This window comes from Burkholderia sp. Bp9143 (assembly GCF_003853645.1).
In the GTDB taxonomy this organism is placed as follows: Bacteria; Pseudomonadota; Gammaproteobacteria; order Burkholderiales; family Burkholderiaceae; genus Burkholderia.
Genome location: NZ_QTPO01000003.1, coordinates 167957 through 224400 on the forward strand (window position 1 = coordinate 167957; position 56444 = coordinate 224400).

At 67.4% G+C, this 56444-nt stretch carries 55 protein-coding genes and 1 pseudogene (2 of these 56 running past the window's edge); 22 read left to right on the forward strand and 34 right to left on the reverse strand.

Translation table 11 applies throughout. The annotated features are described in order from the left end of the window. Positions 1-738 carry the 5' portion of an MFS transporter gene (locus DIE23_RS03395; protein ID WP_124610795.1) on the reverse strand. 720 nt of this gene lie to the left of the window's left edge, so the window shows 738 of its 1458 coding nt (coding positions 1-738); its start codon is at positions 736-738; the stop codon falls past the left edge of the window. A gap of 442 nt (positions 739-1180) precedes the next feature. Further along, the gene (locus tag DIE23_RS03400; RefSeq protein WP_124610796.1) at positions 1181-2332 is read right to left on the reverse strand and encodes a hypothetical protein; all 1152 of its coding nucleotides are present in this window, start codon (positions 2330-2332) and stop codon (positions 1181-1183) included. Between the two features lie 205 nt (positions 2333-2537). Between DIE23_RS03400 and DIE23_RS03405 the strand changes: the two genes are divergently transcribed. The 4 genes from DIE23_RS03405 (at position 2538) to DIE23_RS03415 (ending at position 4872) form a co-directional block, all read left to right on the forward strand. Continuing rightward, a complete protein-coding gene (locus tag DIE23_RS03405; RefSeq protein ID WP_124610797.1) occupies positions 2538-3638 on the forward strand; it encodes a nitronate monooxygenase family protein in 1101 nt (366 codons plus the stop codon). 140 nt (positions 3639-3778) lie between these two features. Further along, the gene (locus DIE23_RS03410; RefSeq protein ID WP_124610798.1) at positions 3779-4150 is read left to right on the forward strand and encodes a GFA family protein; all 372 of its coding nucleotides are present in this window, start codon (positions 3779-3781) and stop codon (positions 4148-4150) included. An 11-nt stretch (positions 4151-4161) separates the two neighbouring features. Beyond that, complete coding sequence (locus DIE23_RS39980; RefSeq protein WP_260435949.1) at positions 4162-4290, forward strand: hypothetical protein; 129 nt, start codon at positions 4162-4164, stop codon at positions 4288-4290. Positions 4291-4416: 126 nt separating this feature from the next. Then, the gene (locus DIE23_RS03415) at positions 4417-4872 is read left to right on the forward strand and encodes a MarR family winged helix-turn-helix transcriptional regulator (RefSeq protein ID WP_057928940.1); all 456 of its coding nucleotides are present in this window, start codon (positions 4417-4419) and stop codon (positions 4870-4872) included. A gap of 112 nt (positions 4873-4984) precedes the next feature. On the opposite strand, the gene DIE23_RS03420 is transcribed toward DIE23_RS03415, so the two are convergent. The 5 genes from DIE23_RS03420 to DIE23_RS03440 all read right to left on the reverse strand — a co-directional run bounded on the left by DIE23_RS03420 (position 4985) and on the right by DIE23_RS03440 (position 7810). Next, positions 4985-5716, reverse strand: coding sequence for a GNAT family N-acetyltransferase (locus DIE23_RS03420; RefSeq protein ID WP_124610799.1), 732 nt, complete (start codon positions 5714-5716; stop codon positions 4985-4987). A gap of 140 nt (positions 5717-5856) precedes the next feature. Beyond that, positions 5857-6186 (reverse strand): DUF4148 domain-containing protein, encoded by a 330-nt coding sequence (locus DIE23_RS03425; protein WP_124610800.1) that lies wholly within the window; start codon positions 6184-6186, stop codon positions 5857-5859. 73 nt (positions 6187-6259) lie between these two features. Beyond that, positions 6260-6586 (reverse strand): DUF4148 domain-containing protein, encoded by a 327-nt coding sequence (locus DIE23_RS03430; protein ID WP_124610801.1) that lies wholly within the window; start codon positions 6584-6586, stop codon positions 6260-6262. A 66-nt stretch (positions 6587-6652) separates the two neighbouring features. Continuing rightward, positions 6653-7072 (reverse strand): organic hydroperoxide resistance protein, encoded by a 420-nt coding sequence (locus DIE23_RS03435; RefSeq protein WP_124610802.1) that lies wholly within the window; start codon positions 7070-7072, stop codon positions 6653-6655. A 273-nt stretch (positions 7073-7345) separates the two neighbouring features. Continuing rightward, a complete protein-coding gene (locus tag DIE23_RS03440) occupies positions 7346-7810 on the reverse strand; it encodes a RidA family protein (protein WP_124610803.1) in 465 nt (154 codons plus the stop codon). A gap of 296 nt (positions 7811-8106) precedes the next feature. Between DIE23_RS03440 and DIE23_RS03445 the strand changes: the two genes are divergently transcribed. Next, a complete protein-coding gene (locus DIE23_RS03445; RefSeq protein WP_124610804.1) occupies positions 8107-9039 on the forward strand; it encodes a LysR family transcriptional regulator in 933 nt (310 codons plus the stop codon). Positions 9040-9150: 111 nt separating this feature from the next. Here the strand turns inward: DIE23_RS03445 and DIE23_RS03450 are convergent, their stop codons facing one another. The 5 genes and pseudogenes from DIE23_RS03450 to DIE23_RS03470 all read right to left on the reverse strand — a co-directional run bounded on the left by DIE23_RS03450 (position 9151) and on the right by DIE23_RS03470 (position 13106). Further along, positions 9151-9858 (reverse strand): SDR family NAD(P)-dependent oxidoreductase, encoded by a 708-nt coding sequence (locus DIE23_RS03450; protein ID WP_124610805.1) that lies wholly within the window; start codon positions 9856-9858, stop codon positions 9151-9153. Further along, the gene (locus DIE23_RS03455; protein ID WP_124610806.1) at positions 9803-10186 is read right to left on the reverse strand and encodes a hypothetical protein; all 384 of its coding nucleotides are present in this window, start codon (positions 10184-10186) and stop codon (positions 9803-9805) included. The genes DIE23_RS03450 and DIE23_RS03455 overlap by 56 nt, the downstream gene beginning before the upstream one ends. Positions 10187-10756: 570 nt before the next feature. Then, positions 10757-11176 (reverse strand): annotated as a pseudogene (locus DIE23_RS03460) (helix-turn-helix domain-containing protein); the annotation flags it as partial. A 353-nt stretch (positions 11177-11529) separates the two neighbouring features. Continuing rightward, positions 11530-12018, reverse strand: coding sequence for an aminoacyl-tRNA deacylase (locus tag DIE23_RS03465; protein WP_044848239.1), 489 nt, complete (start codon positions 12016-12018; stop codon positions 11530-11532). Between the two features lie 101 nt (positions 12019-12119). After that, the gene (locus DIE23_RS03470) at positions 12120-13106 is read right to left on the reverse strand and encodes a cysteine synthase A (protein WP_124610807.1); all 987 of its coding nucleotides are present in this window, start codon (positions 13104-13106) and stop codon (positions 12120-12122) included. Positions 13107-13248: 142 nt separating this feature from the next. Here DIE23_RS03470 and DIE23_RS03475 point away from each other — a divergent pair, with 142 nt between their 5' ends. Together DIE23_RS03475 and DIE23_RS03480 are read left to right on the forward strand one after the other, a co-directional pair. Then, positions 13249-13737, forward strand: coding sequence for an adenosine-specific kinase (locus DIE23_RS03475; RefSeq protein ID WP_124610808.1), 489 nt, complete (start codon positions 13249-13251; stop codon positions 13735-13737). Positions 13738-14214: 477 nt separating this feature from the next. After that, entirely contained in the window at positions 14215-14502 is a 288-nt protein-coding gene (locus DIE23_RS03480; protein ID WP_124610809.1) for a YciI-like protein, read from the forward strand. 18 nt (positions 14503-14520) lie between these two features. Here the strand turns inward: DIE23_RS03480 and corA are convergent, their stop codons facing one another. Further along, entirely contained in the window at positions 14521-15498 is a 978-nt protein-coding gene (corA, locus tag DIE23_RS03485; protein ID WP_124610810.1) for a magnesium/cobalt transporter CorA, read from the reverse strand. A 181-nt stretch (positions 15499-15679) separates the two neighbouring features. Here corA and cydX point away from each other — a divergent pair, with 181 nt between their 5' ends. After that, entirely contained in the window at positions 15680-15826 is a 147-nt protein-coding gene (gene cydX, locus DIE23_RS03490; RefSeq protein WP_124610811.1) for a cytochrome bd-I oxidase subunit CydX, read from the forward strand. Beyond that, on the forward strand, positions 15823-16440 hold the full coding sequence (locus DIE23_RS03495) for an ATP-binding protein (protein WP_124610812.1): 618 nt from the start codon (positions 15823-15825) through the stop codon (positions 16438-16440). The genes cydX and DIE23_RS03495 overlap by 4 nt, the downstream gene beginning before the upstream one ends. 110 nt (positions 16441-16550) lie before the next feature. Here the strand turns inward: DIE23_RS03495 and DIE23_RS03500 are convergent, their stop codons facing one another. Continuing rightward, positions 16551-17651: a saccharopine dehydrogenase family protein gene (locus DIE23_RS03500; protein WP_040144221.1), complete on the reverse strand. Its 1101-nt coding sequence runs from the start codon at positions 17649-17651 to the stop codon at positions 16551-16553. Positions 17652-18084: 433 nt separating this feature from the next. After that, complete coding sequence (locus DIE23_RS03505; protein WP_006481526.1) at positions 18085-18549, reverse strand: Lrp/AsnC family transcriptional regulator; 465 nt, start codon at positions 18547-18549, stop codon at positions 18085-18087. Positions 18550-18888: 339 nt separating this feature from the next. Here DIE23_RS03505 and DIE23_RS03510 point away from each other — a divergent pair, with 339 nt between their 5' ends. Continuing rightward, complete coding sequence (locus tag DIE23_RS03510) at positions 18889-19431, forward strand: Spy/CpxP family protein refolding chaperone (protein WP_124610813.1); 543 nt, start codon at positions 18889-18891, stop codon at positions 19429-19431. A gap of 130 nt (positions 19432-19561) precedes the next feature. Further along, positions 19562-19993: a PGDYG domain-containing protein gene (locus tag DIE23_RS03515; protein WP_124610814.1), complete on the forward strand. Its 432-nt coding sequence runs from the start codon at positions 19562-19564 to the stop codon at positions 19991-19993. A 66-nt stretch (positions 19994-20059) separates the two neighbouring features. Here DIE23_RS03515 and DIE23_RS03520 read toward each other — a convergent pair whose 3' ends face one another. From DIE23_RS03520 to DIE23_RS03555, 8 genes are all read right to left on the reverse strand, one after another. After that, positions 20060-20422: a DUF3022 domain-containing protein gene (locus DIE23_RS03520; RefSeq protein WP_124610815.1), complete on the reverse strand. Its 363-nt coding sequence runs from the start codon at positions 20420-20422 to the stop codon at positions 20060-20062. Between the two features lie 12 nt (positions 20423-20434). Then, a complete protein-coding gene (locus DIE23_RS03525; RefSeq protein WP_124610816.1) occupies positions 20435-21223 on the reverse strand; it encodes a YhfC family intramembrane metalloprotease in 789 nt (262 codons plus the stop codon). A 54-nt stretch (positions 21224-21277) separates the two neighbouring features. Further along, positions 21278-22321 carry a LacI family DNA-binding transcriptional regulator gene (locus tag DIE23_RS03530; RefSeq protein ID WP_124610817.1) on the reverse strand — a complete coding sequence of 348 codons (1044 nt, stop codon included), beginning with the start codon at positions 22319-22321 and terminating at the stop codon, positions 21278-21280. Positions 22322-22631: 310 nt separating this feature from the next. After that, entirely contained in the window at positions 22632-23597 is a 966-nt protein-coding gene (locus DIE23_RS03535) for a D-glycerate dehydrogenase (protein ID WP_124610818.1), read from the reverse strand. 5 nt (positions 23598-23602) lie between these two features. Then, on the reverse strand, positions 23603-24883 hold the full coding sequence (locus DIE23_RS03540) for an MFS transporter (protein WP_124610819.1): 1281 nt from the start codon (positions 24881-24883) through the stop codon (positions 23603-23605). A gap of 112 nt (positions 24884-24995) precedes the next feature. Next, the gene (locus tag DIE23_RS03545) at positions 24996-25988 is read right to left on the reverse strand and encodes a sugar kinase (protein ID WP_124610820.1); all 993 of its coding nucleotides are present in this window, start codon (positions 25986-25988) and stop codon (positions 24996-24998) included. Between the two features lie 28 nt (positions 25989-26016). After that, complete coding sequence (locus tag DIE23_RS03550; RefSeq protein ID WP_124610821.1) at positions 26017-26781, reverse strand: TIM barrel protein; 765 nt, start codon at positions 26779-26781, stop codon at positions 26017-26019. A 162-nt stretch (positions 26782-26943) separates the two neighbouring features. Beyond that, on the reverse strand, positions 26944-27837 hold the full coding sequence (locus DIE23_RS03555; protein WP_124610822.1) for a LysR family transcriptional regulator: 894 nt from the start codon (positions 27835-27837) through the stop codon (positions 26944-26946). A gap of 111 nt (positions 27838-27948) precedes the next feature. Between DIE23_RS03555 and DIE23_RS03560 the strand changes: the two genes are divergently transcribed. Together DIE23_RS03560 and DIE23_RS03565 are read left to right on the forward strand one after the other, a co-directional pair. Further along, on the forward strand, positions 27949-29025 hold the full coding sequence (locus DIE23_RS03560) for a YeiH family protein (RefSeq protein ID WP_124610823.1): 1077 nt from the start codon (positions 27949-27951) through the stop codon (positions 29023-29025). Positions 29026-29140: 115 nt separating this feature from the next. After that, a complete protein-coding gene (locus DIE23_RS03565; RefSeq protein ID WP_221623339.1) occupies positions 29141-30874 on the forward strand; it encodes a ClcB-like voltage-gated chloride channel protein in 1734 nt (577 codons plus the stop codon). A 70-nt stretch (positions 30875-30944) separates the two neighbouring features. On the opposite strand, the gene DIE23_RS03570 is transcribed toward DIE23_RS03565, so the two are convergent. Next, positions 30945-31565 carry a TetR/AcrR family transcriptional regulator gene (locus tag DIE23_RS03570; protein ID WP_124610825.1) on the reverse strand — a complete coding sequence of 207 codons (621 nt, stop codon included), beginning with the start codon at positions 31563-31565 and terminating at the stop codon, positions 30945-30947. Positions 31566-31757: 192 nt separating this feature from the next. Between DIE23_RS03570 and DIE23_RS03575 the strand changes: the two genes are divergently transcribed. The 4 genes from DIE23_RS03575 (at position 31758) to DIE23_RS03590 (ending at position 38777) form a co-directional block, all read left to right on the forward strand. Beyond that, the gene (locus DIE23_RS03575) at positions 31758-32867 is read left to right on the forward strand and encodes an efflux RND transporter periplasmic adaptor subunit (protein WP_124610826.1); all 1110 of its coding nucleotides are present in this window, start codon (positions 31758-31760) and stop codon (positions 32865-32867) included. Next, on the forward strand, positions 32864-36031 hold the full coding sequence (locus tag DIE23_RS03580) for an efflux RND transporter permease subunit (RefSeq protein ID WP_124610827.1): 3168 nt from the start codon (positions 32864-32866) through the stop codon (positions 36029-36031). Before DIE23_RS03575 ends, DIE23_RS03580 begins: the two co-directional genes overlap by 4 nt. A 2-nt stretch (positions 36032-36033) precedes the next feature. After that, a complete protein-coding gene (locus DIE23_RS03585; RefSeq protein WP_124610828.1) occupies positions 36034-37623 on the forward strand; it encodes an efflux transporter outer membrane subunit in 1590 nt (529 codons plus the stop codon). Between the two features lie 125 nt (positions 37624-37748). Next, entirely contained in the window at positions 37749-38777 is a 1029-nt protein-coding gene (locus tag DIE23_RS03590; RefSeq protein WP_124610829.1) for a MerR family transcriptional regulator, read from the forward strand. A 66-nt stretch (positions 38778-38843) separates the two neighbouring features. On the opposite strand, the gene DIE23_RS03595 is transcribed toward DIE23_RS03590, so the two are convergent. Beyond that, positions 38844-40226 carry a sigma-54-dependent Fis family transcriptional regulator gene (locus DIE23_RS03595; RefSeq protein ID WP_124610830.1) on the reverse strand — a complete coding sequence of 461 codons (1383 nt, stop codon included), beginning with the start codon at positions 40224-40226 and terminating at the stop codon, positions 38844-38846. A 249-nt stretch (positions 40227-40475) separates the two neighbouring features. On the opposite strand from DIE23_RS03595, the gene DIE23_RS03600 reads away from it, so the two are divergent. From DIE23_RS03600 to DIE23_RS03610, 3 genes are read left to right on the forward strand one after another with little or no spacing between them, the layout of a single operon-like run. After that, positions 40476-41360: an MBL fold metallo-hydrolase gene (locus DIE23_RS03600; RefSeq protein WP_124610831.1), complete on the forward strand. Its 885-nt coding sequence runs from the start codon at positions 40476-40478 to the stop codon at positions 41358-41360. Between the two features lie 29 nt (positions 41361-41389). Further along, positions 41390-43057: a bifunctional protein tyrosine phosphatase family protein/NAD(P)/FAD-dependent oxidoreductase gene (locus tag DIE23_RS03605; protein WP_124610832.1), complete on the forward strand. Its 1668-nt coding sequence runs from the start codon at positions 41390-41392 to the stop codon at positions 43055-43057. A gap of 18 nt (positions 43058-43075) precedes the next feature. Beyond that, a complete protein-coding gene (locus DIE23_RS03610; protein WP_124610833.1) occupies positions 43076-43882 on the forward strand; it encodes a sulfite exporter TauE/SafE family protein in 807 nt (268 codons plus the stop codon). Positions 43883-43976: 94 nt separating this feature from the next. Here the strand turns inward: DIE23_RS03610 and DIE23_RS03615 are convergent, their stop codons facing one another. From DIE23_RS03615 to DIE23_RS03630, 4 genes are all read right to left on the reverse strand, one after another. After that, positions 43977-44798 (reverse strand): ABC transporter permease subunit, encoded by an 822-nt coding sequence (locus tag DIE23_RS03615; protein ID WP_124610834.1) that lies wholly within the window; start codon positions 44796-44798, stop codon positions 43977-43979. Continuing rightward, positions 44795-45724, reverse strand: a complete 930-nt coding sequence (locus DIE23_RS03620) for an ABC transporter permease subunit (RefSeq protein WP_124610835.1) — start codon at positions 45722-45724, stop codon at positions 44795-44797. Before DIE23_RS03620 ends, DIE23_RS03615 begins: the two co-directional genes overlap by 4 nt. Beyond that, positions 45721-46881, reverse strand: a complete 1161-nt coding sequence (locus tag DIE23_RS03625) for an ABC transporter ATP-binding protein (RefSeq protein ID WP_124610836.1) — start codon at positions 46879-46881, stop codon at positions 45721-45723. Before DIE23_RS03625 ends, DIE23_RS03620 begins: the two co-directional genes overlap by 4 nt. 86 nt (positions 46882-46967) lie before the next feature. Then, a complete protein-coding gene (locus tag DIE23_RS03630) occupies positions 46968-48062 on the reverse strand; it encodes a polyamine ABC transporter substrate-binding protein (protein ID WP_124610837.1) in 1095 nt (364 codons plus the stop codon). A 361-nt stretch (positions 48063-48423) separates the two neighbouring features. Between DIE23_RS03630 and DIE23_RS03635 the strand changes: the two genes are divergently transcribed. Then, positions 48424-48627 (forward strand): DUF1289 domain-containing protein, encoded by a 204-nt coding sequence (locus DIE23_RS03635; protein ID WP_059826742.1) that lies wholly within the window; start codon positions 48424-48426, stop codon positions 48625-48627. Between the two features lie 75 nt (positions 48628-48702). On the opposite strand, the gene DIE23_RS03640 is transcribed toward DIE23_RS03635, so the two are convergent. The 3 genes from DIE23_RS03640 to DIE23_RS03650 form a co-directional block, all read right to left on the reverse strand. Next, a complete protein-coding gene (locus DIE23_RS03640) occupies positions 48703-49344 on the reverse strand; it encodes an OmpW family protein (RefSeq protein WP_124610838.1) in 642 nt (213 codons plus the stop codon). A gap of 65 nt (positions 49345-49409) precedes the next feature. After that, entirely contained in the window at positions 49410-50600 is a 1191-nt protein-coding gene (locus DIE23_RS03645; protein ID WP_124610839.1) for a nitronate monooxygenase family protein, read from the reverse strand. A gap of 128 nt (positions 50601-50728) precedes the next feature. Continuing rightward, a complete protein-coding gene (locus DIE23_RS03650; RefSeq protein ID WP_124610840.1) occupies positions 50729-52165 on the reverse strand; it encodes an aldehyde dehydrogenase family protein in 1437 nt (478 codons plus the stop codon). Between the two features lie 255 nt (positions 52166-52420). Here DIE23_RS03650 and DIE23_RS03655 point away from each other — a divergent pair, with 255 nt between their 5' ends. Beyond that, positions 52421-52786: a hypothetical protein gene (locus tag DIE23_RS03655; protein WP_124610841.1), complete on the forward strand. Its 366-nt coding sequence runs from the start codon at positions 52421-52423 to the stop codon at positions 52784-52786. A 216-nt stretch (positions 52787-53002) separates the two neighbouring features. Here DIE23_RS03655 and DIE23_RS03660 read toward each other — a convergent pair whose 3' ends face one another. Together DIE23_RS03660 and DIE23_RS03665 are read right to left on the reverse strand one after the other, a co-directional pair. Continuing rightward, complete coding sequence (locus tag DIE23_RS03660) at positions 53003-54595, reverse strand: ABC-F family ATPase (protein ID WP_124610842.1); 1593 nt, start codon at positions 54593-54595, stop codon at positions 53003-53005. A gap of 134 nt (positions 54596-54729) precedes the next feature. After that, positions 54730-56444, reverse strand: partial view of an AsmA family protein gene (locus tag DIE23_RS03665; protein ID WP_124610843.1) — the 3' portion only. 574 nt of this gene lie beyond the right edge of the window; 1715 of the gene's 2289 nt are visible here — the last part of the coding sequence; its start codon lies off the right edge, out of view; it ends in the stop codon at positions 54730-54732.

The following is a 56444-nucleotide window of genomic DNA, read 5'->3' on the forward strand; positions in this document are numbered from 1 at the left end:
GCCCTGCGCGAGCAGCCAGCGCGGGCTTTCCGGCAGCCGGTGCTGAACCAGCAGCACGTACACGGCGCCGAGGCTGCCGATCGCGAGGATGATGCGCCAGCCGGCCACGCCCGCGACATGCAGCGGATTCAGCCACAGTGCGAGGAAGCCGACCAGCGGCACCGCGACGTACGAAGTCGTATAGGCCCACGCGGCGAGCCGTCCGCGCTTTTCCTTCGGCAGAATTTCGGACAGGAAGCTGTCGGCGACCGGGTAGATCGCGCCGACGCCGATACCCGTCAGGAACCGGCATGCGACCAGCATGTCGGCGTTCACCGAGAATGCGCCGATCAGCGAGAACGCGCTGTACCAGACGAGCGTCATCACAAACGCCTTGCGCCGGCCGATGCGGTCGGCGAGGCTGCCGAGACACATCGCGCCGACGAACATCCCGATGAATGCCGACGCCAGCAGCAGCTTGAAATCGGCGCTTTGCCGGCTCAGCCCGTATTCGTTCTGCAGCGCGGAGCCGATCGTGCTGACGAGGAAGATCTCGAACATGTCGAAGAACAGCCCGATGCCGATCACCCAGACGACGAATCGGTGCAGTGCGCCGACCGGCAGGTCGTCCATGAATTCGCCGAGCGTGATGCCGCGGGCGGGCAGGGCCTTCGCATCGGCGCCGGCCCGGGCCGCGGACGGTACGGCGGACGCGGGTCCGCCCGCGGTGCCGCCAAGGTCGAGGGATTGGCTGTTCATCGTGTCTCCAGATTGTCGATTTGCCGTGGCGCGACGCCCGGCCGTTCGCGGCCGGCCTGGCGGGCCCGGTCGCGCGACGCGACGCATGTGCCCGCCAGGCCCGCTAAGGGCCGGATGCGCGGGCGGCGCCGATCGTCCGAAACATGGTGGGCGAATTTGCTCGACGCGATAATTGCGGATGCTTCAAGCATCCTTTCCCGCGCAGAAAGGCTGCGGAACGCCCGCGGGACGGGCTTCGGATGAAGGGCCGGCCGCCGCGGAAACACAAGGGCAGGGAAAACCATGGGAGGCGCTGTGCGTGTTCGGCGGTCCGCGACGCCGTACGGAGCGGTTCGGCAGGGTCGAGCCGGCCGGCGCCGCGCTACGGAGCGGCAGGCGCAACCTCCCGCATTCGTCACGCGCTATTGCCCGATGCAATGCCTCGGTCGCGCCGCGTTGCCGCTCATCGCGACGCGCACGATTCGGGACCTCCGGCTGTCGCCGTTACACCGGTATCGATATCGAGGTCTGAGTCGGCCCGTTCCTGCCGAACCGTATCCGATGCAACTGCCTGCAACCTTGCCGCCATGTCGGGTGCGATGCCGAGTTGCACGGCTGCTTGCTCCCGAGGTCCCAATGTACGGACGTCGACACCGGCGATCTGCTGGAACAGCACCAGCGCGCTCAGGTAAGCGCCCAGCACGCCCGGATGCAGATAATCGGGCCGCGAGATCGGCGGGTCGTTCTGCGCGCGGATGCCGTACCACAGCAGCGGCGCGCCGGACGGCGCATACGGATCGGGATCGGCCACACCGGTCGTCCACGCGCGCTGCCACGCGCGGCCGACCGGCGCGACGGCGGCGATCGCCGGATCGGTCCGGCGCGCACCATCGAATGCATCGCGATAGGCGGCGACGAGTTCGGCGAGACGATCGACATAGCGTGCGTGAAAGCCGGCGCTGCCCAGTTCGCCGGCAAGCACTTTCGCGAGATCGGCGCGCGGCCAGGTCTCATACAGGTAGATACGCGCTTGCGGCGCGGCCGCACGAATGCCGCGCGCCAGTTTCGCGACGCTCGCACGGAAACCGGCCGGATCGCTGGCGCGGCTGTGCGTGAGCGCGAACGGCAGCGGCTTCGCGCTCAGTTCCTGCAGGACGACCACATCCCACGTGGGCCGGTCGATCACGTCCGATGCGACGCGGTCATGTTTCGCGAGACTCGTCGCCGACATCGCCTCGAGGTGGACATCGTAGTCGAGCCCGGCTTCGGCGGCGAAGCGCGCGAAGATCCCCGGAATCCCGCCCCACGGCCCCGGCTCACGTTCCGAGCGAGCACCGGTCTGCCCGACGTTTTCGTCGACGACCTGCACGGTGCCGTCGATGTCCTGGCCGCCGGCACGCATCGCGCCGTACGAACGCACGGGCGTGTAACGGCCGTGCGTGAGGCTGTCGCCGACGAACAGGATACGTTGCGGCGTGCGCGTTGCCGGTACGGGCGACCCGCTCGGCGAGTCCGTTACCGAGACGGCCGTGGCCGGCCCGGCGACCAGCAACGTCAAGGCGCACGTCAGCGCGAAACGCATGATCGGGCAACAGAACGAGGGCATGTCGGTCATCACGGGGGTTCCGGAGGGACGCGTGGCCGCAGTATTTCACGAAGCGGCTCGACGGGGCATATGCCGTTCGGCAGACTTGGATGCGTTTTCCCGGTCGGCTATCCTGAGCGCTGAACTCTCGAAATGCCGGCTCGCCGGCCAACCCACGTGCCACTCGCCGCACGCTTCCCGTTTGCGTTCACGCCGCCCACAGGAGACGCACGACATGATTCCCTCGACCGACAACCGGACGCTGTTGCGCACGCTCGGCATCCGCACCCCGATCATCCAGGCGCCGATGGCCGGCGTCAGCACGCCCGCGCTGGCGGCTGCCGTGTCGAATGCGGGCGGGCTCGGCTCGCTCGGCGTCGGCGCGACGAATGCCGACGGCGCGCGCAAGATGATCCGCGATACGCGCGCGCTCACCGACCGGCCGTTCAACATCAATCTGTTCTGCCACCAGCCGGCCCGTGCCGATGCAGCCGTCGAACGCGCGTGGCTCGACTGGCTCGCGCCGGCGTTCCGCGAACAGGGTGCGACGCCGCCGGCGTCGCTGTCGGAGATCTACACGAGCTTCGTCGCGGACGATGCGATGCTCGCGATGCTGGTCGAAGAAAAACCGGCGGTGGTGAGCTTTCATTTCGGGTTGCCGTCCGATGAGGCCATCGCAGTGCTGAAGCGCGCGGGCATCACGCTGTTCGCGTCCGCGACGCATCCCGACGAAGCCCGGCAGATCGCCGCGGCCGGCATCGATGCGATCGTCGCGCAGGGCATCGAGGCCGGCGGGCACCGTGGCGTGTTCGATCCGGCGGCCCGCGACGACCGGCTCGGCACGTTCGCGCTGACGCGCCTGCTCGTGCGCGAATGCACGCTGCCGGTGATCGCCGCCGGCGGCATCATGGACGGCGACGGCATCGCCGCGGCGCTCGCGCTCGGCGCGCAGGCCGCGCAGCTCGGCACCGCCTTCGTCGCGTGTCCGGAGACATCGATCGACGACGGTTATCGCCGCGCGATTCTCGGCGACGCGGCGCGCCGCACGACCTTCACGACCGCGATTTCCGGCCGGATCGCGCGCGGCATCGCGAACCGGCTGACCGCGCTCGGCGACGACCCGAACGCACCGGCCACACCGGCCTATCCGATCGCATACGACGCGGGCAAGGCGCTGCATGCGGCCGCGAAAGCGAAAGGCGAGTTCGGCTACGGCGCGCAGTGGGCCGGACAGGCGGCGCCGCTCGTCCGGTCGCTGCCGGCGGCCGAACTGTTCGCGACGCTCGAGCGCGAGACGCGAGCGGCCATCGCACGGTTGCAGCACGCGCTCGACTGATTCCCGGCCACGCGCCGCGACGCGCATCGCCGGTCACAAAATTGCAACGCGATGTATCCGCGCGCGGCGCGGATACATCGCGATACAACGCATCGGCCCGCGCCCGCTATAAAGCAGACATGACCTCTGAGGAGCACGACATGTCTGCTACATGGTTCAACGGATCCTGCCATTGCGGCGCCGTGAAATTCGAAGTCCGAGCCGCGCTTGCGCCGGCCGTTCGCTGCAACTGCAGCCTCTGCCGCCGGCGCGGCGCGCTGATGAGTCCGATGTTCGCCGCGGCCGACCTGAAGATCGTCGAAGGCGAGGGCGCACTGACGCTCTACCGTTTCAACACGCACACGGCCCGCCATTATTTCTGCAGCCGTTGCGGCGTCTATCCGTTCCATCAGACGCGCAAGGATCCCGCGTGCTGGCGCGTCAATCTCGGCTGCCTCGACGGCGTCGATCCGTATGTGCTCGACGCCGCGATCGCCGACGGCGCGAGCCTTTCCGTCGTGGAGGACGCATGACACGCTGGCTGATGATCCTGCTGTTCGCCGCGGGCGGCCTCGCGACCGAAATCGCGCATCCGGTGCAGTGTTCGCTGCTGTCGATCAGCCGGCAGCGGACCGGCGATCGGCGGGGCCGAAACGACGGCGGGCGAAACTGAGCGCGGGCAGGGGTCATAGGTATCGCATCTTGTTGATCGGAAACGATAATCATGCTTCCGATAAGATCGCACGCGATATATAATGCGTTCATCTGCGACACGAACCCGTGTCGATGGAGGACGCTCATGAAACCGACCGAAGCACAATCGCCCGCCACGCCGAAACTGTCCGAGTTCCTGTGTTTTGCGATCTACTCGACGAACCTCGCGTTCGGCAAGGCATACAAGCCGATCCTCGAAGAGCTCGGCCTCACGTACACGCAATACATCACGATCATTGCGCTGTGGGAAGAGGGTAATCAGACGGTCGGGCAACTCGGCGAAAAGCTGTTCCTCGAGTCGAACACGCTGACACCGATCCTGAAGAAGCTCGAGGCGATGGGCTATCTGGAGCGACACCGCGATCCGTCGGACGAGCGCCAGGTGCTCGTGAGCCTGACGAAAAGCGGCCGCCGCGTGCGCGAGAAGGGGCTCGACATGAACCTGGTCGAAGCCACCGGGCTGAAGCCCGACGAATTCGCGAAGATGCAGAAGGCGATCGTCACGCTGCGCGGCAACCTGATCGATTCGATCGACGAATAAACGAATAGAACGCCGGTTCGATGTCGAGCGGGCGACGCGATTGCCGCCCGCACCCTCCGCAATTTCCGTCCATTTCCGGCCGTCAGGAGCGACGCACCACCGCGACAGCCCCTTACGGTTGGCCCGTTCCGGTTTCCTCGCGCTCCAGCACCAGCAAATGCATGTCGCGACGCATCACGAAGCCGAGTGCCCGATAGCGCTCGATCGCGCCGTGATTCGACGTGAGCACGTGCAGGAACGGCGTTTCGGCTCCCGCGCGGATGGTCGCGATCAATGACCGGATCAGTCCGGCCGCGAGGCCCTGGCCCCGAAACGCGGCATCCACGCACACGGCGCTGATCTCCGCATGGCCGCCGGCTCTCATTCGCTGACCGGCCATCGCCACGAGCCGGCCCTGCCTGCGTACACCGATATAGCCGCCGAATTCGATCGTGCGCGGGCCGAACGGGCCCGGCTCCGTCGCCGCGATCAGTTCGAGCATCTCCGGTACGTCGGCTTCGGTCAGGCAGACATGCTCCAGCTGATGCGCGTCGTCGAGCGTTCCCTGCCAGATCATCTGATGCAGCATCGCGCGCCGGACCACGGAAGAACCGGCTGGCGTCGGAATCTCGTCCGGCGTGACCAGTGCCACCGGTCCGTGTGCGTCGATCAGTCCGCGCAACGCGTCGAAAGCGGCCGGGCTGCGGTCGGCCATGCCGGCAAACGGCGCGATTGCGGGAGGAAACCGGCGCACAAGCGCGTCGCCGAGTGCAAAACGATGCTGCTCGCCGGCGAGCGCATGCCATACCGCGTTGTCGAGCGGATGCGATCCGCCTTTTTCCTGCCCGGTCGTTGCTTCCCGCATCGCCTGCTCCTTGATTGAAGGCCGTCCGTCGCACAGCATAGACGCGATCGCCTGCGCAGGTTGCAGACAAGCAAAAGCGCATACGATTATATCGCATGCGCTTTATTTGACGGGCGGTATCGCCGATTTCGTCGCGACCTTCAACGACCGAAATAGATCGGGTGCTCGGCCGTGTGAATCGCGCCGCGACTGCCGGATTGCGTCGCGCCGCTGGCGTTGCCGCCATAACCGGCTGCCTGCGTGTCGGTCGCCGTCGCGTCGTTGTCGCGAACCCGCTTCAGTGCTGTCTGCAGGTTGTCCGGATAGTTCGGATCGTTCGGGCGATTCGGCAGGTAGCCGGCCTGCTGGAGCGCGGCCAGCTCCGCCCGCACTTGCGCACGCGTCACGGTGCTTTCGGTCGCGAAGGCCGGTGCGGCAACGGAAGCCGACACGGCGACGAGCAGGGCTGCAATCAGTTGGGTCTTCATCATTCACCTCGATGGAAAAGAAAGCGTTCAGGCTTGCCCGCGACACGCCGGCAATCGGCGCCGATCGCGGCTTCGTTCAATGGCCGAAGTAGATCGAGCGCTCGGCGATACGCGTGACGGAACGAGTGCCCGATTGCGTGACGGCTGCAGCGTCGCTGCCATAAGCGGACGTCGCCGTATCGGTCGCGACGGTGTCGTTCGCGTGGATACGCGTCAGCGCGGCCTGCAGGTCGTCCGGGTAGTGCGGATCGTTCGCGCGGCCCGGCACATAGCCGGCTTGCTGCAGCTGAACGAGTTCGGCATGCACTTGGGCACGCGTCACGACGGCTTCATTGGCAAAGGCCGGCGCGGCAACGGCAGCGGACACGGCAACGAGAAGGGCAGTGATCAGTTGGGTTTTCATCATTTACCTCGACAAAAAATGGCAGGACATTCGGGAGGGCAGCACGCGGCCACCCGGTGCGATGCTTCAGACGATGCGGATCTCGACGTCGATGTTTCCGCGCGTCGCCTTCGAATACGGGCAGGTCTGATGCGCGGTGTCGACGATGTGTTGCACGACGTCGCGATCGAGGCCCGGCACGCTCACGTTCAGGCGGGCCTGCAGGAAGTACGCGTTGCCGCCCATGCCCAGGTCCACTTCGGCGTCGACCGCGAGATCGGCCGGCAGCGTGACCTTCGCCGCACGTGCCGCGAGCTGCATCGCGCCGATGAAGCAGGCAGACCAGCCGGCCGCGAACAGCTGTTCCGGATTCGTGCCGGTGCCGGCGCTGCCCGGCGACGACAGCTGGATGTCGAGGCGGCCGTCGGAACTGCGGGCCGCGCCGTCGCGGCCGCCGGAAGTCGTGTGCGTCTTGCCCGTGTACAGCACTTTTTCGATCTTGCTCATGGTTCACTCCGTCAGGTTGGAAGGTTTTTCTCAGACGCGATTCGATCGCATGCGATGCAGTTTGGTGGAGACGATCCGCCTCGTCAAGCGTATTCGATTAAATCGCACGCGATATTTGTATTCCAACGTATCTGGATCGTGCACATCCTTGCGGGATAAGGCTTCCGTACGATTCGGCCCTGATATGAAAAAGGATGAGGTGGACGGAAAACTTCGCGACGGGCAGGACAGATGCCCGTCGGAATGGCCGTTGCCCCGGCGGAGGCAACCCGGTTACGCCGAACGGAATTCGGCGATCACGACCAGGATCACGGCCGCGTCGGCCGGCAACTGGCGCTGGGAAAAGGCCGAACGCGCGTGTCCCGCCTTGTCGCCCAGCACCGCGGCGAACAGGTCGGAGGCACCGTTGATCACGGCCGGCTGGCCGTAGAAGCCGTCGGCCGACGCGACGTGGCCCTCGACCCGCACGATGTGATGCAGGCGGTCGAATCCGCCCAGGTGTTTTCGGATTTGTGCGAGCACGTTCAGCGCCGCGAGCTGCGCCGCGTGCCGCCCATCATCGATGCTCAGCCGTTCGCCGACGCGGCCCGTATAGGCGACCTTGCCGTCGACGAGCGGCAGTTGCCCGGACACGAACAACAGGTTGCCGGCTTCGTTGACGGCCGTGTAGCTGCCGAGCGGTTGCGGCGGTTCGGGTAGCGTGAAGCCGAGTTCGGCCAGCTTCTGTTCGATCGTCATTGCATTCTCCTTCGGGGATGGTCGATGTGCAGGCCGCAGCGTGGAAGCGTCGCTCGCCAGGGCCTCTGTCAGTCACTCTAGTGAGGCGGTCGGGGCCGGTAAATATCGTTCGCGCAATTGATTCGACACACGATGTAACGAATCGCGCGCGGCATCTAATGACGAGAACGCATGCCGGCGGAGCCGCCCGGTGTCGCCTGCCGAGTTCGCCGGTTCGCTGGTTTCCCACCCGGGATTCGTGCACACTCGTTGCCTCGACGTCCCGCGATGGAAGCACCGGACGCCCGGAGCCCCTCATGCAACGAAAATTCGACGACCTCCTGCTCGGCAGCATCGAGCTGTTCTGCCTGGCAGCCGAACTCGGCAGCTTCACGCTCGCCGCGACGGCCGCGAGCGTCACGCCGGCCGCGGTCAGCCGGTCGGTCGCGCGCCTCGAGGAGCGTCTCGGCGTACGCCTGTTCGTACGCACGACGCGGCAAATCCGCCTGACCGATTCCGGGCGGCGCTACTTCGAGCAATGCCGTGATGCGCTGTCGCAGCTCGTTGACGCGGAGCGCGAAGCGACGGGGCAGCAGGCGACCCCGGCGGGCGTGCTGCGCATCAGCATGCCGACGCCGTACGGCCACTATCGCGTACTGCCGCTGCTGCCCGCGTTTCGCGAGCGCTACCCCGACGTGCGCGTCGAAACGCACCTGAGCAACCGGAACATCGATTTCGCCGAGGAGGGCTTCGACCTGGCGATCCGCGGCCGCGCGCCGGCGGATTCGAGCCTCGTCGCGCGCAAGCTGGAGGACGCCGAACTCGTCGTCGTCTCGACGCCCGGCTACCTGAAGCGCGCCGGCGTGCCGCGCGCCGTCGACGATCTGCATGCGCACGAATGCATCCAGTTCGAGCTTCCGAGCAGCGGCCGGCCGATTCCGTGGCTGTTCAACGACGGCTCGGCGGAAATCGAAATCGCGACGACCGGCAGCTACGGCGCGTCGGGCGACGTCCTTGCCGGCGTCACGCTCGCGCGCAGCGGCGCGGGCCTGTTCCAGACCTATCGCTTCATCGTCGAACGGGATCTGCGGGAGGGCACACTCACGGAAGTGCTGTCCGGCCAGGGCGGGCGGTCACGGCCGTTCATGCTGCTGTATCCGCATGCACGCTATCTGTCGTCGCGCGTGCGCGTCTTCGTCGACTTTCTCATCGAACATCTGGAGCAGGCGCCCGGCAAGCGGGCGCGCTAGCCGCGTCCGGCCACGCCGGCAACGGACCAGGGAGGGGCCCGAACGGCACGGCTGCGCCGGTCGCGGGCCGCCTCGGACCGTCCGCGCCGGCACATTCTGGCTACCTTGCGCTCAGTGCCCCGCGCTCTGGCCACCGTCCACGTGCAGGATCTCGCCGGTGACGAACGGCGCCGAATCGAGATACAGGATCGCGCCGACGATGTCGCTCATCTCGCCCATCCGGCCGACCGGATGCAGCGATGCGAGCGTCGCGTGCGTATCGGGCGCGTGCATCGGCGACTTGATGATGCCGGGCGACACGGCGTTCACGCGGATGCCGGCCTTCGCATATTCGATCGCGAGCGACTTCGTCGCCGCATTGAGCCCGCCTTTCGTCAGCGATGCGAGCGCCGACGGCACGTTGCTGTTCGCGTGGTCGACGAGACTCGTCGTGATGCTGACCACGTGTCCGCTGCCGTGCCGCTGCATCGCCGCAATCGCGCGCTGTGTGACGTGGAAGAAGCCGTCCAGGTTGACGCGGGTGATGGCCGCGTAGTCGTCGGCCGTGTACTGCGTGAACGGCTTCGCGATGAAGATGCCTGCGTTGTTGACGAGCGTGTCGACCCGGCCGAAACGTTCGATTGCGGTGTCGACCACGCGCCGCGCGACCGCCGGGTCGCCGATGTCGCCCGCAACGGTGACGAGATCGGGATCGTCCGACGGCCCGATCGAACGGGACGTCGCGACCACCCGATGACCCTGGGCGCGGAATGCGCTGACCGTTTCAGCGCCGATGCCTTGCGATGCGCCGGTGACGATGATGACTTTGGAAGTGCTCATGATATGCCTCGACAGGTGACTGGTTTTCGGCTTCGGTGCCGACCGGATCGATGAATCCGATGGACCAGACTCTAGGCGTGTCGGGCCGGAGTTCGAACACCCACCGTGGACCAACAGTCTTGCGTCGCGGGAACAAATGCGGGGGAAGTGCGCGGATGGCCGCGGCGACGATCGGTGCGGCGGCGTATTGGTGGCGGTGAATCGACGCGGCCGCCAACGAGCCGGCAATTGATGCGCGATAACACGCATCGACCGTCGTGAATTCGGGGGGGTGCGCGGTGAAATGCTGCGAATGCTGCGCGCTGGCGTGCTCGAACGCTTCGGGCACTTCGGAAATTTATCGAATCTATCCGGATAACTTTTCTTATCACAATAGCCTTATTTTTTATCAAAACTGCTGGATACGAAAACGCGCCTGACCTGACCGTCACACGCCTCGCCTGTCGGCACCCAAACCGGATCAGGGCAGGGTATGCCCGCCACACGCGCATGATTGGCGCGCTATCCGGCACTCTGAACCCGACCAAAGCTGGCACACTCCTGTCCACATCCGTCGATGCGGCCCGATATCATCCGGTGGCGGACGATGCCGATCCGTTGATGCCGCACGCTTGGTTCGGCCGGCGCGGCACATGCACATGCGCAAGATCGCGTGCGTCGGCGAACAGCCGGCGCGGTATGTAAGTCTCGCGGCATCCCTGGTGCTGCGCGACAAGGCGAACGGAGCGGCGGGGCGGCTCGATGCATCCGATTCGGGGCTGCCAGGGTGGCGCTATACCCGGTCCGCCGGCGAAGCGCCGAATGGGAATGCGAGTATGGCCATTGGGAATCGCTGTGGGACGCATCGCTTGCTGTCGTCGACTCGCTTGCGCCCGACGCCTGGACCGCAACCGCGTGCGTCGATCTGGATCAACTCGCCCAGGCACGCCCGGCGCGCTCGCGGCTGGTACACCTTAGGCGGACGTTGCCGACGCGGCACCCACAGCCCGGCATCGGTCATCAGCCGGCGCACCGTTTCCTTGGCCAGCCGGATGCCGTGGCACTCATACAGCTTCTCGCAGGCCAGCGTCGGCCCGAAATCGGCGTAGCGCTCACGGACGATCGCGAGTGCCCGTCGGGCCAGATCCTCATCCAGCCGCCGGTTGCCCGGGCGGCCACGCTTGCGCGAAGCCAGTCCTGCCGCACCAGATTCGCGGTAACGCTCCACCAGCCGCTGGACCTGTCGCACCGTCAAGCCCAGCCGTTCAGCCGCACGACCAGGCTTCAGGCCCATGTCCACCACGGCCTGAATCACCTTCAGGCGGTCGAGTTCTCGCATGTTCAATGTCACCAGTGTTGTTCGGTGCAAGGCCGGCTCCACAATCCCTTGAGGAACCGGCAAGCATACCGAGGGCAAAACGCGACATTTCTAAGTGGCCAGAACACGACATTTCTAAAAAGCTACTACAACAAGAACTATCGATAATTATGATTATGTCAAATAGTAAATTTACCCGAAAACACCACTGAAACCCTGGCCGGACACCGCTAGAATCCCGCCTCACCGGTCGCCCTCAGCCATCGTCTTCCACTGTGAACGCGGCCGCGGCAAAACCGCCGACACGCGATATCCTCGACGGCCGCCCGCCAGACGCCGTCTCCAGCCACTGCAAACCGCCCGCAACAGGACGATCAGGACAACCACATCCCCTGCATCTTGTGCGAGAAATGCGCGCGCTCGGCCGTCTCCATCAGCGACAGGAATTCGTCCTGCATCATGTGGATCAGCGCTTCATGGTCGCCGGCCTCGAAATACACTTCCGGCTGCTGCGCGAGATGTTCCTCGAGGAATGTCTTCATCCCGTACGCCATGCACACCGGCGGCAACGCGCCCAGGTCGCAATCCTTGAACAGTTCGCGCAGTTCGATTTCCCTGGCGAGCACGAGATGGCGGCCGGTCTTGACCCAAAGATCCGACAGTCGCACCGCGTGCGACGTCGGCAGCACGGCGGCGACGTAGCCTTCGTCGTCCTCGAGCAGCACGGTTTTCGCGAGGCGATCGCCGGGGATATGCGCGGCGGCGGCCGTCTCCATGCTGGTATGACTATACGGGTGGTACACGACTTCGTACCGCGATGACTTCTGGCGCAGGCAATCCTGCAGGGTGGCTGATACAGGCATGGCACACCTCGTCTGGGCGAATCGGGCGAACGAAGTTCGCTCCGGATTTGTTCAGCATAGGTCGCATTCGGCCCGATGGAAATCGCCGCTTCGCCCCTTCCTCATTCGGGCTCCCACTCCGGTTCCAACCCCTTTTCGCGCAGCCATTCGCGGTTGAAAAGCCGCGCTCGATAGATGTCGCCGCGATCGCACAGCAAGGTCACGATCGTGTGCCCCGGGCCCATCCGGCGGGCCAGCCAGACCGCCGCGGCGACGTTGATGCCGCTCGATCCGCCGACGTACAGCCCCTCCTCGCGCAGCAGCCGGTAGACCATCTTCACGCACAGCGGATCATCGATCCGCACGGCGTCGTCGATCGGCGCGCCGGCGAGATTCGCGGTGACACGCGTCGAGCCGATGCCTTCGGTGATCGAGTTGCCTTCGGCGCCGAGGTCACCCGTTTTCACGTAACCGTAGAGCCCGCTGCCGTGGGGATCGGCCAGCACGATCCGGACCTCCGGATTCTGCTCCTTCAGATAGCGGCTCACGCCCGCCAGCGTGCCGCCCGTGCCGGTCGCGCAGACGAACGCATCGACCGTGCCGGCCGTGTCGCGCCAGATTTCCGGCCCGGTCGTCTCGTAGTGCGCCTGCCGGTTGACGACGTTGTCAAACTGGTTGGCCCATACCGCGTTGTCGAGTTCGTCCGCAAGCCGCCCGGCAATCTTCTGATAGTTGTTCGGGTCGCGGTACGGCGCCGCCGGCACCGGGCGCACGTCGGCGCCGAGCGTGCGCAGGATCGCCATCTTGTCCGGCGATTGCGTGTCGGGAATCACGATCACGCAGCGATAGCCGCGCGCGGCGCAGATATGGGCAAGACCGATGCCCGTGTTGCCCGCCGTGCCCTCGACGACGGTGCCGCCCGGCTTCAGCGCACCGCGCTGCTCGGCGTCGCGGATGATGTAGAGCGCCGCGCGATCCTTCACCGATCCGCCCGGATTCATGAACTCCGCCTTGCCCAGGATCTCGCAGCCCGTTTCCGCGCTGAGCTTCGCCAGCCGGATCAGCGGTGTGCGCCCCACGCAGTCCACGAAGCCTTGTCGCACGTCCATGTTCCCCTCCCTTGCATTCGCGCTCGCGCGCCATACACAACGAAGGATAGGACGCGGCCGCCGCTTTCGACGCCGGCCGCCGCGTACTAAGCTTGGAGAGCCCAGTGCGGCGCGCGCGCCGCATCGCCAGACGAGGTCCGCCATGCTGCAATTGCAATCCGTCGCCATCGACAAGCCCGAGGCCGTGAATTTCATTCTCGGCCAGTCGCATTTCATCAAGTCCGTCGAGGACATCCACGAGACGCTGGTCGGCGCCGTGCCTGGCATCCGTTTCGGGCTCGCGTTCTGCGAGGCATCGGGCAAGCGGCTCGTGCGCCGTTCCGGCACCGATGCGGCGCTCGTCGAACTCGCGTGCCGCAACGCCAGCGCGATCGGCGCCGGTCACGCCTTCATCGTGTTCCTCGGCGACGGTTTCTATCCGGTCAACGTGCTCAATGCGATCAAGGCCGTGCCGGAGGTCTGCCGGATCTATTGCGCGACCGCGAATCCGACCGACGTGATCGTCGCGGAAACCGCGCAAGGACGCGGAATCGTCGGCGTCGTCGACGGCCTTCCGCCGCTCGGCATCGAGAACGACGACGACGTGCGCTGGCGCAAGGATCTGCTGCGCACGATCGGATACAAGGCTTAACCGCGGGCCGCCGATCCGGCGCCGGGCGCATGGCGCCCTCCGGCTGCGGGCCGGTTCATGCGTGAGACGCGGAGGCCTGACCGTGACTCGCCGCCGGGTGCGGCGCGCCCGCGGCAGGCGTCGCGGGATGCCCGGCCGATGTGCCGCCGCCGGTACTGCCTGCCGCCCCGGCACGAATTCCAAAGACGCTGCATAAGACCGCGCCGCAATGGCGTGGACCGGCGAGGCGGACGGTCATGATCGCGTCTCTTCTACCGGGGCCCTGTCCTGCAGACTCTGCTGCGTCAAAAGCACGGCCGCGGCCGGGATTTCAGGGCGGAGGAAAACTAGACCGTTAGTTGCATTTACGAGAATGAAGATACGCTCCCGTTTGCGTCGCGCCGTGGCCGTCCGGCTGTCCTATACTGGCCGCAGCAGACTGACCGACGGTCGCACCGACGCACCGGCCGCGGCCGTCGACTCTTCCCGGAGCAACGTATGCATTACCAGCTGATCTACGAACTCGTCGACGATTACCTGTCCCGGCGCGAACAGTATCGCGCCGAGCACCTCGCACTCGCGCGGGCGGCAACCGAACGCGGCGAACTCGTGCTCGCCGGCGCGTTGCAGGATCCGGCCGACCAGGCCGTGCTCGTGTTCGAGGGCGATTCGCCGGAAGCCGCCGAATCGTTCGCGCGCGCCGATCCGTACGTGCAGAACGGTCTCGTCAAGTCCTGGCGCGTGCGGCCGTGGCGCGTCGTGATCGGCAAGCACGCGCCGCGCTAGCGATGCACGGGGCAATGGCTACAGCCACCCCGCCCGCTTGAAGCGCCACCACAACGCGAGATCGGCCGCGACCATCACCGCGATGCAGCCGTAAAAGCCGTACTTGAGGTGCAGTTCGGGCATGTTCGCGAAGTTCATCCCGTAGATGCCGGCGATCATCGTCGGTATCGCGAACAGCGCGGCGAACGAGCCGAGCCGCTTGGTCACCTCGTTCTCCGCGAGCGAGATCATCCCGAGGTTGACCTGGACCGCGGTCACGACCATCTCGCGCCGCCCTTCGATCGTCTTCACGATCCGCTGCAGGTGGTCGTACACGTCGCGGAAGTAATGCTCCATCCCGCTGCAGACCTGCGGGATGCGCCCGCCGGTGAGCTTCGCGAGCGGCTCGATCAGCGGCGCCGTGTGCTGGTGCAGCATCACGAGCCGGCGTTTCAGCGAATAGAGGTCCTCGATGATCACGCGCGACGACGCCGGCGTGGCCTTCGTGAAGATACGGTCCTCGAGTTCCTCGAGCTCGTTGCCGAGCGCCTCGAGGATCGGAAAATAGCGGTCGACGACCTGGTCCATCAATGCATAGAACACGAACGCCGACCCTTCCTGCAGCAGGTGCGGCTCGCGCTCGCAGCGCTTGCGCACCGCGCGGAAATCCTGCTCGGTATGGTTGCGGATCGACAGCACGTAGTTCGGGCCGACGAACACGTTCAGCTCGCCGACCTTGAATTCGCCGTCGTCGTCGAACTCGACCGTATGCAGCACTGCGAACAGCGAGTCACCGTACTCCTCGATCTTCGGCCGTTGATGCCCCTTGCGGGCATCTTCGAGCGCGAGTTCGTGCAGCCCGAATTCCTCGCCCATCAGGTCGATCTCGTCCGGTGTCGGATCCTTCAGCGCGACCCACACGAAACACTCGGGCTTCGACACGTAGTCGCTAATGGCGTCGATATCGATATCGGCCAGCTTGCGGCCGTCCTGGTATGCAGCACAGTTGATCAGCATGGTATCCGTGATGTTGCCGTTTCCACATCAGTTTACCGGTTTGGCGCGCGGGCGGCCCCCGGCTTGCGCGGCACGCCGATATTGGTCATGATCGGATTGCATGCGCCGCGGCACGCGCACGGCATCGCTTCGACAGACGCACGGCACGGCCGTGCGGCCCAACCGTCAAGGAGACAGACCCATGTGGTATTTCTCGTGGATACTCGGCATCGGCGTGGCGCTCGGCTTCGGCATCATCAACGCGATGTGGCTGGAAGCGGAAGTGTTCTCGCGCGACGACAAGCGCACTGACGCACCGCGCGCGGATTCGGGGAGCCGGTATTCGTGACGCACCTGGTGTTCTTCTGCGGACATGCAGGCACCGGCAAGACCACGCTCGCGAAGCGGCTGATCGGGCCGCTGATGCGCGCGACCGGTGAAGCCTTCTGCCTGCTCGACAAGGACACGCTCTACGGCCGCTACAGTTCGGCCGCGATGGGCGCCCTCACCTCCGATCCGAACGACCGCGACAGCCCGCTCTACCTGAAGCATCTGCGCGATCCCGAATACCAGGGCCTGCTCGACACGGCCCGCGAGAACCTCGCGCTCGGCATCGGCGTGCTCGTGGTCGGCCCGCTGTCGCGCGAAGTGCGTGACCGGCGCATCCTCGACCGCGCGTGGCTCGGCATCGGGCCGGACGTCACGCTGACGGTCGTCTGGGTCCATACGGCGGAAGACGTCGCGCATCAGCGGATCGTCGCGCGCGGCAATCCGAACGACGCGTACAAGCTCGCGCACTGGGACGAATACCGGCAACGCCGCTTCGTGCCGACCGGCCACGAATGCGACGGCATCGTGATGTTCGACAACACCGCACCATCCGACGCGGACATCGATGCGCTGCTGTACCGCATCGCACCGCCGGCGCCGAAGACGACGATCGTCCCGCCGCTGCCCGCCTGAGCGGCGCGCACCGCCCTGCTCTTCCCCGATTCAACGCGCTTCAAAAAAACAACGCCGGAAGCGCTGTTGCGCTCCCGGCGTCGCACGGCCCTCGTGCCGGAGACCGATCGTCAGGCGACTTCGTGCACGCGCTCCATCGTGCCGCCTTCGTACAGCTTGCCGAAGCGGTTCGCGAGGAACGCCTTCAGCGACACCTTCTCCTGCGGGATGAAACCGCTCTGCGGCAGCTTCTTTTCGCGGAACAGATCCAGCACCGCGCACATCGCGCCGGCCGTCGTGATCTGGATCGCGCTCATGTGCATCCCACACACGTCCTTCGCGAAAATCTTGCGCGTGAACACGTCCTGAACGAGCTGGCCGTCCTTCACACCCGTCACCGTGACGAACACGAGCACAACGTCCTGCTTCGTCGACGGCACCGCGCGGCGCATGATCGACTTCAGCGTATCGCGGTCGCTCGACAGGCGCAGGTCCTCGAGCAGGAACTGCACGAGCTCGCGGTGGCCCGGATAGCGCACCGACTTGTAGTCGAGCGTCTCGACCTTGCCCGACAGCGTCTCGCACAGCGTGCCGAGGCCGCCCGACGTATTGAACGCTTCGTATTCGGTGCCGTCGAGCGAGAAGTGCTCGAGGCCTTCGAGCGGCTGCACCCACTGCTTGCGGCCGTCGCGGATCGCTTCGCACGGCTGGCAGTATTCGTTGATCAGGCCGTCGACGCTCCACGTCAGGTTGTACTTCAGCGCGTTGGTCGGATACTCGGGCAGCGCGCCGACGCGCATCTTCACGTCGCGCACTTCGCTGAAGCCGTTCACGAGCTCGTGTGCGGCGATGCCGATGAAGCCCGGTGCGAGGCCGCACTGCGGCATGAACGCACGGTCCGAACCGTCGGCCAGTTCGCGGATCGCGTGGGTCGCGCGCACGTCTTCGGTCAGATCGAAGTAATGGACGCCAGCCGCCTTGGCCGCCGCGGCGACGTTGACCGCGAGGTAGTACGGCAGCGCGTTGACGAGCGCATCGAAGCCCTTCACGGCTTCGCGGATCGCATTGGCGTCGGCCGAATCGACACGCTGCGTTGCGATGCCTTCACGCGACAGCTTGGCGAGCGCATCCGCATCGCGGTCGAACGCGACGACTTCGTAGTCGCCGGTTTCACGCAGCATGTGAGCAATGGTGTGGCCGATCAGACCTGCGCCGACGATGGCGATTTTCATGCGCTTATCTCCTGATGATGAGTTGGGTATTGGTGTACGGCGTCGAGCCATGAACACAGTTTAGGGACGCGCAAAATCAGTTCCAAGACGAAGAATGATGCGAAACGACCGATTAATTCGACGAAATGACGACGCATTTCGTCACAACGACCAAATCGTCTAAAAATCGCGTATATGCCGCGCCGCAAACGGGCCGCTGCGGCCCCGCTCAGGCAGACAGGAAGGAATACGCAAAGCGGGACATGCGCAGGCGCAGGAATCGTTGCGCGCGCCCAGGCACGCATGCGACGCAACGACGCTCGCGCGACGATGCGCGAGGCAACGCCCCGCCCCGCGGCGAGCGCCGGCGGCGGGTATCAAGAGAAGGGAAAGGAGGAAAGACCTGCGCGACGAATCGCGCCTCGGCGTCACACGCGACGCCGCATGCGACGCGTCATCCGCCGATCGTGCCGCGATCGATCTTGCGCGACAGAATGATCGACGTCGTCGTGCGCTCGACGCCTTCGAGCGTGCCGATCTGGTCGAGCAGATCGTTGAGCCGCTCCGGCGAATCGGCACGCAGCCACGCGACATAGTCGTACTCGCCGCTCACCGCGCACAGCAACTGCACCTCGGGCATCCGGTCGAGCTTGCGCAGCACGTCCTTGCCGAACTTCGGCGTGAGGATGATGCCGACGTACGCGTAAATGCTCGCATCGAGCACGTCCTGGCCGAGCCGCACGCTGTACCCGGCGATCACGTTGGTGCGCTCGAGCCGCGCGATACGCGCGACGACCGTCGTGCGGGCGACGTCGAGCTGTCGCGCGAGATCGGCGACGCTTGCGCGCGCATCCGCTTGCAGCAGCGCGACGAGTTGCCGGTCGAGATCGTCGAGTTGGTCGAGGCGAGGTGGACGCATGAGGCTGGGCCGGCGTGCAGCGCGCCGGCAAAATGGAACGTGACGCGATGATAGCGCCGAACGTCGGTGCGCCCAAACGGCATCGCCCGCCGTCACGCGCTCACGCGTTCGCGCCACCCGCCTCGTCCGCGTGCGACGTCCCGCATGCCGATCCAACACCATCGACACTCGCCCGCCCGCTATGTCCCTTTCAATTTCGATTCGTATCGGATGTAAGCAAGTGTCGCTTTCGCCGCCGCGTTGCATCCAACGTGCTACTAATAACGTACGAGGCGAGATGCGCACTCGCGGCACTGGCCGCCGCGCCCGCTCGCACGACACCACCCCGGAGAGCCAACCATGAAGAAAATCTCGCTCACCCTCGCCATGCTCGCGGTGACGGCCGGCGCATTCGCGCAGACCCAGCCGCAACCGCAGCCCGCTCCGGCCGCAGCCACGGCCGCCTCGGCGCCGAGCGCCGAACAGCGCGCGGCGCGCCATGAAGCGCGCATCGAGCAGCGCATCAAGTACCTGCACGATCAGTTGAAGATCACGTCGGCCCAGGAACCGCAATGGAAGACGTTCGCCGACACGATGCGCGAGAACGGCGACACGATGGGTCGCCTCTATCGCACACGGATGGAAAGCCAGAACGTGTCGGCGGTCGACGACATGAAGCAGTACGCGGAACTCGCTCAGGCGAACGCGGACGGCGCGAAGAAGCTTGCCGACGCATTCGCGCCGCTCTACGCGAGCTTCCCGGCCAACCAGAAGGCGCTGGCCGACACGACGTTCCGCAGCTGGCTGCACCACGGCGGCGAACACCGCGGCACGGGCAAGGCCAAGAGCAAGGAAGGCAAGGCATCAGCCGCACCGGCCGCAAGCGCGCCTGCACAACCCTGACGCCCGCCTCGCCGGCGCCGCGCTGCCCGTCCGGGCCGAACGGCGTCGCGCATCCCGCGGGAATCCGGCGCGTCACACGGCGCGCCGGATTCGGGATAAGCTCCCGGCTTTTCCCGCACTTCCCCTCGCCATGCTCGAACTCAAGCACATCGATCTCCGTACCGACCCGCAGGCCCGTCGCGTCGTGAAGGACGAAACCGTCACGGTCGCCTTCGCGGATGCCGACGGCGAACTGATGAGCCTCGAAGGCCCGAACCGCTATGTCGCGGGCGACGCGCTGATCACCGGCTCGACCGGCGACCGCTGGGTCGTGTCGCGCGCGCGCTTCGACGCGAAGTACCTGCCTGCCGATCCGGCGCTCGCGCACGGCACGCCCGGCGCCTACCGGAACCGGCCGGCCGTCGTGCTCGCCCGCCGCATGGACGAGCCGTTCACGATCGCCCGCTCGGAAAACGGCGACACGCTGCGCGGCATTGCCGGCGACTGGGTGATGCAGTATGCGCCCGGCGACTACGGCGTCGTGCAGGCGCGGCGTTTCGCGCAGGTCTACCGCGACGCGTAACGCGTAACGCGTAACGCGTAACACGCTATGCGCCGGCATCGCGCCGGCGCGCGCTCCCGTCAACGGTCACGCAAAGTCTTCGTCGAGTTCGAGCTCCGCGGCGCGCTCGACGGCCTCACCGGCCGCATGCCGCTCCTCGAGCGAGCCGAGCATCGCTTCCGTGTACGCATGCAGCACCGCATGGCTGCGGGCGCGCTGCATCGGCCTGAGTGCCAGATAACGCGCCAGCGCGGCCGGCACGATGCGGATGTCGAGCGTCATCCGTTTCGGCGTCGAACCGAAACGCATCGCGAGCCACTGCACGGACAGGAACCGCCCGCGTTCGTCGCTGCTTTCGGCAAAGCGCGTCTGCTCCGGAAAGAGATCGCAGATCACGCGCGCGAGCGCATCGAATTCGGCGCTCTGGCATTCGATCAGATAGTCGTCCATTCCGTCCTCCCGTCAGGCCGCCGCACGCGGCGACCGGCACGTCTTCACCAGCACGGCGATCAGAATCGCTGCCAGCACGAAATACACGGCCTCGAGCGATCCGGCCGGCAGCACGCGCACCTGGTACAGCAATGCCGGCGCAGCCGCCAGCGCATGCAGCACGATCGCGAGCGGCAGCACGCCCGCGCGGCCGGCACGCACGCCGCGCCAGACCAGCACCGACAGCGCGAGCTGCACCGCGAACGCCGCGCAGCGCTCGATCAGCAACAGCAGGATCGACTGTGCCGACAGCGTCGCCAGCATCACGTGCAGCCGCACGACGGTATCGCCCGGCAGATCCGCGAGTTGCGTCTCGAGCTGCCCGCGGCTCGCGAGCCACGCGAGATACGACCACTGGCCCCACACGAGCACGCCGACGAACCAGGCCTCGGCACCGGCATGACCGATCCCGTAGCCGATGCCGCGCCCGTCGCCGTTCGACGCGCCGTAACGGCGGTTCAGGAAGCGCATCCCGAGATAGCGGCCGGCTTCCTCGAACACGGCGGTCGCGAGCGCGCTGTATGCGACGAACGCGAGCGGCTGCGTGAGCCAGCCGCCAGCGGGCGTCTGGCTCAGCACGAGGCCATGGAACGCGCGTTCGATGATCATCGCGAACAGCGTGAAGACGGCGACGCCGACGATCGTGTCGCGGCGGTCGAGCGCAAGCGGCTTGCGCAGGGTACGGAAGAGAACGAACGGCAGTAGCGCGATGATCAGCGTGGCGGCGATCAGCACCGCCAGCGTGACGGGGGCGACAGTCATGAATTTCCTTGTTCGGGGCAGCGCACCTGACGCGCTGCGTGCCCCGAATGATACTCAGCTTGCGGTCGACGCGCGCGCGATCAGCTCGCCCGGCAGCAATGCGACGCGCACGTCGCCGGCCGCGCCGTCGATGCGCTCGTGCACGAATTCGACGGCCTTGTAGCCGATCTCGTAGGTCGGCTGGCGGATCGTCGTGATGCCGATCAGTTCGGCCCACTCCGGATCGTCGATCGACAGCAGCGCGGCCTTTTCCTGCCACGCGGCGCCGAATCGCGCGCGCAGGTGACGCGCGATCGCGAGCGCGACCGGCGCGTTCGCGGCGAACAGCGCCGCACGCACGCCGCGCCGCGTCGCGTCGTCGATGCGCGCGTCGAGGTCGGCGAGCGCTGCCGCGGCTGCGGCGGGCTCGTTCAAGTCGAGCACGACCGTCGGCGGCACCGGCAGCCCGCGCCCACCGAGCGCCGCGCGGAACGCGGCCTCGCGCAGGCGCCGCGAGCTGACGTGCTCGAACGGCTGCACGACGAAATGGATCGCATCGAAGCCGCGCGCGATCAGGTGCGCGAGCGCCGTCTCGATCGCATCGGTATTGTCGAGCCCGATCAGGTCGGCCTCAAAGCCCTCGACCGTGCGGTCGACGAGCACGGCCGGGATACCGCCGCCGCGCAGCGGGCGCAGCACGTCTTCCTCGGCGCCGAGCGCATTGACGATCAGCCCTTCGACCCGGTAGGTCGTAAGCAGCTGCAGGAAGCGCCGCTCCATCTCGACCTCGTTGGCCGCGTGACAGATGAGCGGCATGTAGCCGAGCGCGTGGCACGCGGCCTCGACGCCCTGCAGCACTTCGACGGTATACGGATTGGTCAGGTCGGCCGCGAGCATGCCGAGCAGCCGGTTGCGGCCGCGCTTCAGCCCGCGCGCCATCTGGTTCGGCCGGTAGTTGAGGCGTGCGATCGCCGACTCGATCCGCTGGCGCAGATCGGCGGACAGCACGTGCGTCTCGCCGTTCAGATAGCGCGAAACGCTGGTCTTGCCCGTGCCGGCTTCGCGTGCGACGTCGCTGATCGTCGCCGGACGCTGCGTGGAAGGTTGCGAATCGCTCAAGTCGTGCCTCGCGACGTACGATCCGCGCCGCTTCGTGTGCGGACGGACCATTGTTGTTGGATACGAAAGCCACCCGGCGGACGCCGCCGCCGCCCTGCTTCGCGGTCGACCAAAGCCGGCGCGTTCGCGCCCGCTCCGGTCGCCTGAAGCGCACGGCGATCGGCCGCACCGGACCTGGCACGGATGTCCGTCGCCGGACGCCGCCGGCCGCGTGGCCGGGTCGTCGATGCGACAAGCGGGCGATCATAACGCAGCCTGCCCTCCCGCACCAAGACCGTCGCCTCTAACGCCGCCGGCTGGCCGCCGCCGCTCAGGCGCGCGCGAGCGCGTCGGGATTGACGAGGTTCGTGCGCAGCGTGCCGGCCAGCGCGCCGACCAGGTTTTCCGCGGCGCAGCGCGCCATCGCATGGCGCGTCTCGTGCGTCGCCGAGCCGATATGCGGCAGCGCGACGACGTTATTCATCCGCAGCAGCGGCGAATCCGCCGGCACCGGCTCCTTCTCGAACACGTCGAGCCCCGCGCCGCGAATCGTGCCCGCGCGCAGTGCGTCGATCAGCGCGGCCTCGTCGACCACCGGCCCGCGCGACGCGTTGATCAGGATCGCGCCGCGCTTCATCTTCGCGAATTCGGCCGCGCCGATCAAATGATGCGTTTCCGGCGACAGCGGCACCTGCAGGCACACGAAGTCCGACTGCGCGAGCAGTTCGTCGAGCGAGACGCGCCGCGCGCCGTACTGCGTCTCGGCTTCGGCGTGCGCGGAACGGTTCGTGTACAACACCTGCATCCGGAAGCCGAGCGCCGCGCGGCGCGCGACCGCGCCACCGATCCGCCCGAGCCCGACGATGCCGAGCGTCTTGCCCTGCACGTCGGTGCCGTACAGATCGGGACCGATGCTGCGATGCCAGTGGCCGGCCTTCACCCACTCCGCCAGTTCGACCACGCGCCGCGCGGACGCGAGGATCAGCGAAAACACGGTGTCGGCGGTCGATTCCGTCAGCACGTCGGGCGTATGCGCGAGCACGATCCCGCGCCGCGTGAGATCCGCGACGTCGAAGTTGTCGTAGCCGACCGAGATCGTCGACCAGGCCTTCAGCCGCGGCGCGCGATCGAGCATCCGCGGCGTGACCTTCAGGCTCGCGCCGATCGCGCCGTCCGCGTCGCCGAGGGCGTCGGCGAGCGCGTCGGCGCCGTCGGCCTGCACGACGTCCGCCTGCTCGCGCAGGTACGCGAGAACGTCATCGGGCAGCGGCTTGTACGCGACGATACGAGGCTTCATCGTTTTCATTTTCCTTGCAGCGGCGTCGCGAGCGGGTGCGCATCGCGCGCCTGGGGTTTGACGGACAGCGTGAGGACCACCGCCGCGACGAGCGCGGCGCTCATGAACGCATACGATGCAACGGGCGACCCGGTCGCACCGTTCAGGTAGCCAACGAAATACGAGCCGACGAACGAGCCGAGCGCACCCATGCTGTTGATCAGCGCCATCGCACCGCCGGCGACGTTCTTCGGCAGCAGCTCCGGCACGATCGCGAAGAACGGGCCGTACGGCGCATACATCGCGGCGCCCGCGACGACCAGCAGCGCATACGAGATCCAGAAATGCGACGAGCCGAGCGCATACGACGCGGCGAACGCGGCCGCGCCGACCAGCAGGAACGGCCACACGAAGCCGCGGCGCGAGCCGACCTTGTCGGACGCCCACGACGCGACCAGCATCGCGATCGTCGCCGCGAGGTACGGCAACGCCGACAGCCAGCCGGTCGCGACCATCCCGAGCTCGGAGCCGTTCTTGACGATCGACGGCAGCCACAACACGAAGCCGTACACGCCGATGCTCCAGCAGAAGTACTGCGCGCACAGCTTGATCACCGCCGGCGAACGGAACGCCTCGCCGTAGTTGCGCACGGGCTTGATCGTCGCCTGTTCGGCCGCGAGTGCGGCGTCGAGGTCGCGCTTTTCCTGCGCGGTGAGCCACGGCGAATCGGCCGGCTTGTCCTGCACGAGGAACCACCAGCACACGGCCCAGATCACGGCCGGCACACCTTCGGCGATGAACATGTGGCGCCAGCCGAATTCGTGCACGAGATAGCCCGACACGATCGACATCCACAGCACGGTGACCGGGTTGCCGAGGATCAGGAACGTGTTCGCGCGCGAGCGCTCGCTCTTCGTGAACCAGTTGCTGATGTAGATCAGCATCGCCGGCATCACGGCCGCCTCGACCACGCCGAGCACGAAGCGGATCGCCATCAGCGACGGGATGTTGGTGACGACGCCCGTGAGCGCCGCGCATGCGCCCCACAGCACGAGGCTGGCGAACACGAGCTTCTTGACGCTGCGGCGCTCCGCATAGATCGCGCCGGGAATCTGGAAGAAGAAGTAGCCGAGGAAGAACAGCGCGCCGATCAGCGACGACAGGCCCTTGCTGATCCCGAGGTCCTGGTTGATGCCGGCCGCTGCCGCGAACCCGTAGTTCGCGCGGTCGAGGTAAGCGAGGCTGTAGGTGATGAAGACGATCGGCATGATCGTCCACCAGCGTCGTGCTGCGAGATTGGCTGCCATCAGAGTGTCTCCTTGGTAGACCGGCATCGACGAATCGTTGCGCCGTCCGGCCTCATGCAAAACCGTGCGCGAAGCACGAAATGGGTCCGCGGATTGTGCCGTGTCCGGCCTCTCATTGCGCGGTGACGGTTTCCTCTAGGCGATCGGCACGATTGCTGACGTTTTCGAGCCGATCGAGCGCTGCACGGGTCGGCAAGCCTTCCGAATCGCCGATCACCTGGATCGCGAGCGCGCCGATGCGGTTGCCGCGCGCGACCGCCTGCTCGACGGACCGGCCTTCCAGCAGCGCGCTGACCACGCCGACCGCGAAGCCGTCACCGGCGCCGACCGTGTCGACCACGTTCGCGACGCGCTCGCCGGCGACCGTGCCCTCGCGGCCGTCGGCCGTGCGGAAGTACGCGCCGTCGGCGCCCAGCTTGATCACCACGCCGCGCGCACCTTGTGCCAGGTAGAAGCCCGCGATGTCGGCCGGCGTGTCGTGCCCGGTGAGTTGCCGTCCTTCGGCGAGGCCCGGCAGCACCCAGTCGGCAAGCGTCGCGAGCGCGTTCAGCGTCTTCGCCATCACGTCGGCGGACGGCCACAGCGTCGGGCGCAGGTTCGGATCGAACGAAATCGTCTTGCCGGCCGCGCGCATCTCGCGCGCCAGCCGGAACGCGAGTTCGCACGAAGTCGCGGAGAGCGCCGGGGCGACGCCCGTCAAATGCAGGTGTCGTGCGCCGAGCACGTAGTCGGCCACGTAGTCGTCGCACGACAGGTGGCTCGCGGCCGAGCCCTTGCGGAAGTACTCGACGGTCGGGTCGCTGCCGTCGTCGTTGCGCGACTTCAGCTGGAAGCCGGTCGGATAGCGCGAATCGACGGTCACGCACGACGCGTCGATGCCTTCGCGCGCGAGCGTGTCGAGCACGTAGCCGCCGAACGAATCGCGGCCGACCCGGCTCATCCAGCCGACCCGGAAGCCGAGCCGCGACAGGCCGATCGCGACGTTCAGGTCCGCGCCCGCGATCCGCTTCGTGAATTGTTGCGCATGCGCGAGGTGGCCGGGCTCGGCGGCGACGAACATCGCCATCGCTTCGCCGTAGGTCACGACATCGAGTGCTGCTTTCATGAGTGAACTCCTCCGTATCCTTCCGGCGTCACGCGGCGGCGAGCCACGCGACGCGCCGGCCAGCATCGCCCGCCAGGTCGGCCGCATCGAACGGAAACTCGATGCCGCGCGGCGCCGCTTGCGGCAGGGCCGCGAGCACGCCCGCGACGAGCGGATCGCCCGGCACCGGTGCCACCGCGAAACGGCGCGCGCCCTCGCCAACGACTGCCTTGCAATGAATGTATTCCACGTGCGGCGCGAGCGCCTCGGCGCACGCGAGCGGCGCTTCGCCCGGCCACTGCCAGTTGCCGATGTCGAACGTCATGCCGAGCGCACCCGGCATGCCCGCCGCGGTCAGCGCATCGAACAGCCCGCGGAACTGCGCGAGCGCGCCGCCCACCGGCAGCTGGCCGTTCTCGACCACCACGCGGGCCCGCGCGCCGCGCGACAGCGCGACGATCTCGGCTGCATGCGCGTCGCCGGCGAAGCCGCCGAGCTGGAACTTGACGAGGCGCGCGCCGAGCGCGTCGGCTTCCACGAGTGTGTCGCGCAGCGCATCGGCATCGAGCGCGCCGGTTTCCGTGTACAACGCGGCCGGCGTCGAATAGACCGACCACAGCCCGTGCGCGGCGAGTGCGGTGCCGAGCGCGGCCAGCGCGCCGGGCGTCGCGTCGTCGTCCGATGCGAACAGCTCGCGCCGCACCTCGAAGCCGGTCGCGCCGGATGCCGCCGCGGCCGCGATGAATGCACGGTGGCCCTCCTGACGCACGCGGTCCATCCCGAATGCGCTCGCCACGATCACGATGTCTGCCATTTCTGCCCTTTTTTCACCGAAATGGAACCGGTTCCATTTGCTTGAGACGGATGGTGCGCTTCGCTCCTGGTGCACGCCATAGAGGAAATCCCTAGGACCGGCCACCGCGCGAACGTGTGCCTGCGCACGCGCATCCGGCGCGCCCGGACCGGCTTCGGCCGCCTATCGGGCGTCGTGCGTGAGGCTCATCTCGAGGAACTGGGCGGCCACGCGCGACGGCGCGGCGCCATGCGGCACCAGGATCGAGAAATGGCGGGTAAGCGGCACGGGGGCCAGCGAGCGCGGCACGAGCGCCGCATCCTCGTGACGCAACGACATCGCGGACACGAAGCCGACGCCCATCCCCGCGCGCACGGCCTCCTTCACGGCCTCGACGCCCGCGATCTCGAACGCGACGCGCATCGGCGCGTTGCCGTGCGCGAACGCCCGTTCGACGAGCTGCCGCACGGCGGAGCCCTCCTCGCGCAGCACGAGCGGATGCGCGGCGAGCGCGTCGAGCGTGACGCCGGCTTCCTGGTCGGGCGCGGCAAGCGGATGTCCGGCCGGCACGACCGCGACGATCTCGTCCTCGTGCCACGGATGCACGGCGGTGCCGGGCGGCAGCGCCTCGCCGGGCGGCCCCTCGATCATCGCGATGTCGAGCGACGCCAGCGCGGCGACCACGTCGGCCGTGTTGCCGCTCATCGTGTGAATCGCCACCCGCGGCACCCGCGGCTGGAACGCCGCGATCAGGTACGGCAGCAGGTAGCTGGCCGGCGTCGTGCTCGCGCCGATCCGCAGCGTGCCGGCATCGAGCCCGCGCACCGCGTCGCGAAACGCGCGTGCCTGCGCGAACGTGTCGCGCTGCGCCTTCGCGTACTGCGCGAGCTGCTCGCCGACCGGCGTCAGGCGGATCCCGCGGCCGTCGCGCTGGTACAGCGGCTCGCCGAACTCGTCCTGCAGCAGGCGCAGCTGACCCGACACGGCCGGCTGCGACAGATGCAGCGCCACGGCAGCGCGGCTGATGTTCAGGTGTTCGGCAACGGCCGCGAACGTTATCAGTTGATCCGGGGTCATGGGGATGAATTATCGGCTTTCCGGATAGTTTACGTCACAAATCACAATTTTTCATATCGATATAACCAAATTAGGATTAGGCCATCGCAACCTGTTTGATCCCGGTGCCCCATGCCCACTGCTCCGACTCCCCATCTCAGCCACGCCGCGCCGTCGGTGCGCGGCCAGTTGAACGGCGTGCTGTTCGTCGCGCTGTTCGCCGCCGCCGTCACCAGCCTGTCGCAACTGCCGGCGATCGCCGGGCTCGGCCTGTCGCCGCTGATCGTCGGCATCGTCGCGGGCGCGGTGTACGGCAACGCGCTGCGCGACGGCATGCCCGCGAGCTGGGCGGCCGGCGTCAACTTTTCCGCACGCAAGCTGCTGCGCATCGCGGTCGCGTTCTTCGGCCTGCGCGTGAGCCTGCAGGAAATCGCACAGGTGGGCCTGCCGGGCCTGACGGTGTCGGTGCTGGTCGTCGTCAGCACGCTCGTGATCGGCACCTGGGTCGGCATGAAGGTGATGAAGCTCGATCGCGACGCGGCGCTCCTGACCGCGGCCGGCAGCGCGATCTGCGGCGCGGCCGCCGTGCTCGCGTTCGAGTCGACGCTGCAGTCGAAGCCGCACCAGAGCGCGATGGCCGTGGGCAGCGTGGTGCTGTTCGGCACGCTGTCGATGTTCCTCTACCCGCTCGCGTATCACGCCGGCCTGCTCAATCTCGATCCGGCCGGCCTCGGCCTGTTCTTCGGCGGCACGATCCACGAGGTCGCGCAGGTGGTCGGCGCGGCGAGCGACATCAGCCCGCAGGTCACGCACGTCGCGACCATCGTGAAGATGACCCGCGTGATGCTGCTGGTGCCGGTGCTGCTCACGCTCGGCTGGTGGCTCGCCCGCTCCGCACGCTCGGCCGATGCGACCGCCGACGGCGCGCAAGGCAAGCGCAAGGTGGCGGTGCCGTGGTTCGCACTCGGCTTCCTCGGCTTCGTGATCGTCAATTCGCTGAACGTGCTGCCCGCCGACGTCACGCACTCGCTGAACATGCTCGACACCTTCGCGCTGACGATGGCGATGACCGCGCTCGGCATCGAAACCCGCGTGTCGCAGATCCGCGAGGCCGGCCCCCGCGCCCTGACCACCGGCCTGATCCTGTATGTCTGGCTGATCGCCGGCGGCTACGGGATCACCTGGGCCGTGCAGCACTGGCTTGGCTGAGCCGCGCATCCACGCCGCGACACGCGCCGCGCCCGACGGGAAGGTCCCGCGGGCGCGGCGCAGTGCTATGCTTCGCGTCGTTTTCCTTCGTCCTCTTCATCATCCTCTTTCAGCCGTGCTCTCGTTCCTGCTGAAGCTGCGCACTCGCGCCCAGACGCTGTTCCGCCTGTCGGACGCCCATACGATGCTGATCTGGTCGGCCGTCGTCGGCGTCGGCGGCGCCTTCGCGACCATGGCGTTCCGCGAAGGCATCGACCTGATGCAGCGCCTGATCTCCGGGCACAGCGGCAGCTTCGTGCAGATGGCGAGAAGCCTGCCCTGGTACGTGCGCTTCTGGATGCCGGCCGCGGGCGGCTTCCTGGCCGGCTGTGTCCTGTTGCTCGCGACGCGCGGCGACAGGCAATCCAGCAAGACCGACTACATGGAAGCGGTCGCGCTCGGCGACGGCGTCGTGCCGGTACGACAGAGCCTGTGGCGCAGCGTGTCGTCGCTGCTGACGATCGGCAGCGGCGGCTCGATCGGCCGCGAAGGCCCGATGGTGCAGCTCGCGGCGCTCGCCGCGTCGCTGGTCGGCCGCTTCGTGCACTTCGACCCGCCGCGCCTGCGCCTGCTCGTCGCGTGCGGCGCGGCGGCCGGCATCACGTCCGCGTACAACGCGCCGATCGCCGGCGCGTTCTTCGTGTCCGAAATCGTGCTGGGCACGATCGCGATGGAGAGCTTCGGGCCGATGGTCGTCGCGTCCGTCGTCGCGAACATCGTGATGCGGGAATTCGCCGGCTACCGGCCGCCGTACGAGATGCCGGTGTTCCCGGCCGTGACGGGCCCCGAGGTGCTGCTGTTCGTCGTGCTCGGCGCGCTGTGCGGCGTGCTCGCGCCGCAGTTCCTGCACCTGCTCGATGCGTCGAAGAACCAGTTCAAGCGGCTGCCCGTGCCGCTGCCGGTGCGGCTCGCGCTCGGCGGCCTCGTGGTCGGCGTGATCTCGGTATGGATTCCGGACGTATGGGGCAACGGCTACAGCGTCGTGAACCACATCCTGCATTCGCCGTGGACCTGGCAGGCGCTCGTCGCGGTGCTGGTGTTCAAGGTGATCGCGACCGCCGCAACCGCGGGCTCCGGCGCGGTCGGCGGCGTGTTCACGCCGACGCTGTTCGTCGGCGCCGTGTTCGGCTCGCTGTTCGGGCTCGCGATGAACGCGCTGTGGCCCGGCCACACGTCCGCGTACTTCGCATATGCGATGGTTGGGATGGGTGCGTTCATGGCCGGCGCGACGCAGGCGCCGCTGATGGCGATCCTGATGATCTTCGAGATGACGCTGAGCTACCAGGTCGTGCTGCCGCTGCTGGTGTCGTGCGTGTTCGCGTATTTCGTCGCGCGCGCGACCGGCACGACGTCGATGTACGAGATCACGCTGCACCATCATCAGGACGCGCAGGAACGGCTGCGGCTGCGCACCACGCAGATGCGCGAGCTGATCCAGCCCGCGCAGACGGTCGTGCCGCTCAGCGCGAGCGTGGCCGACATGACGCGCGTGTTTCTCGAGTATCCGGTGAAGTATCTGTACGTGACCGACGACGCCGGGCGCTTCCGCGGCGCGGTCGCGTTGAAGGACATCACGTCGGACCTGCTCGACAAGCGCGACACGACCGACAAGACGGCCGCGCATTACGTGCATACACCGTTTCCGCTGCTCACGCCCGACATGCCGCTCGCGACCGCGCTCGAACGCTTCATGGCGTTCCAGGGCGAACGGCTGCCGGTGATCGAAAGCGAAGCCGAGCCGACGCTCGCGGGCGTCGTCTACAAGACGTCACTGCTCGACGCGTACCGGCGGATGACCGGCGAGCGCTGACATACCCGGGGCGCGACGCCCGGCGCGGCTGGCGCCGCATCCTCGACCGCCGCCCCGCCCGCCGGATCGTTTAGTCCGGCGCGCGCCCCAGCACGACCCGTGCGAAGAACCCCGCGAGCACCGATTCGGCCACGTCGGCCGACACGTGCTGCGGATCGGCCGTGTAGTACGACTGCACGCCGTCGCACAGGCACATCAGCCCGAACGCAAGCGTCTCGGCCGGCAACAGCAGCGGCGTGCCCGCGCGCTCGGCGAAGCGCTGGATGAATTCGGCCATCTGCAGCCGCTTGCCGTGCAGGAACTGGTTGAAGCGCACGCGAAACTTCGCGTCGCGCGCCGCCTGCAGCTTCGCCTCGCCCCACAGCAGCGAATACTCGTCGTCGCGAAACAGCGTCCGGTAGTACGCGAGCGCCATCGACTCCATCTGCTCGCGCGGCCCGCCTTCCTCGAAGATCGCCTCGAAATCGGCCTGCACTGAATCATGGTCGCGCTCGAGCAGCTCGAGCAGCAGTTCCGACTTGCTGCGGAAATTCGAGTAGAACGCGCCGCGTGTATAGCCCGCCGCCGCCGCGATGTCCTCGACGCTCGCCGCGACATAGCCTTTCTTCAGAAAAATCCGGTGTGCGGCATTCAGCAGACGTTCGCGCGTCTGGTCCCTGCTCTGCTCGCGAGTTAAGCGCTGTGGTTTCATGGCGCGCAGTCTAGCACCATCCGGCTTTCAGATTCATCTTTGCATTCAGATACAGGTGTGTATTAGAATCCGCCACAGTTTCCGAACGACCTCGTTCGGCTCTGTTCGTGCGCGCCGCGGCCGGCGCCACTCGGGGCAAGCGCCCGCCGCGCTTGCCGGCTTCGTTCCGCTCTCACCTCATCTGGGGGTTTCGTGAATCGCTCCGGTTTCCGCGCCGTGCTGCTGATCGGCACCGCGCTCGTCCTCGCCGCCTGTCACCCGAAGGAAGCCGCGCCGCCCGCGCCGCGCCCGGTCGTCGCGCTGCCCGCGCACGCCGACGGCGCCGCGGCCGCAGCCACGCTGCCCGGCGAGATCCAGCCGCGTTATGCGACGCCGCTGTCGTTCCGCATCGCGGGCAAGATCGTCGAGCGCAAGGTGCGGCTCGGTGATACCGTCAAGGCCGGCCAGGTCGTCGCGCTGCTCGATCCGTCCGACGTCGAGAAGAACGCCGCGAGCGCACAGGCGCAGCTCGATGCCGCGTCGCACGGCCTCGCGTTCGCGAAGCAGCAGCTCGACCGCGATCGTGCGCAGGCGCGCGAGAACCTGATCGCGACCGCGCAGCTCGAGCAGACCGAGAACAGCTACACGTCGGCGCTCGCGCAGCGCGACCAGGCGCAACAACAGCTCGCGCTCGCGAAGAACCAGCTCCGCTATGCGACGCTCGTCGCCGATCACGCGGGCACCATCACCGCCGAACAGGCCGACACCGGCCAGAACGTATCGGCCGGCCAGGCCGTCTACCAGCTCGCGTGGTCGGGCGACGTCGATGTCGTCAGCGACGTGCCCGAAGCCGCGCTCGCATCGCTTACGCCCGGCCACGCGGCGAGCGTCACGCTGCCGTCGCTGCCGGGCCGCCAGTTCGCCGCGAAGGTGCGCGAAATCGCACCGTCCGCCGATCCGCAAAGCCGCACGTATCGCGTGAAGCTCACGCTCGCCGCACCCGATCCGGCCGTGCGCCTCGGGATGACCGCGAACGTCGCGTTCGACGGCGCGCCGGTTGCCGGCAACGCGCCGAGCATCACGCTGCCCGCGACCGCGCTGTTCCACGACGGCCCGCATCCGGCCCTGTGGGTCGTACGGACGAAGGACGACACACTCGAACTGCGCCGCGTCGACGTCGCCCGCTTCAACGAACGCACCGTCACCGTGTCGCACGGGCTGCAGCCGGGCGAGCGCGTCGTGCTGCAAGGCGTGCATACGGTCAGCGCGGGCGAGAAGGTGCGGCCGGTCGCGCCGCTGCATCCGGAGGACTTCGCGTCATGAGCGGCCCCCGCGAAGAAGGTCGGTTCAACCTGTCGGCATGGGCGCTGCGCCACCAGGCACTGGTCGTCTACCTGATCGTGCTCGCGACGCTCGCGGGCATCCTCGCGTACACGCGGCTCGCGCAATCCGAAGACCCGCCGTTCACGTTCCGCGTGATGGTGATCCGCACGTTCTGGCCCGGCGCGAGCGCGCGGCAGGTGCAGGAACAGGTGACCGACCGGATCGGACGCAAGCTGCAGGAAACGCCGGCCATCGACTTCCTGCGCAGCTATTCGCGGCCCGGCGAATCGCTGATCTTCTTCACGATGAAGGATTCGGCGCCCGTGAAGGACGTGCCCGAGACCTGGTACCAGATCCGCAAGAAGGTCGGCGACATCGGCCATACGCTGCCGCCCGGCGTGCAGGGCCCGTTCTTCAACGACGAGTTCGGCGACGTCTACACCAACATCTGGACGCTCGAAGGCGACGGATTCACGCCCGCGCAGCTCCACGACTATGCGGACCAGTTGCGCACCGTGCTGCTACGCGTGCCGGGCGTCGGCAAGGTCGACTATTTCGGCGATCCCGACCAGCGGATCTTCATCGAAGTGAACAACGCCCAGCTCACGCGCCTCGGCATCTCGCCGCAGCAGCTCGGGCAGGCGATCAACGCGCAGAACGACATCTCGTCGGCCGGCGTGCTGACGACCGCCGACGATCGCGTGTTCGTGCGGCCGAGCGGCCAGTTCGACAACGTCAACGCGATCGCCGACACGCTGATTCGTATCAACGGCCGCACGTTCCGGCTCGGCGATCTCGCCACCGTGAAGCGTGGCTACGACGATCCACAGGTCACGCAGATGCGTACGGCCGGTCCAGGCGCGAGCGGCCATGCGGTGCTTGGCATCGGTGTGACGATGCAGCCGGGCGGCGACGTCATCCGGCTCGGCAAGGCGCTCGATGCCGAGTCGAGGAATCTGCAGGCGCAATTGCCGGCCGGCCTCAAGCTGACGCTGGTGTCGAGCATGCCGCACGCGGTGTCGCATTCGGTCGACGACTTCCTCGAAGCGGTTGCCGAAGCGGTCGCGATCGTGCTGGTCGTGAGCCTCGTGTCGCTCGGCCTGCGCACCGGGATGGTCGTCGCGATCTCGATCCCGGTCGTGCTCGCCGTGACCGCGCTCTTCATGTACCTGTTCGACATCGGGCTGCACAAGGTGTCGCTCGGTACGCTCGTGCTCGCGCTCGGGCTGCTCGTCGACGACGCGATCATCGCGGTCGAGATGATGGCCGTGAAGCTCGAGCAGGGCTACAGCCGCGCACGCGCCGCCGCGTTCGCGTACACGAGCACCGCGTTCCCGATGCTGACGGGCACGCTCGTCACGGTGTCGGGCTTCCTGCCGATCGCGCTCGCGAAATCGAGCACCGGCGAGTACACGCGCTCGATCTTCGAGGTATCGGCGATCGCGCTGATCGCGTCGTGGTTCGCGGCCGTCGTGCTGATTCCGCTGCTCGGCTATCACCTGCTGCCCGAACGCAAGAAGCACGCGCACGAAGCGCACCTGCCGGACGATCACGAGCACGACATCTACGACACGCGCTTCTACACGCGGCTGCGCGGCTGGATCGACTGGTGCATCGAGCGGCGCTTCGTCGTGCTGCTGATCACCGGCGCCCTCTTCGTCGTCGCGCTGATGGGTTTCTCGCTCGTGCCGCAGCAGTTCTTCCCGAGCTCCGATCGCCCCGAGCTGCTGGTCGACCTGCGGCTGCCCGAAGGCGCGTCGTTCGCGGCGACGCTGCGCGAGACGGAACGCCTCGAGAAGGTGCTCGACAAGCGGCCCGAGATCGATCATTCAGTGAGCTTCGTCGGCAGCGGCGCGCCGCGCTTCTACCTGCCGCTCGACCAGCAACTGCAGTTGCCGAACTTCGCGCAGTTCGTCGTCACCGCGAAATCGGTCAAGGATCGCGAGAAGCTCGCGACCTGGCTCGAAACCACGCTGCGCGACCGGTTCCCGGCCGTGCGCTGGCGCCTGTCTCGGCTCGAGAACGGGCCGCCCGTCGGCTACCCCGTGCAGTTCCGCGTGAGCGGCGACGACATCGCGACGGTACGCTCGATCGCCGAGAAGGTCGCGGCGACGATGCGCGGCGACACGCGCACGGTGAACGTGCAGTTCGACTGGGACGAGCCGGCCGAGCGCTCGGTACGCTTCGAGCTCGACCAGAAGAAGGCGCGCGAGCTGAACGTCACGTCGCAGGACGTATCGAGCTTCCTCGCGATGACGCTGTCAGGCACGACCGTCACGCAATACCGCGAACGCGACAAGCTGATCGCGGTCGACCTGCGCGCGCCGCGCCCCGATCGCGTCGATCCCGCGAAGCTCGCGGGCCTCGCGATGCCGACCGCGAACGGCTCCGTGCCGCTCGCCTCGCTCGGCCGCTTCACGCCGACGCTCGAATACGGCGTGGTGTGGGAACGCGATCGCCAGCCGACCATCACCGTGCAGTCCGACGTGCGCGCCGGCGCCCAGGGCATCGACGTCACGCACACGATCGACGGCAAGCTGAATGCGCTGCGCGCGCAACTGCCGGTCGGCTACCAGATCAACATCGGCGGGTCGGTCGAGGAAAGCGCGAAGGCGCAGACGTCGATCAACGCGCAAATGCCGCTGATGGCGATCGCCGTGTTCACGCTGCTGATGATCCAGCTGCAGAGCTTCTCGCGCGTGCTGATGGTGGTGCTCACTGCCCCGCTCGGGCTGATCGGCGTGGTCGGCACGCTGCTGCTGTTCGGCCAGCCGTTCGGCTTCGTCGCGATGCTCGGCGTGATCGCGATGTTCGGGATCATCATGCGCAACTCGGTGATTCTCGTCGACCAGATCGAGCAGGACATCGCGGCCGGTCACGGACGCTTCGATGCGATCGTCGGCGCAACCGTGCGGCGCTTCCGCCCGATCACGCTGACGGCCGCGGCCGCCGTGCTCGCGCTGATCCCGCTGCTGCGCTCGAACTTCTTCGGGCCGATGGCGACCGCGCTGATGGGCGGGATCACGAGCGCGACCGTGCTGACGCTGTTCTACCTGCCCGCGCTGTACGCGGCGTGGTTCCGCGTGAAGCGCGACGAACGCGACCCGCGCGACGGCCCGCCGCACGACGGCGGCACGCCGCCGGCCGCGCCTTCGGGAGCCTGACCATGGACTTGTCGATGAACCTGAAAACCCAAGCCGTGCGCGCACTCGCAGCCGCGAGCCTCGCCGGCCCGCTCGCCGGCTGCGCGTGGTTCGCGCCGAGCGGCGAGCCGCCCGCGATGCCGTCGCCTGCGCATTACGGCGCCGCGCCGCAGGTGCAGCAGACCGTCCTCGCGCAAGGCGTCGCGCAGCAGTTCGAGGTCGGCGCGCAGCCGGTGCCCGACTGGTGGAAGCAGTACCGCTCCGACGCGCTGAATGCGCTGGTCGACGAAGGGCTGCACAACAGCCCGACGCTCAGTGCCGCATCGCATTCGCTCGATGCCGCGCGCGAGCAGCTGCGCGGGCAGATCGGCAGCTCGATGCTGCCGTCGATCGACGCGGGCGGCCAGGCCACGCGCCAGCGTGCGCTCGGCGTGCCGATCCCCGCGCTCGGCGCGCCGACGCTGCTGTACGACACGTTCGTCGGGCAACTGCAGGCGAGCTATACGGTCGACCTGTTCGGCGTATCGCGCTTCGCGAACCGCGCGCTCGCGAAACGCGTCGACGTCAGTGCGTTCCAGCTCGAATCGGCGCGCCGCGCACTCGCCGCGAACATCGTCACCGCGTCGATCACGGTGTCGGTGCTCAACGCGCAGATCGACACCACCGAGCGGCTCGTCTCGCTCGCGAACGACCAGGCACACGACGCCGAGCGCCGCTACGCGCTCGGCTCGGCATCGCGCAGCGATGCGCTGAACGCACGGCAAAGCGCGGACACCTTCGCCGCGAGCCTGCCCGCGCTGCGCCAGCAGCGCGACACGGCGCGCCACGCGCTCGCGGTGCTGGTCGGCCGCACGCCCGACCGGCCGCCCGCCGACCTCACGCTCGCCGATCTGCACCTGCCCGAGCAGGTGCCCGTCGTCGTGCCGTCGGACCTGTTGCAGAGCCGCCCCGACATCCAGGCGGCCGATGCGGGGCTGAAGGCGGCCGCGGCCGAAGTCGGCGTGGCGACCGCGCAGATGTTCCCGCAGCTGTCGCTGTCGGCGGCGATGGGCAAAGGCGGGTTCAGCTGGCCAACGATGCTGTCGGGCGCCGGCACGATCTGGAACGTCGGCGCGTCGCTGAGCCAGCCGCTGTTCCACGGCGGCGCGCTGCTCGCGCAGCGCCGTGCGGCGAAGGCGACCTACGAGGCCGCGGTCGACCAGTACAAGCAGGCCGTGCTCGCCGCGTTCCAGAACGTCGCCGATTCGCTGGCCGCGCTCGAGCACGACGCGGAAGCGCTCGATGCGTCGTCCCGCGCGGCGCTGTCCGCGCGCGGCGCCTACGACGACGCGGCGGCTCGCGTGCGGCTCGGCGCGCTGCCGCCGTCGGCCGCGCGCGCGAGCGAGCTGCAGTACCGCAACGCACGGCTCGACGAGATCCGCGCGACCGGCGCGCGATTCGCGGATACGGCGCGGCTCTATCAAGCGATGGGCACGCCGCCGATCGACCCGACCGGCGAGGCCGCGAACGCAGCGAAAGCCGATACGGCCGGCCACACCGGCAACACGGATCAAGACGCCCCCGCCGCCCAGGCACGCGCGGCCACACCCGACGCGCCGCCGTCACCGCAATAACGCGCCCCATGCGTCGAGTACACGGCGCGCGGGACCACCTCCGCGCGCCGATCCGCGATCTTCCGCTTGACCCTCACGTAGCGTAACGTTCCAGACTCCAGTGTGCGCACCGAACGGAGGAACGAATGCAGCTGAAAGTGGGAGAACTGGCGAAACGCAGCGGGCTGACGGTCCGCACGCTTCATCACTATCACGCGATCGGCCTGCTGACGCCGTCGGCGCGCGCCGACAACGGCTACCGGCTGTACGACCGCGACGACATCGCCCGGCTCCACCAGATCCAGGCCCTGCGTCGCTTCGGACTGTCGCTCGCCGAAATCGGCGACTACCTGAACCGGCCCGGCACGCCGCTCGTCGACGTCGTCGCGAAGCAGATCGCGCTGCTCGACCGCCAGCTCGCGCAGACCGCGCAGCTGCGCGAGCGGCTCGTGAACCTGCATGCGCAGCTCGTCGCGGGCACCGAGCCGGAACTGGCCGATTGGCTCACCACACTGGAGTTGATGACCGTGTACGACAAATATTTTTCCGAGGCAGAACTCGCGCGCATGCCGATGTACCGCAAGAGCCAGAACGGCGACGCGGAATGGATCGCGCTGGTCGGCGACGTGCAGGCGCTGCTTGACGCGGGCGTGCCGGCCGAAGACGCGCGCGTGCGGGCACTGGCCGACCGCTGGATGGCGCTGCTCGTGCGCGACACGAACAACGACCCGCGGCTGCTCGCGAAGCTGAACCTGATGCACGAACACGAACCGGCGATGCAGTCGAAGATCGGCATCTCGACCGCGCTGCGCGACTACGTGCTGCGCGCGAGCGCCGAATCGAAGATGCGGGTCTTCGAAAAGCATCTCGCGCCGGACGAAATCCGCTTCATGCGCGCGCACTACGGCGAACGCGCGATGGAATGGCCGCAGTTGATGGGCGACGTGCGCGACGCGATCGATGCGGGTGCCCGGCCCGATTCGCCGGAAGGCCGCGCGCTCGCGCAGCGCTGGCTCGAACTGTTCTGCAGCTATGCCGGCACCGATCCGGCCACGCACGCGAAATTCCGCCACGCGATGATGAACGAGCCGGGGCTGACGATGGATTCGTGGGTCGACGACACGTTGATCGGCTTCGTGCGCGAGGCGATGGCGCAGCTTGCACCGGCACGTTGAGGGCGTAGCCCCAGGCGGTGCGTGGCGGTTTCACGCGCCGCCCGGGGCGAACGAATCGGCGGGCGCTCACCCGCCGCGCACCCCGAGCCCGAGCGCCTTCATCCGCCGGTACAGCGTGCGCTCGCTCATCCCGACGTGCTCGGCCAGTTGCTTGCGCGTGCCGTCGAACGTGCCGGCAATCCGCACGAGCTCCGCGTCCGACACGCCGCGCGCGTCCGCCGCACGCGCCTGTGGCGTCGCCGCCGATGCCACCAGCTCGGCCGGCAGATGCTCGACCCGGATCGCGCCATCGTCGGCAAACAGGCACGCGCGTTCGAGCACGTTGCGCAACTCGCGGATATTGCCCGGCCACGCATACGCGTCGAGACACGCACGCGCACGCTCGGTCAACACGAACGGTCGCGCGCTCGCGTCGCCCGCGCCCGCCCGCGCATTCGCGATCCGCCGCAGGATCGATTCGGCCAGCAGCGCGACGTCGCCGCGCCGCTCGCGCAGCGCGGGCAGCGGAATCGGAAACGCGTTGATCCGGTAATAGAGATCCTGCCGGAACCGGCCGTCGTCGATCATCTCGCGCAGCGGCTTGTGCGTGGCCGCGACGAGCCGGAAATCCGCGCGCAGCGCCTCGACGCCGCCAACGCGCCGGAACGTCCCCGACTCGATCAACCGCAGCAGCTTCACCTGCATCGGCAGCGGCACGTCACCGATCTCGTCGAGAAACAGCGTGCCGCCCTGCGCGGTCTCGACGAGGCCCGGCTTGCGCTGGTTCGCGCCGGTAAACGCGCCCTTCTCGTAGCCGAACAGCTCGCTCTCGAACAGCGTTTCGGCGATCCCCGAGCAGTCGACGACCACGAACGGCCCCATCGCGCGATCGCTCGCCTCGTGCAGCGCGCGCGCGAACAGCTCCTTGCCGGTGCCCGATTCGCCGAGCAGCAGCACCGGCAGCATCGACGGCGCGACACGCTGCAACGCGCCGAGCGCCGCATTGAACGCGTCGGCGCCGCCGACGAGCCCTTCCGCGCTCGGCTGCGCCGACGCGCTGCGCACCGTCGTCAGCCGCTCGACGTACGCGATCACGTCGCCGCGGGCATCGAAGATCGGCCGCAACTCCACGTCGACGTGCTCGGGGCCGCGCGGCGTGTGGTGAATGTGCAGCACGCGGTTCAGGCTGCGCGACTCGAGCGCCTGCTTCATCGGGCAATGCTCGCCCGCCTGGTCGCACGGCACGTCGTAGTGATGCGAAACCTGGAAGCAGTGCCGGCCCACGTGCTCGACACCCGCCACGCCGAACTGGCGTCGATACGCATCGTTCGCCGCGAGGATGCGGTAGTCGGGATCGACGACGATCATCGGCTGCGGATCCTGTTCCAGATACGCGACGAGCGCACCCACGTCGGGCATGACGTCGCGCGACGGCGCGGGAACGATCGGAATGGTGTCGTGCGGATTCATGGGGAGGCTCGGGAACGGATGGCCGGACGGACTGCCAGGCTGACTGCCAATTCTGCCACGACACTGCCAGACATGGCAGTCTGCAATGACTGCGAGCCGTCAGCCTTGCCCCCGACGCACCGCGATCGCGCCAAAAATCCGAACCGAATCAAGTACCTGCCACGTCGTCCGGCATCGCGGCGCGAATTGGCATGCTTCTTGATCATGGGATTCCCGATTGCAGATGCAGAACCCGATCGAGGACATCCCGTGAGCCATGCCCCCAAGCTGTCGGTCGAAGGCTTTTTCGACCCGGCGACCCACACCGTCAGCTACCTGTTGCTCGACACCGAGAGCCGCGCATGCGCGCTGATCGACAGCGTGCTCGACTACGACCCGAAATCCGGCCGCACGCACACCGCCAGCGCCGACCGGCTGATCGCGCGCGTCGCCGAACTCGGCGCGACCGTGCACTGGCTGCTGGAAACGCACGTGCACGCCGACCACCTGTCGGCCGCGCCGTACCTGAAAGCGCATGTCGGCGGACGGATCGCGATCGGCTCGCACGTGCTCCGCGTGCAGCACGTATTCGGCACGCTGTTCAACGCCGGCCCCGGCTTCGCGCAGGATGGCAGCCAGTTCGACCGCCTGCTCGACGACGGCGACACGCTTGCGCTCGGCGCGCTGACGATCCGCGCGCTGCACACGCCGGGCCATACGCCCGCGTGCCTGACCTATTGCGTCGACGACGCGACGCAGCGCGCGGCGTTCGTCGGCGACACGCTGTTCATGCCCGACTACGGCACCGCCCGCTGCGACTTCCCGGGCGGCGACGCACGCACGCTGTACCGCTCGATCGCGCGCGTGCTCACCCTGCCGCCCGACACGCGCCTGTACCTGTGCCACGACTACCAGCCTGGTGGCCGCGACGTGCAGTTCGTGACGACGGTGGCCGAGCAGCGCCGCGCGAACGTGCACGTGAAGGACGGCGTGACCGAGGACGATTTCGTCGCGATGCGCACCGCGCGCGACACGACCCTCGACATGCCCGTGCTGATGCTGCCGTCCGTGCAGGTCAACATGCGCGCCGGCCACCTGCCCGAGCCCGAAAACAATGGTGTGCGCTACCTGAAGATCCCACTCGACGCGATCTGAGCCGCCGCCCCGACCGGAGAACCCCCGACATGACCATCCGCACGCTGACCGACCTGCTGTCGGTCTCGCCCCAGATCGCCGCGACCGACCTGCCCGCGCTGCACGCGGCCGGCATCCGCACGATCGTCTGCAACCGCCCGGACGGCGAAGGCGCCGACCAGCCGACCGTCGCCGAGATCCGCGCCGCCGCCGCGCCGCTCGGCATCGCCGTGCATTACCTGCCGGTCGATACCGGCAAGGTCACCGACGACCAGGCCGCGCAGTTCGGCACGCTCGTCGCGTCGCTCGCCGGCCCGGTACTCGCGTATTGCCGCAGCGGCACACGTTCGGCGACGCTGTGGGCGCTGTCGCAGGCAGGCAGGCGGCCGGTCGGCGACATCGTCGCGATCGCCGCCACTGCCGGCTACGACCTCGGCGCGCTCGCGCCGCGTCTCGCGCAAGGCGGCCGTCAGGCCGCACCGGCCGTCGACGCGTGGCACGACATCGTGATCGTCGGCGCGGGCGCGGCCGGTGTCGCGGTCGCATCGAGCCTGCTTGCGCGCGACGCATCGCTCGATATCGCGGTGATCGACCCGGCCGATACGCACTACTACCAGCCGGGCTGGACGATGGTCGGCGCGGGCGTGTTCCGGCCCGACACGACCGCGCGCAGGATGGCAGACCTGCTGCCGCGCGGCGTGAAATGGATCCAGGCAGCCGTCGCCGGCTTCGAACCCGACGCACACACGGTGGTGCTCGACGGCTGCCGGCACATCGGCTACCGCAAGCTGGTCGTGTGCCCGGGGCTCAAGCTCGACTGGCACGCGATCGACGGCCTCGCGGAAACACTCGGCCGCAACGGCGTCACGTCGAACTATCGCTACGATCTCGCGCCGTACACATGGGAGCTCGTGCGCGCATTCCGTGGCGGCAACGCGCTGTTCACGCAGCCGCCGATGCCGATCAAGTGCGCGGGCGCGCCGCAAAAGGCGATGTACCTGTCGTGCGATCACTGGCGGCGCACGGGCCGCCTCGGTGCCGCGAACGTCGAGTTCCTGAATGCGGGCGGCGCGCTGTTCGGGGTCCCCGACTATGTGCCCGCGCTGATGGAGTACGTCAAAAGCTACGACATCGCACTGTCGTTCGGCCACAACCTCGTCGCGATCGACGGGCCGGCGCGACGCGCGACGTTCAGGCGCGCGCTGCCCGACGGCGGCACGGAAACCGTCGAGCGTGCATTCGACATGATCCACGTCGTGCCGCCGCAGAAGGCGCCCGATTTCGTGCGCGCGAGCCCGCTCGCCGACGCGGCCGGCTGGATCGACGTCGATCCGGCGACGCTGCGGCACAAGCAGTTCGCGGACGTCTTCGCGCTCGGCGACGTCACCAACACCACCAACGCGAAAACCGCCGCCGCGGCCCGCAAGCAGGCGCCTGTCGTCGCGCACAACGTGCTCGCGTCGCTGGGCCTCGCGCACGGCGACGCCGCGTACGACGGCTACGGGTCGTGCCCGCTCACCGTCGAGCGCGGCAAGATCGTGCTAGCCGAATTCCTGTACGGCGGCAAGGTCGCGCCGACCTTCCCTGCGTGGCTGATCGACGGCAGGCGTCCGTCGCGGCTCGCGTGGCTGCTCAAGGAGCGCGTGCTGCCGCCGCTCTACTGGAAGGCGATGCTCAAGGGCCGCGAATGGCTCGCGAAGCCCGCGATCGCACGTTGACCGGAACCCGATGACACCATGCTGATTTCTCTCGTACTCGGCGGCTTCGTCGGCGCCGTGCTCGGCCTCACCGGCGCGGGCGGCGGCATTCTCGCGGTGCCCGCGCTCGTCGTCGGGATGGGCTGGCCGATGCAGCAGGCCACGCCCGTCGCGCTCGTCGCGGTGGCGGGCAGCGCCGCGCTCGGCGCGCTCGAAGGGTTTCGCCGCGGGCTCGTCCGCTATCGCGCGGCGCTGCTGATGGCCGTGGCCGGCGTGCCGCTCACGACGCTCGGCGTGAAGCTTGCGCACGTGCTGCCGCAACGCGTGCTGCTGGCGCTGTTCGCGCTGACGATGCTCGTCGTCGCGGGCCGCCTGCTGCGGCAGGCGCTGCGCCGCGCGCCCGGCGACACGGACGAGTCGCCGCTGTGCGTCGGCCGCGTGAATCCCGATACGGGCCGGCTCGTGTGGTCCTGGCCGGTCGGGCTCGCGCTTGCGTCGACCGGCGCGGTGACGGGGCTGATGACGGGCTTGCTCGGCGTCGGCGGCGGCTTCGTGATCGTGCCGATGCTGCGCAAGTTCACGAACGTGTCGATGCACGGCGTGGTCGCCACGTCGCTGATGGTGATCGCACTCGTCGGCACCGGCGGCGTGTTCGCGACACTCGTGTCGGGCACGCGCGCGCCGCTCGACATGATGCTGTGGTTTACGGTCGCGACGGCAATCGGGATGGCAGCCGGCCGCGGCGCATCGCGGCATCTGTCTGCACGGCACGTGCAGGCCGGGTTCGCTGCCGTGCTCGTCTGCGTGGCGCTCGGGCTGCTCGCGAAGGCGGCGTTCAGCGCGTAGGCCCCCGCAGCACGCCCCCAAGCAAAACGCCCGGCCCGACTCGTCGTCGGCACCGGGCGTTTTTCCTTGCGTCGGCAACCTGTGCGTGAATCCGTCAGGCGGCGAACGCGGCCATCCGCTTGCGCTCCTGGCGCAGCATCACGAAGTTCGCGATCACGACGCCTGCCGTCACCGCGACGATGAACAGCGTCGCGAGCGCGTTCATCTCCGGGTTCAGGCCGAGGCGCACGCGCGAGAACACGACGAGCGGCAGCGTCGTCGAGCCGGGGCCCGACAGGAACGCCGACAGCACGAGGTCGTCGATCGACAGCGTAAACGCCAGGAGCCAGCCCGCGACCAGCGCCTGCGAGATCAGCGGCAGCGTGATCGTGAAGAACACTTTCAGCGGCGTCGCGCCCAGATCGAGCGCGGCTTCCTCCAGCGACGGGTTCAGTTCGCGCACGCGCGACTGCACGATGATCGCGACGTACGAGATGCACAGCATCACGTGGCCCAGCCAGATCGTGAAGATGCCGCGCTCGGCCGGCCAGCCGATCCACTTCGCGAGCTCGATGAACAGCAGCAGCAGCGAGATGCCCTGGATCACCTCGGGGATCACGAGCGGTGCGTTGATCATCCCGCTGAACAGCGCGAAGCCGCGAAAGCGCCCCATCCGCGCGAGCACGAAGCCGGCCCACGTGCCGATGAACACCGACGCGAACGCTGTCAGGACGCCGATCTTCAGCGACAGCCACGCGGCCGTCAGCAGCTCGTCGTCCTCCACGAGCGCCGAGTACCAGCGGAACGAGAAGCCCGACCACACGGTGACAAGCTTCGACTCGTTGAACGAATAGACGATCAGGCTGATGATCGGGATGTACAGGAATGCGAAGCCGGCGAACAGCGCCGCGAACTGCAGGTAACGATTCGGCTTCATCGACGGCGGCCCTCCTGCTCCTTCGCCTGGAAGTGCTGGAACATCGCCATCGGCACGAGCAGCAGCAGCACCATCGCGCAGGTCACGGCCGACGCCATCGGCCAGTCTGCGTTGTTGAAGAACTCATTCCACATCACGCGGCCGATCATCAGCGTGTTCGCGCCGCCGAGCAGTTCCGGAATCACGTACTCGCCGACCGCCGGAATGAACACCAGCAGGCAGCCCGCGATGACCCCGTTCTTCGACAGCGGCAGCGTGATCTGCACGAACGCCTTCCACGGCTTCGCGCCGAGGTCGTACGCGGCTTCGAGCAAGCGCAGGTCCATCTTCACGAGGTGCGCGTACAGCGGCATCACGAGGAACGGCAGGTACGAATACACCATCCCGATGTACACCGCATAGTTGGTGCGGTAAAGCTCGATCGGCGTATGGGTCAGGCCGATCCACATCAGGAAGTTGTTCAGGAGCCCGTTGTTCTTCAGGATCCCGATCCACGCGTATACGCGGATCAGGAACGACGTCCAGAACGGCAGCATCACGCCCATCATCAGCAGGTTGCGGGTCGCCGGGTTCGAACGCGCGATGTAGTACGCCATCGGATAGCCGATCAGCAGACACAGCAGCGTCGTGATCGCCGCGACCAGCACCGAGTTCACGTAGGTCGCGAAATACAGGCTGTCGGTGAGCAGGAACGCGTAGTGCGACAGGTTCAGCGCGACGTGCACGACGCCGTCCGCATACGACGCGAGTTCCGTATACGGGGGGATGCCGAGTTGCAGCTCCGCGAAGCTGATCTTCACGACCAGCACGAACGGCACGAGGAAGAACAGCACGAGCCACGTGTACGGCCCCGCGACGACCGCCGAGGCGCCGGTCAGGCTGAAGCGTCGCACGGGCCATGCGAGCAGGGACTTGAGCGTGCTCATGACGTCAGCACCACGCCTGCGGTCGCGCTCCAGCGCACGTAGATCTCGTCGCCGAGCGCCGGCGTGTCGAGCTCGGAGATCGCGAGGCTCGACACGTTCGCGATCACCGTCTTGCCCGCGTCGAGCTTCACGTGATACAGCGAATAGCCGCCCATGTACGCGATGTTGGTGATCTTGCCGCGCGCCCAGTTGAACGCGCCTTCGGGCGGCTTGCGCGTGAGCGCGATCCGCTCGGGGCGCACCGACACCGTGACCGGCATCCCGAGCGGGCCCGTGATCCCGTGGCTCACGTACAGCCGGCTCGGCAGGTCCTGCGATTCGATGTACACGTGGTCGGGTTCGTCCTCGACGGTGACGCCTTCGAACAGGTTGGTCGAGCCGATGAATTCGGCCGAGAAGCGGCTGTTCGGATATTCGTAGACTTCGTTCGGCGAGCCGATCTGCACGATCTGCCCTTCGCTCATCACGGCGAGCCGGTTCGCCATCGTCATCGCCTCTTCCTGGTCGTGCGTGACCATGATGCAGGTGACGCCGACCTTGTTCAGGATGTTGACGAGCTCGATCTGCGTGCGCTGGCGGATCTGCTTGTCGAGCGCCGACATCGGCTCGTCGAGCAGCAGCACCTTCGGGCGCTTGACGAGCGACCGCGCGAGCGCGACGCGCTGCTGCTGGCCGCCCGACAGCTGGTGCGGCTTGCGCTTCGCATACTTGCTCATCTGCACGAGCTCGAGCGCCGCGGCAACGCGCTCCTTCAGCTCCGCCTTCGGCGTGCCTTCCTGCTTCAGGCCGTATGCGACGTTCGACTCGACCGACATGTGCGGGAACAGCGCATACGACTGGAACATCATGTTCACGGGCCGCTTGTACGGCGGCATCTGCGCGAGGTCCTCGCCGTCGATCAGGATCTTGCCCGACGTGACCGTCTCGAGGCCCGCGAGCATCCGCAGCAGCGTCGACTTGCCGGACCCCGAGCTGCCGAGCAGCGCGAACAGCTCGCCCTGGCGCACCGTCAGGTTCACGTTGCGCACCACTTCGGTTTCGCCGAATTTCTTGACGACGTCGACGATCTGGACAAAGTTCTCGGCGCGCGTATCGGCACCGGACGAAGGAACGAAGGACGGTGCGCCCACGACCGGCGCACCCGACTGGCTATTCATGATGTGCTGCTTCTCTCCTGCGTTTGACGAACAAAGCCCCCGGGGGCACCAGGGGCTTCATGACTGCTGGCTCACTGCGGCTCGCTTCAGCGGCCCGATTTCAGCTCGGTCCACAGACGCGTCTGCAGACGCTGGATTTCAGGCGGCAGCGGCTTGAGCAGGAACAGCGTCTTCACGACATCGGCCGGCGGGTACACGGCCGGGTCGTTCGCGACGTCCGGCCGCACGTACTTGCGAGCCTCGGCGTTCGCGCTCGGGTAGTACACGGCGTTCGTGATCGCCGCGTGCACCTTCGGATCCTCGATGTAGTTGATCCACTGCAGCGCGGCGTCCTTGTTCTTCGCGTCCTTCGGGATCGTCATCACGTCGAACCACACCGGCGCGCCGCCCTTCGGAATGTAGTACTCGACCTTGTACGGCTTCTTCGCTTCGATCGCGCGATGCTTCGCGATCACGACGTCGCCCGACCAGCCGAACGCGAAGCAGATGTCGCCGCCGACGAGGTCGTTGATGTAGCCCGACGAGTTGAACTGCGTGATGTACGGGCGGATCTTCTTCAGCACGTCCATCGCGGCCTTGTAGTCGGCCGGGTTCGTGCTCATCGGATCCTTGCCGATGTAGTGCAGCGCCGCCGCGAACATCTGGTCCGGCGCGTCGAGCACCGACACGCCGCAGGTCTTCAGCTTCGAAAGGTTTTCCGGCTTGAACAGGATGTCCCAGTTGTCGAGCGGGACCTTGCCGAGCGCCTGCTGCGCCTTCGTCAGGTTGTATGCGAGACCGGTCGTGCCGTACGCCCAGGGCACCGCGTACTTGTTGCCCGGGTCGGCGCCGGCGACGAGCGCCATCAGCTGCGGATCGAGGTACTTGAGGTTCGGCAGCTTCGACTTGTCGAGCGGCGTGAAGATGCCGGCCGCGATCTGCTTGCCCGCGTAGTTGCTGGTCGGCACGACGATGTCGTAGCCCGAGCTGCCCGTCAGCAGCTTCGCCTGCAGCGTGTCGTCGCTGTCGTAGTTGTCGTAGCGAACCTTGACGCCCGTCTGCTTCTCGAAGTTCGGGATCGTGTCCTTCGCAATGTAGTCCGACCAGTTATAGACATTGAGCTGCGTATCCTTTGCCGCCGCCGCCGATGCACCCACGCACAGCGCGAGCGCTGCGAACCGGCCCACTACTTTTGCTTTCATCCCGTTCTCCCTCCGGCCGGACCGCTTGTCCGGCTGCCGTCTGCCTCATCATGGCGGCGCATTCTGGCACGCCGCCCCTCGAAAACCCCGAACGCTACCACCATTCGCGCTCCGTCACAAAAAAATCATGCCCGTGTCGCGCAAACGGAACAGATTCCCGCCGCCGGCCGCTCCAGCGGCCCGCGCAGCGGGGCGTTCCGGGGGAATTCTATCGGGTAATCGGCGTCTGTCCATCAGGAAAAGAAAGCGGTGGCGAACCGGTCCGGACGGGGGGCCGGCGCGCCGCCCGCATCGCTGCCCGGCCGCGTCATCCCGATGCATTAAAATGACGCCCCGACGATTCAACGCGCGAACCTTCCCGATGGCCTCCAATCTCCACGATCTGCCTGACAGCCCCTGCATCGGCGTGTGCTCGACCCTCTTCGACGAAGTCTGCAAGGGCTGCGGCCGAACGGCCGCCGAAGTGTCGAACTGGGTATTCCTGAGCGACGACGAGAAACGCGCGGTCTGGGAGCGCATCACGCGCGACGGCACCGCGATGCGCTTCCAGTACGACAAGCTGTAAATCCGCCGCACAAAAAAAGAGCGGCATGCCGACTGCCATGCCGCCAACCCCAACTCTGTTCTTTTCCGCAGGCGTCTAGAACTTCATCCCGACGCCCACGCCGACGATCAGCGGATCGATGTGCAGCGTGCCGATGCCCTTGTCGCCAAGCGTCGCATCGGTGCTCATCCAGATCTTCTTCACGTCGACGTTCAAGAACACCTTCTTCGTGACCTGCACGTCGACGCCGAACTGCAGCGCCGGGCCGAAGCTGCTCTTGTTGATCGATACGCCCTCGCCGCCGACGTTGAGCCCGTTGTTGTAGAAGTACGTGTAGTTCAGGCCCGCGCCGACGTACGGACGCACCTTGCCGGCATGGTTGAAGTGGTACTGCAGCAGCAGCGTCGGCGGCAGCACGCCCACGCCGCCGAGATTGCCGAGGCTCGACGTCATCTGGTGCCGCGACGTGGCGAGGATCAGCTCCACGCCCAGGTAGTCGCGGATCATGTAGGTGAAGTCGAGCTCCGGCACGATCGCGTTGTTCACGCCGGTATTGATCGCGCCGAGCGTGTCGCTCGCGCGCTCGTTCGGCTGGATGCTGATCGCGCGCAGCCGGACCAGGACGTCACCCTGGTTGATCCCGTCGCCCGGCGACGCCGCGTGCGACAGCACGGGCATCGTGACGAGGCTCGCCGCGACGGCGGCAGCGGTGACACATGTTCGAATGGTTTTGTGCATGGTGCGGACCCTTGAAGAACGTATTCCATTCTCGTCGTAGGGTCTTTTCGCCGTCTTGATATCCGTCAAGCCAGCGTAAACATCGGACGGTTTGTCGCAGGCTCCGCCGCACGCCCCGTCAGCAGCAGGTCGAGCAGATCGCGCACGCTGCGGATCGCGTTGCCGAACGGCAGCGCCTCGCGGCCGCGGAAGAACAGGCCGTTCGCGACGTCGCCGCGCAATGCGGCCGCGAGCCGCGTGTCGATGCAGAAATGGCCGAACTTTTCGATACCGTCGCGCAGCCCGCAGACGCTCAGGCATTCAAGTGCGGTCGGGCAGCGCTGCTTGAACGCGCCGAGCTTGTCGCGAATGCGCGTTTCGTTGCGCAGGTAGCGATCGAGCCAGGGTGTCTTCACCGCGCGCGCCGGCAGTCCCGTCACGCTGACGAATTCGACGATGTCGTCCGGCAGCGCATCGGCCAGCACGCGCTTGAAATTCGGATGCGCGTCGCCCTCTTCCGTCACCGCGAACGGCGTTCCCACCTGCACGCCGTTCGCGCCGGCCGCGAGCGCCGCATGCACCGTGTCATGACTGTTGATGCCGCCCGCGACGATCAGCGGGATCGCATCGCGCGCCAGGCCGAGCGACGCCATCACCTGCGCGGTTTCGTCGAGCACGCGCGCGAAATCGAAGCGCGCATCGTGCATGTCGTCGATCTGCGTGACGCCGAGGTGGCCGCCCGCATGCGCGGGATGCTCGATCACGATCGCATCGGGCAGCCGCCCCTTCTTCATCCACTTCTTCAGCACCAGCGCGATCCCGCGGCTGTCCGACAGGATCGGGATCAGCGCGATGTCGTGGCCGTGCGTGAGATCGGGCAGATCGAGCGGCAGGCCGGCGCCCATCACGATCGCGTCCGCGCCTTCGTCGCACGCGACGCGCACGTAGTCCGCATGCGCGCTCACCGCCTTCATCACGTTGACCGCGATCATCCCGCGTCCTTCGCTGTAGGTCTTCGCGAGGCGAATCTCGCGCGCGAGCGCCTCGAGGTTCGCTGCCTCGAGCGTCGCACGATCGGGATTCGCGCGACAGCGCGCGAGCAGGTCCGCGTGATGGTGACGCAGGTCGATGCTGGCGATCGTGCCGAGCGCGCCTTCGCGGGCGACGCTGCCCGCGAGGCGGTGCGCGGAGATGCCGACGCCCATGCCGCCCTGCACCACGGGCAGCAAGGTGCGGCCGCGAATCGTGAGCGGCGGGAAGGAAGTGCGTGCGGTCATCTGAACCTCGTCGAAACATCGGAAATCGGAAACGCGATGATCGACGATCCACCGGCGCGCACCTTGACGGCCGTCAATAAAAAAACGGCACGCGAGCGTGCCGTTTCGGGTCATGCGGGGTAAAACGCTCAGGCCGGATTCGCCGGCTTGAGCTGCATCGACTTGTACTCGAGATACTCTTCGAGCCCGTACACGCCGTTCTCGCGGCCGTGCCCCGACTGCTTGTAGCCGCCGAACGGCGCGGCGCTGTTCCACGTGCCGCCGTTGATGTCGACCTGCCCCGTGCGGATGCGGCGCGCGACGCGCATCGCGCGTTCGTCGCTACCCGCCCACACCGCGCCGCCGAGCCCGTACGGCGAATCGTTCGCGATGCGCACGGCTTCGTCCTCGTCGCGATACGTGATGATCGACAGCACCGGCCCGAAGATTTCTTCCTGCGCGATCGTCGATTTCGGATCGACGCGGCCAAACACCGTCGGCTTCACGAAGAAGCCCTTCGCGAGCCCTTCCGGCAGGCCCGTGCCGCCCGTCACGAGTTCCGCGCCGTCGTCGATCCCGCGCTGGATGTAAGCCTGCACGCGCTGCTGCTGCACGGCCGATGCGAGTGCGCCGAGGCGCGTCGTTTCCTGACGCGGGTCGCCCGCGACATACGCTTCGGCTGCCGCTTTCGCGATCGCGCGCGCCTCGTCGTAACGCGCCTCCGGCACCAGCAGCCGCGTGTGCGCCGAACAGGTCTGGCCCGCGTTCAGGTAGCACGCGTTGACCGTGCCCTTCACCGCCGTCGCGAAATCGGCATCGTCTAGGATCACCGACGCCGACTTGCCGCCCAGTTCGAGCGCGACGCGCTTCACGCCCGCGGCCGCGAGTTCGGCCACGCGCTTGCCGGCGCGCGTCGAACCCGTGAACGACACCATGTCGACGTCCGGATCGGTCGCCAGCACCTCGCCGACGACCGGGCCATAACCGCACACGAGGTTGAACACCCCCGGCGGCAGGCCCGCTTCGTGAATCGCCTCCGCGAGCATGAACGCGTTGAGCGGCGCGACTTCGGACGGTTTCAGGACGACCGTGCAGCCTGCCGCGAGCGCCGGCGCGACCTTCAGCGTGACCTGGTTGAGCGGGTAGTTCCACGGCGTGATCGCCGCGACGACGCCGACCGGCTCGCGCACCACCAGCGAGTTGCCGACCGTCGCCTCGAATTCGAACGATTCGGCGAGCTTCGCGTATGCCTTCCAGTTGTAGATCGGGCCGCCGACCTGGATCGCGCGCGACAGCTTGATCGGCATCCCGACTTCGCCGGTGATCGATTGCGCGAGTTCCTCGCTGCGCGCCTGCAGGCGCTCGACGATCTTGCGCAGGTAGGCCGCGCGCGTCGCGGCCGGCGTCGCGGCCCACGCGTCGAACGCCGCGCGCGCCGCGCGGATCGCGTCCTGCGCGTCCGACGCCACGCCCTCGGGAATCCGGCCGATCACGGCCTCCGTGCCCGAGTCGATCACGTCGATCGTGCCCGTTCCGGCCGGTTTGCGCCATGCGCCGTCGATGTAGAACTGGTCGTAGATTTTCATCGCTTCCTGTCTCCCGGAAAACGGCCATTCTAACGAGTGTGGCGCAGCTCCGCGATGACGCCGGACGAGACCGCGCGCGCCGCCGAACGGTCCGCACGGACGCCGGCGAACGGGCGCCGGACGCCTGCTGCACGCGGCTGCGGCATCCGCGCCACGCCGTCGCACCACGTGGCCCGCATCGTGCTATGTTTTTACTATGGGCGCCGGCCGCTGCAGGCCGCGCCACCCGGAATCGATGCCTTCGTGAGCGCTGCCATGACCGACGCATCCCATATCCTCGGCTCGCAAGATCGCCTGGAGCTGCTGTGCTGGCTCACCTGCGGCAATCTCGGCGCGTTTTACCTGAACGAATCCTGGCCGGACGCATCGTTCCAGGTGCAGGCCGCGCACCGCTGGCTCGACCGCCATCACCGGCAGTCCGACTGGCTCGCGATCGCTAAGCTGGCCGCGCTGGCGCAGGACATCGCGAAGCGGCACGCCGACTTCGTCGATGCGTCGTGGGCGCGCGACGCGGTCGAGGAAATCGTCGATACCGACGATCTCGACTACCGGGCGAAACTCGTGCAATGGGTGTACGAAGACTGCTGCAAGGCGCTCGCCGACAAGCGGCTCGCGGATTGACGCGCCGGGCGGCGCGCGAGGTGGCGGTACTCATGTAGCGTTCGCGGCGGCTGCCGGCCGAGAACGGCGCCGCCGCGTCGAATCGTCATCGCGGATGCGACGCCCGACCTGACATTTCCCCTTCAATGGCGCATCCGCCCCGATACGAAAAAGCCCGCCAGGCTTCCACCTGGCGGGCTTCCGGTACATCAAGGTCGGGCTTGACCGCCCGGGCACTTACTCCTGCCCCTGGCTCGTCAGGAACTCCTCGTAATTGCCGCCGAAGTCGAACAGCGTGCCGTCCGTGCGCACTTCGATGATCCGGTTCGCCAGCCCGCTCACGAATTCGCGGTCGTGCGACACGAAGATCAGCGTGCCTTCGAACTGCTCGAGCGCGATCTGCAGCGACTCGATCGACTCCATGTCCATGTGGTTGGTCGGCTCGTCCATCAGCAGCACGTTGTGGCGGCCGAGCATCAGCTTGCCCCAGATCATGCGGCCCTTCTCGCCGCCCGACAGCACCTTCACCGACTTCTTGATGTCGTCCGACGAGAACAGGAGGCGGCCCAGCGTGCCGCGTACCATCGTTTCGTCATCGCCGTCCTTGCGGTACTGGTCGATCCAGTCCATCAGCGTGATGTCGTTCGGGAACTCCTCGTACGTGTCCTGCGGCATATAGCCGACATTCGCGTTCTCGGACCACTTCACCGTGCCGTGCTCGAGTTCCAGCGCGCCGAGCAGCGAACGCAGCAGCGTCGTCTTGCCCGCGCCGTTCTCGCCGATGATCGCGATGCGCTCGCCCGGCTGCACCGACAGGTTGAAATTCTGGAAGATCGTGCGCTCGTACTTCTTCGTGATGTCTTCGGCGACCACCGCGACGTTGTGCAGCTTCTTCTCGAACTCGAAGCGGATGAACGGGTTCTGGCGCGACGACGGCTTGAATTCCTCGATCTTGATCTTGTCGATCTGCTTCGCGCGGCTCGTTGCCTGGCGGGCCTTCGACTTGTTCGCCGAGAAGCGGCGCACGAAGTCCTGCAGTTCGGCCACGCGCTCCTTCGCGCGCGCGTTCGCCGCGGCCTGGCGCTCGCGCGCCTGTGCCGATGCGAGCATGTAGTCGTCGTAGTTGCCCGGCCAGACCTTCAGCGTGCCGAAGTCCATGTCGGCCATGTGCGTGCACACCGAGTTCAGGAAGTGACGATCGTGCGAGATGATGATCATCGTCGAGTTGTACTCGTTGAGCGTGTGCTCGAGCCAACGGATCGAGTTGATGTCGAGGTTGTTGGTCGGTTCGTCGAGCAGCAGCACGTCCGGCTTCGAGAACAGCGCCTGCGCGAGCAGCACGCGCAGCTTCCAGCCCGGGGCGACGTCGGCCATCGTGCCGTTGTGGAACTTCTCCTCGATGCCGATGCCGAGCAGCAGCGCGCCAGCGCGCGCCTCGGCGTCGTAGCCGCCGTATTCGGCGAACTTGCCTTCGAGCTCGGCCGCGTGCATGTAGTCGTCGTCGGTGGCTTCCGGGTTCGCGTAGATCGCGTCGCGCTCGGTCATCGCGGCCCACATTTCGGTGTGACCCATCATCACGACGTCGAGCACGCGCACGTCTTCATACGCGAACTGGTCCTGGCGCAGCTTGCCCAGGCGCACGTTCGGCTCCAGCGCGACGTTCCCGGCGCTCGGCTCGAGGTCGCTGCCGAGAATCTTCATGAACGTCGACTTGCCGCAGCCGTTCGCGCCGATCAGACCATAGCGGTTGCCCTCGCCGAATTTGACCGAGATATTCTCGAACAAGGGCTTCGGCCCGAATTGCATCGTGATGTTGGCAGTAGAAAGCACGGCAGGTCCCGTAAGAGAGAAATCGACGGAAAACCGTGTATTTTAGCAGGTGTCGGAGAAACTGCCGACCGCACTGTTCCGGCCCCGCCAGCCGGGCCGCTGCGCGTGGCGCCGGCGCCCGCCTTCGGGCACGGTCACTTGCCGGCCTTCGCCGCTGCCCTCTGTGCCACCTTCTCCTTCATCTGCCCGAACAGCTCCGAGCACGGCACGTCGCGGTTGTTGCTCGGCGCGATCAGCGGAATCAGCGCCGCGAACGGGTTGATCAGGCCCAGCCCGACCATCGCGCCGGCGCGCAGCGCGAGCGCACCCGCATCCACGCCGACCTTCGGATTCTTGAACGTGCCCTTCGCGTACAGCGGCGAGCGCAGCGAGAAGATCCGGAAACCCTTCGTGTGCGGATGGATCTTCAGGTCAAGCGATTCGTCGCGCAGGCTGATCGGGCCGTCGACGTTGATCAGCGCGTCGTCCGTATCGAGCGCGAACACCTTCGGGTCGAGCATGCCGTCGGTCGCGACGAAATCGATCGCCGCGCAATTGATGTTCACGTCTCGATTGCCGAACAGCTTCTCGTAGACGACGTTCGCGACGTTCAGCCCCGCCGCCTCCATCAGCAGGCGGCTGATGCGGCCGTCCGTGACGAGCGCCTTCACTTCGCCGGTCGATGTCGCCGCGAGCGCGGCCGGCGAGTTGCCGGTCGCCGACAGCGACGCGTCGCCGTTGATCTCGCCGAGCGCCGACTGCATCACCTTCTGCGTGGGGAACAACTGCTTGAGCTTCAGGTGACGCGCGGCCAGCGTGAAGCGGCCCTTGAGCGGCGTGCGGCTGCCGTCCAGATGCGCGGTCGTCGCGAGCGTGCCACCCGCGACGCCGAACTGCAGCGGTTCGAGCGACAGGACGCCGTCCTGCATCACGATGTGCGTGTACAGGTTGGAAATCGGCAGTTGCGGGCTCTTGATCAGCTTGCGGCCGGTGAACTTCACGTCCGCGTCGATCGCGCTCCAGCGCTCGGTACGGAACGTCTCGACCGGCAGCACGCGGTCCGGCGGCTGGCGTGTCGTGTCGCCACGCTTGGCCTTGCTCGCGGCCGTGTCCGCGCCGATCACCGGCGCGAGATCGGAGAATTGCAGCAGGTTCGACACGAGCTCGCCCGACAGCTTCGGCCGCGGCTCGCGCTGCGCCCACGTGAGCGTGCCGCCGAGATCGCTGCCGCCGACGCGGCCGTTGAAGTTCTCGTAGCGGAACGTGCTCGCGTGCGGCTTGAAGTTGCCGATCAGGCGCCCCTCGGTCGCATACGGCGGCGTGTCGGGCAGCGTGATGCCGGTAATCTGGTAAAGGTGCGACATCGACGTGCCCTGCAGCCACAGCCGCAGGTCGAGCGCCGCGAGATGCATCGGGTCGGTCAGCGTGCCGACGATCGCGAGCCGCGTGTCGCCGGCCTTCACGTCGGCCTGCAGCGGGAACGGTTGTGTCGTCTTCTCGACCGCCAGCACGCCGCCCACCTTGCCGGTGCCGCTGATCGGCACGTTCTTGTAGCGGCCGTCGACCTTGAGCCCGAACGCATAGGTCGGGCCGGACGGCTTCGCGGGCGCGGCGACACCGGATGCACCGCTCGCGCCGGATGCCGGTGCGGCCGTCGATGCAGAGGAAACCGAAGTAGCCGGAGCGACGGTGGACGCACCCGACGCCGCGACGGCAGACGCCCCGCTCGCCTCCTGCACCGCCGACGCACCCGATGCGGCCTCGGCACTCGCCTTCGCGCTCAGTTGCGCGGCGCCGCGCTTGCCGACGCGCTGCGCCGATGCCGCACGCGACGTCTGTTCCTGTTCCTTCAGCACGTCGCCGAGCGGAA

Coding starts and splice junctions, on each gene's coding strand:
- DIE23_RS03400 (WP_124610796.1), bottom strand. CDS start 2,332: ATGACCGACATGCCCTCGTTCTGTTGCCCGATCATGCGTTTCGCGCTG.
- DIE23_RS03405 (WP_124610797.1), top strand. CDS start 2,538: ATGATTCCCTCGACCGACAACCGGACGCTGTTGCGCACGCTCGGCATC.
- DIE23_RS03410 (WP_124610798.1), top strand. CDS start 3,779: ATGTCTGCTACATGGTTCAACGGATCCTGCCATTGCGGCGCCGTGAAA.
- DIE23_RS39980 (WP_260435949.1), top strand. CDS start 4,162: ATGATCCTGCTGTTCGCCGCGGGCGGCCTCGCGACCGAAATCGCGCAT.
- DIE23_RS03415 (WP_057928940.1), top strand. CDS start 4,417: ATGAAACCGACCGAAGCACAATCGCCCGCCACGCCGAAACTGTCCGAG.
- DIE23_RS03420 (WP_124610799.1), bottom strand. CDS start 5,716: ATGCGGGAAGCAACGACCGGGCAGGAAAAAGGCGGATCGCATCCGCTC.
- DIE23_RS03425 (WP_124610800.1), bottom strand. CDS start 6,186: ATGATGAAGACCCAACTGATTGCAGCCCTGCTCGTCGCCGTGTCGGCT.
- DIE23_RS03430 (WP_124610801.1), bottom strand. CDS start 6,586: ATGAAAACCCAACTGATCACTGCCCTTCTCGTTGCCGTGTCCGCTGCC.
- DIE23_RS03435 (WP_124610802.1), bottom strand. CDS start 7,072: ATGAGCAAGATCGAAAAAGTGCTGTACACGGGCAAGACGCACACGACT.
- DIE23_RS03440 (WP_124610803.1), bottom strand. CDS start 7,810: ATGACGATCGAACAGAAGCTGGCCGAACTCGGCTTCACGCTACCCGAA.
- DIE23_RS03445 (WP_124610804.1), top strand. CDS start 8,107: ATGCAACGAAAATTCGACGACCTCCTGCTCGGCAGCATCGAGCTGTTC.
- DIE23_RS03450 (WP_124610805.1), bottom strand. CDS start 9,858: ATGAGCACTTCCAAAGTCATCATCGTCACCGGCGCATCGCAAGGCATC.
- DIE23_RS03465 (WP_044848239.1), bottom strand. CDS start 12,018: ATGCCTGTATCAGCCACCCTGCAGGATTGCCTGCGCCAGAAGTCATCG.
- DIE23_RS03470 (WP_124610807.1), bottom strand. CDS start 13,106: ATGGACGTGCGACAAGGCTTCGTGGACTGCGTGGGGCGCACACCGCTG.
- DIE23_RS03475 (WP_124610808.1), top strand. CDS start 13,249: ATGCTGCAATTGCAATCCGTCGCCATCGACAAGCCCGAGGCCGTGAAT.
- DIE23_RS03480 (WP_124610809.1), top strand. CDS start 14,215: ATGCATTACCAGCTGATCTACGAACTCGTCGACGATTACCTGTCCCGG.
- corA (WP_124610810.1), bottom strand. CDS start 15,498: ATGCTGATCAACTGTGCTGCATACCAGGACGGCCGCAAGCTGGCCGAT.
- cydX (WP_124610811.1), top strand. CDS start 15,680: ATGTGGTATTTCTCGTGGATACTCGGCATCGGCGTGGCGCTCGGCTTC.
- DIE23_RS03500 (WP_040144221.1), bottom strand. CDS start 17,651: ATGAAAATCGCCATCGTCGGCGCAGGTCTGATCGGCCACACCATTGCT.
- DIE23_RS03505 (WP_006481526.1), bottom strand. CDS start 18,549: ATGCGTCCACCTCGCCTCGACCAACTCGACGATCTCGACCGGCAACTC.
- DIE23_RS03510 (WP_124610813.1), top strand. CDS start 18,889: ATGAAGAAAATCTCGCTCACCCTCGCCATGCTCGCGGTGACGGCCGGC.
- DIE23_RS03515 (WP_124610814.1), top strand. CDS start 19,562: ATGCTCGAACTCAAGCACATCGATCTCCGTACCGACCCGCAGGCCCGT.
- DIE23_RS03520 (WP_124610815.1), bottom strand. CDS start 20,422: ATGGACGACTATCTGATCGAATGCCAGAGCGCCGAATTCGATGCGCTC.
- DIE23_RS03525 (WP_124610816.1), bottom strand. CDS start 21,223: ATGACTGTCGCCCCCGTCACGCTGGCGGTGCTGATCGCCGCCACGCTG.
- DIE23_RS03535 (WP_124610818.1), bottom strand. CDS start 23,597: ATGAAGCCTCGTATCGTCGCGTACAAGCCGCTGCCCGATGACGTTCTC.
- DIE23_RS03540 (WP_124610819.1), bottom strand. CDS start 24,883: ATGGCAGCCAATCTCGCAGCACGACGCTGGTGGACGATCATGCCGATC.
- DIE23_RS03545 (WP_124610820.1), bottom strand. CDS start 25,988: ATGAAAGCAGCACTCGATGTCGTGACCTACGGCGAAGCGATGGCGATG.
- DIE23_RS03550 (WP_124610821.1), bottom strand. CDS start 26,781: ATGGCAGACATCGTGATCGTGGCGAGCGCATTCGGGATGGACCGCGTG.
- DIE23_RS03555 (WP_124610822.1), bottom strand. CDS start 27,837: ATGACCCCGGATCAACTGATAACGTTCGCGGCCGTTGCCGAACACCTG.
- DIE23_RS03560 (WP_124610823.1), top strand. CDS start 27,949: ATGCCCACTGCTCCGACTCCCCATCTCAGCCACGCCGCGCCGTCGGTG.
- DIE23_RS03570 (WP_124610825.1), bottom strand. CDS start 31,565: ATGAAACCACAGCGCTTAACTCGCGAGCAGAGCAGGGACCAGACGCGC.
- DIE23_RS03580 (WP_124610827.1), top strand. CDS start 32,864: ATGAGCGGCCCCCGCGAAGAAGGTCGGTTCAACCTGTCGGCATGGGCG.
- DIE23_RS03585 (WP_124610828.1), top strand. CDS start 36,034: ATGGACTTGTCGATGAACCTGAAAACCCAAGCCGTGCGCGCACTCGCA.
- DIE23_RS03590 (WP_124610829.1), top strand. CDS start 37,749: ATGCAGCTGAAAGTGGGAGAACTGGCGAAACGCAGCGGGCTGACGGTC.
- DIE23_RS03595 (WP_124610830.1), bottom strand. CDS start 40,226: ATGAATCCGCACGACACCATTCCGATCGTTCCCGCGCCGTCGCGCGAC.
- DIE23_RS03605 (WP_124610832.1), top strand. CDS start 41,390: ATGACCATCCGCACGCTGACCGACCTGCTGTCGGTCTCGCCCCAGATC.
- DIE23_RS03610 (WP_124610833.1), top strand. CDS start 43,076: ATGCTGATTTCTCTCGTACTCGGCGGCTTCGTCGGCGCCGTGCTCGGC.
- DIE23_RS03615 (WP_124610834.1), bottom strand. CDS start 44,798: ATGAAGCCGAATCGTTACCTGCAGTTCGCGGCGCTGTTCGCCGGCTTC.
- DIE23_RS03620 (WP_124610835.1), bottom strand. CDS start 45,724: ATGAGCACGCTCAAGTCCCTGCTCGCATGGCCCGTGCGACGCTTCAGC.
- DIE23_RS03625 (WP_124610836.1), bottom strand. CDS start 46,881: ATGAATAGCCAGTCGGGTGCGCCGGTCGTGGGCGCACCGTCCTTCGTT.
- DIE23_RS03630 (WP_124610837.1), bottom strand. CDS start 48,062: ATGAAAGCAAAAGTAGTGGGCCGGTTCGCAGCGCTCGCGCTGTGCGTG.
- DIE23_RS03635 (WP_059826742.1), top strand. CDS start 48,424: ATGGCCTCCAATCTCCACGATCTGCCTGACAGCCCCTGCATCGGCGTG.
- DIE23_RS03640 (WP_124610838.1), bottom strand. CDS start 49,344: ATGCACAAAACCATTCGAACATGTGTCACCGCTGCCGCCGTCGCGGCG.
- DIE23_RS03645 (WP_124610839.1), bottom strand. CDS start 50,600: ATGACCGCACGCACTTCCTTCCCGCCGCTCACGATTCGCGGCCGCACC.
- DIE23_RS03650 (WP_124610840.1), bottom strand. CDS start 52,165: ATGAAAATCTACGACCAGTTCTACATCGACGGCGCATGGCGCAAACCG.
- DIE23_RS03655 (WP_124610841.1), top strand. CDS start 52,421: ATGACCGACGCATCCCATATCCTCGGCTCGCAAGATCGCCTGGAGCTG.